40 protein-coding genes (1 of these 40 running past the window's edge) are annotated in these 57,671 nt (G+C 42.1%); 13 read left to right on the forward strand and 27 right to left on the reverse strand.

Annotated features, from left to right (window positions below):
• Positions 1 to 492: 492 nt before the first annotated feature.
• Both MHN32_RS08635 and MHN32_RS08640 read left to right on the forward strand, forming a co-directional pair.
• Positions 493 to 2,028, forward strand: a complete 1,536-nt coding sequence (locus MHN32_RS08635) for an ATP-binding cassette domain-containing protein (protein WP_239421515.1) — start codon at positions 493 to 495, stop codon at positions 2,026 to 2,028.
• A 117-nt stretch (positions 2,029 to 2,145) separates the two neighbouring features.
• The gene (locus MHN32_RS08640) at positions 2,146 to 3,198 is read left to right on the forward strand and encodes a DNA topoisomerase IB (RefSeq protein WP_158299144.1); all 1,053 of its coding nucleotides are present in this window, start codon (positions 2,146 to 2,148) and stop codon (positions 3,196 to 3,198) included.
• Between the two features lie 75 nt (positions 3,199 to 3,273).
• Here the strand turns inward: MHN32_RS08640 and MHN32_RS08645 are convergent, their stop codons facing one another.
• Genes MHN32_RS08645 through MHN32_RS08655 form a run of 3 tightly spaced genes read right to left on the reverse strand, consistent with a single transcriptional unit; the run spans position 3,274 to position 7,189 of the window.
• Positions 3,274 to 4,101, reverse strand: coding sequence for a DUF4198 domain-containing protein (locus MHN32_RS08645; RefSeq protein ID WP_010605557.1), 828 nt, complete (start codon positions 4,099 to 4,101; stop codon positions 3,274 to 3,276).
• A gap of 2 nt (positions 4,102 to 4,103) precedes the next feature.
• Positions 4,104 to 5,195 (reverse strand): PepSY-associated TM helix domain-containing protein, encoded by a 1,092-nt coding sequence (locus MHN32_RS08650; protein WP_010605556.1) that lies wholly within the window; start codon positions 5,193 to 5,195, stop codon positions 4,104 to 4,106.
• Entirely contained in the window at positions 5,195 to 7,189 is a 1,995-nt protein-coding gene (locus tag MHN32_RS08655) for a ligand-gated channel protein (protein WP_239421599.1), read from the reverse strand. Before MHN32_RS08655 ends, MHN32_RS08650 begins: the two co-directional genes overlap by 1 nt.
• A 122-nt stretch (positions 7,190 to 7,311) precedes the next feature.
• Here MHN32_RS08655 and MHN32_RS08660 point away from each other — a divergent pair, with 122 nt between their 5' ends.
• Positions 7,312 to 8,247 (forward strand): LysR family transcriptional regulator, encoded by a 936-nt coding sequence (locus MHN32_RS08660; RefSeq protein WP_102058157.1) that lies wholly within the window; start codon positions 7,312 to 7,314, stop codon positions 8,245 to 8,247.
• Positions 8,248 to 8,259: 12 nt separating this feature from the next.
• On the opposite strand, the gene MHN32_RS08665 is transcribed toward MHN32_RS08660, so the two are convergent.
• The 11 genes from MHN32_RS08665 to MHN32_RS08715 all read right to left on the reverse strand — a co-directional run bounded on the left by MHN32_RS08665 (position 8,260) and on the right by MHN32_RS08715 (position 18,541).
• Positions 8,260 to 8,568 (reverse strand): cupin domain-containing protein, encoded by a 309-nt coding sequence (locus MHN32_RS08665; protein WP_102058156.1) that lies wholly within the window; start codon positions 8,566 to 8,568, stop codon positions 8,260 to 8,262.
• Between the two features lie 461 nt (positions 8,569 to 9,029).
• Complete coding sequence (locus tag MHN32_RS08670; RefSeq protein WP_102058155.1) at positions 9,030 to 9,413, reverse strand: VOC family protein; 384 nt, start codon at positions 9,411 to 9,413, stop codon at positions 9,030 to 9,032.
• Positions 9,414 to 9,519: 106 nt separating this feature from the next.
• Complete coding sequence (locus MHN32_RS08675; protein WP_206473723.1) at positions 9,520 to 10,221, reverse strand: TorF family putative porin; 702 nt, start codon at positions 10,219 to 10,221, stop codon at positions 9,520 to 9,522.
• Positions 10,222 to 10,233: 12 nt separating this feature from the next.
• On the reverse strand, positions 10,234 to 11,451 hold the full coding sequence (locus MHN32_RS08680; RefSeq protein WP_239421516.1) for a BCCT family transporter: 1,218 nt from the start codon (positions 11,449 to 11,451) through the stop codon (positions 10,234 to 10,236).
• 151 nt (positions 11,452 to 11,602) lie between these two features.
• Positions 11,603 to 13,270, reverse strand: coding sequence for a choline dehydrogenase (gene betA / locus MHN32_RS08685; protein ID WP_239421517.1), 1,668 nt, complete (start codon positions 13,268 to 13,270; stop codon positions 11,603 to 11,605).
• A gap of 9 nt (positions 13,271 to 13,279) precedes the next feature.
• Positions 13,280 to 14,743, reverse strand: coding sequence for a betaine-aldehyde dehydrogenase (betB, locus tag MHN32_RS08690; RefSeq protein WP_239421518.1), 1,464 nt, complete (start codon positions 14,741 to 14,743; stop codon positions 13,280 to 13,282).
• 1 nt (position 14,744) lies between these two features.
• On the reverse strand, positions 14,745 to 15,335 hold the full coding sequence (betI, locus tag MHN32_RS08695; protein ID WP_102058151.1) for a transcriptional regulator BetI: 591 nt from the start codon (positions 15,333 to 15,335) through the stop codon (positions 14,745 to 14,747).
• Positions 15,336 to 15,634: 299 nt separating this feature from the next.
• Positions 15,635 to 16,486, reverse strand: a complete 852-nt coding sequence (locus MHN32_RS08700) for a transporter substrate-binding domain-containing protein (protein WP_239421519.1) — start codon at positions 16,484 to 16,486, stop codon at positions 15,635 to 15,637.
• Positions 16,487 to 16,700: 214 nt separating this feature from the next.
• A complete protein-coding gene (locus MHN32_RS08705) occupies positions 16,701 to 16,913 on the reverse strand; it encodes a helix-turn-helix transcriptional regulator (RefSeq protein ID WP_045988593.1) in 213 nt (70 codons plus the stop codon).
• Positions 16,906 to 17,406, reverse strand: coding sequence for a hypothetical protein (locus MHN32_RS08710; RefSeq protein ID WP_239421520.1), 501 nt, complete (start codon positions 17,404 to 17,406; stop codon positions 16,906 to 16,908). The genes MHN32_RS08705 and MHN32_RS08710 overlap by 8 nt, the downstream gene beginning before the upstream one ends.
• 241 nt (positions 17,407 to 17,647) lie before the next feature.
• The gene (locus tag MHN32_RS08715) at positions 17,648 to 18,541 is read right to left on the reverse strand and encodes a helix-turn-helix domain-containing protein (RefSeq protein ID WP_239421521.1); all 894 of its coding nucleotides are present in this window, start codon (positions 18,539 to 18,541) and stop codon (positions 17,648 to 17,650) included.
• A gap of 103 nt (positions 18,542 to 18,644) precedes the next feature.
• Between MHN32_RS08715 and MHN32_RS08720 the strand changes: the two genes are divergently transcribed.
• Positions 18,645 to 19,160 (forward strand): cysteine hydrolase family protein, encoded by a 516-nt coding sequence (locus tag MHN32_RS08720; protein WP_239421522.1) that lies wholly within the window; start codon positions 18,645 to 18,647, stop codon positions 19,158 to 19,160.
• 130 nt (positions 19,161 to 19,290) lie between these two features.
• Here MHN32_RS08720 and MHN32_RS08725 read toward each other — a convergent pair whose 3' ends face one another.
• Positions 19,291 to 21,468 (reverse strand): malate synthase G, encoded by a 2,178-nt coding sequence (locus tag MHN32_RS08725; protein ID WP_239421523.1) that lies wholly within the window; start codon positions 21,466 to 21,468, stop codon positions 19,291 to 19,293.
• Between the two features lie 247 nt (positions 21,469 to 21,715).
• Between MHN32_RS08725 and MHN32_RS08730 the strand changes: the two genes are divergently transcribed.
• Positions 21,716 to 23,320, forward strand: coding sequence for an isocitrate lyase (locus MHN32_RS08730; RefSeq protein WP_237116237.1), 1,605 nt, complete (start codon positions 21,716 to 21,718; stop codon positions 23,318 to 23,320).
• A gap of 488 nt (positions 23,321 to 23,808) precedes the next feature.
• Complete coding sequence (locus MHN32_RS08735) at positions 23,809 to 25,857, forward strand: ATP-binding protein (protein ID WP_239421524.1); 2,049 nt, start codon at positions 23,809 to 23,811, stop codon at positions 25,855 to 25,857.
• Between the two features lie 49 nt (positions 25,858 to 25,906).
• On the opposite strand, the gene MHN32_RS08740 is transcribed toward MHN32_RS08735, so the two are convergent.
• Positions 25,907 to 28,450 (reverse strand): TonB-dependent receptor, encoded by a 2,544-nt coding sequence (locus MHN32_RS08740; protein WP_010605538.1) that lies wholly within the window; start codon positions 28,448 to 28,450, stop codon positions 25,907 to 25,909.
• Between the two features lie 356 nt (positions 28,451 to 28,806).
• On the opposite strand from MHN32_RS08740, the gene MHN32_RS08745 reads away from it, so the two are divergent.
• Entirely contained in the window at positions 28,807 to 29,292 is a 486-nt protein-coding gene (locus MHN32_RS08745) for a hypothetical protein (RefSeq protein WP_174169150.1), read from the forward strand.
• Positions 29,293 to 29,367: 75 nt separating this feature from the next.
• Here MHN32_RS08745 and rmuC read toward each other — a convergent pair whose 3' ends face one another.
• The 7 genes from rmuC to MHN32_RS08775 all read right to left on the reverse strand — a co-directional run bounded on the left by rmuC (position 29,368) and on the right by MHN32_RS08775 (position 37,783).
• Positions 29,368 to 30,849 (reverse strand): DNA recombination protein RmuC, encoded by a 1,482-nt coding sequence (rmuC, locus tag MHN32_RS08750; RefSeq protein ID WP_211865474.1) that lies wholly within the window; start codon positions 30,847 to 30,849, stop codon positions 29,368 to 29,370.
• A gap of 62 nt (positions 30,850 to 30,911) precedes the next feature.
• Positions 30,912 to 31,598 (reverse strand): response regulator, encoded by a 687-nt coding sequence (locus MHN32_RS08755; protein WP_010605535.1) that lies wholly within the window; start codon positions 31,596 to 31,598, stop codon positions 30,912 to 30,914.
• A gap of 5 nt (positions 31,599 to 31,603) precedes the next feature.
• On the reverse strand, positions 31,604 to 31,807 hold the full coding sequence (locus MHN32_RS08760; protein WP_010376203.1) for a hypothetical protein: 204 nt from the start codon (positions 31,805 to 31,807) through the stop codon (positions 31,604 to 31,606).
• Positions 31,808 to 31,825: 18 nt separating this feature from the next.
• Positions 31,826 to 32,047, reverse strand: a complete 222-nt coding sequence (locus MHN32_RS23840) for a hypothetical protein (protein WP_343224384.1) — start codon at positions 32,045 to 32,047, stop codon at positions 31,826 to 31,828.
• Between the two features lie 264 nt (positions 32,048 to 32,311).
• Positions 32,312 to 35,404, reverse strand: coding sequence for a DEAD/DEAH box helicase (locus MHN32_RS08765; protein ID WP_239421525.1), 3,093 nt, complete (start codon positions 35,402 to 35,404; stop codon positions 32,312 to 32,314).
• Between the two features lie 170 nt (positions 35,405 to 35,574).
• Positions 35,575 to 36,537 (reverse strand): ParB N-terminal domain-containing protein, encoded by a 963-nt coding sequence (locus tag MHN32_RS08770; protein ID WP_102058138.1) that lies wholly within the window; start codon positions 36,535 to 36,537, stop codon positions 35,575 to 35,577.
• 13 nt (positions 36,538 to 36,550) lie between these two features.
• The gene (locus tag MHN32_RS08775; RefSeq protein WP_102058137.1) at positions 36,551 to 37,783 is read right to left on the reverse strand and encodes an AAA family ATPase; all 1,233 of its coding nucleotides are present in this window, start codon (positions 37,781 to 37,783) and stop codon (positions 36,551 to 36,553) included.
• Between the two features lie 702 nt (positions 37,784 to 38,485).
• Here MHN32_RS08775 and MHN32_RS08780 point away from each other — a divergent pair.
• Positions 38,486 to 39,700, forward strand: coding sequence for a replication protein A (locus MHN32_RS08780; RefSeq protein WP_239421526.1), 1,215 nt, complete (start codon positions 38,486 to 38,488; stop codon positions 39,698 to 39,700).
• 791 nt (positions 39,701 to 40,491) lie between these two features.
• Here the strand turns inward: MHN32_RS08780 and MHN32_RS08785 are convergent.
• Positions 40,492 to 41,358 carry a DNA replication terminus site-binding protein gene (locus MHN32_RS08785; protein ID WP_010605528.1) on the reverse strand — a complete coding sequence of 289 codons (867 nt, stop codon included), beginning with the start codon at positions 41,356 to 41,358 and terminating at the stop codon, positions 40,492 to 40,494.
• 2,446 nt (positions 41,359 to 43,804) lie between these two features.
• Here MHN32_RS08785 and MHN32_RS08790 point away from each other — a divergent pair.
• Entirely contained in the window at positions 43,805 to 45,160 is a 1,356-nt protein-coding gene (locus MHN32_RS08790) for a 3-deoxy-7-phosphoheptulonate synthase class II (protein ID WP_010605527.1), read from the forward strand.
• A 31-nt stretch (positions 45,161 to 45,191) separates the two neighbouring features.
• On the opposite strand, the gene MHN32_RS08795 is transcribed toward MHN32_RS08790, so the two are convergent.
• The gene (locus MHN32_RS08795; protein ID WP_010605526.1) at positions 45,192 to 46,001 is read right to left on the reverse strand and encodes a pyruvate, water dikinase regulatory protein; all 810 of its coding nucleotides are present in this window, start codon (positions 45,999 to 46,001) and stop codon (positions 45,192 to 45,194) included.
• A gap of 143 nt (positions 46,002 to 46,144) precedes the next feature.
• Here MHN32_RS08795 and ppsA point away from each other — a divergent pair, with 143 nt between their 5' ends.
• Positions 46,145 to 48,520 carry a phosphoenolpyruvate synthase gene (ppsA, locus tag MHN32_RS08800; protein ID WP_239421527.1) on the forward strand — a complete coding sequence of 792 codons (2,376 nt, stop codon included), beginning with the start codon at positions 46,145 to 46,147 and terminating at the stop codon, positions 48,518 to 48,520.
• Positions 48,521 to 48,554: 34 nt separating this feature from the next.
• Here ppsA and MHN32_RS08805 read toward each other — a convergent pair whose 3' ends face one another.
• Positions 48,555 to 48,761 carry a YbaN family protein gene (locus MHN32_RS08805; RefSeq protein ID WP_239421528.1) on the reverse strand — a complete coding sequence of 69 codons (207 nt, stop codon included), beginning with the start codon at positions 48,759 to 48,761 and terminating at the stop codon, positions 48,555 to 48,557.
• Between the two features lie 139 nt (positions 48,762 to 48,900).
• Here MHN32_RS08805 and MHN32_RS08810 point away from each other — a divergent pair, with 139 nt between their 5' ends.
• Positions 48,901 to 51,939, forward strand: coding sequence for an FAD-binding and (Fe-S)-binding domain-containing protein (locus tag MHN32_RS08810; RefSeq protein WP_239421529.1), 3,039 nt, complete (start codon positions 48,901 to 48,903; stop codon positions 51,937 to 51,939).
• A gap of 266 nt (positions 51,940 to 52,205) precedes the next feature.
• Here MHN32_RS08810 and MHN32_RS08815 read toward each other — a convergent pair whose 3' ends face one another.
• Positions 52,206 to 53,528: an HD domain-containing phosphohydrolase gene (locus MHN32_RS08815; RefSeq protein ID WP_239421530.1), complete on the reverse strand. Its 1,323-nt coding sequence runs from the start codon at positions 53,526 to 53,528 to the stop codon at positions 52,206 to 52,208.
• 405 nt (positions 53,529 to 53,933) lie between these two features.
• On the opposite strand from MHN32_RS08815, the gene MHN32_RS08820 reads away from it, so the two are divergent.
• Positions 53,934 to 57,047, forward strand: a complete 3,114-nt coding sequence (locus tag MHN32_RS08820) for a glycosyl hydrolase family 18 protein (RefSeq protein ID WP_239421531.1) — start codon at positions 53,934 to 53,936, stop codon at positions 57,045 to 57,047.
• Positions 57,048 to 57,093: 46 nt separating this feature from the next.
• A protein-coding gene (locus MHN32_RS08825; protein ID WP_095726509.1) for a lytic polysaccharide monooxygenase crosses the window boundary here: on the forward strand, positions 57,094 to 57,671 show its 5' portion. It continues 850 nt past the right edge of the window; only the first 578 of its 1,428 coding nucleotides appear in the window; the start codon lies at positions 57,094 to 57,096; the stop codon falls past the right edge of the window.

Below are 57,671 nucleotides of genomic sequence, written 5' to 3' on the forward strand. Positions count from 1 at the left end.
GAGTCAGGCGATAAAGACTTTGTGCTCCTGCAAAGTCACCTTACCCCACATCCTTGTGGGGCAACACAGTAGAAATGCTAATCAAGCGCTGCCCTTTGGATTCACCTGAGTGCGCTTTGTTCATTGTTGCTCAACTTTTGCCTAGATTACTAGGCGGCAAGTCGAGCGTCGCGACCAAAACACACTCAGGAGAACAAAAGTCAAACAGCAAAGATCAACAGGCCCTTGTGCCTGCAAAATAAACGTAGGCACGATTTATCGCTAATTATTTGCCTCTATTCGTTTTATTACCTCATTAGGAGTTGCCATCACAATGAATAACTAAGCCCTTTGTAACTGACGAACTTATTATTAATTTCCAGTGCAAGGCTTATGGTTATCTTTGAGGCTTCTCAGACCAATCTATAGACTCTCATTTTCTATTTTACTTTTTACCGCTTTTACGAGTCTTTGTGCCTTTAGCCTTTTGCACTGCTGCAACTAGGAGCAGTAATGATGCCTTGGATACAAGTAAAGCAAGCAAACTTGACGCTTGCAAATGGTCAATGTTTATTTAGCGATGTCGACTTAACAATAGAGCGGCAATTTATTGCGATAACGGGCCCAAATGGGGCGGGCAAATCACACTTACTCAAAGTCTTATCCGGTGAACAGCCTCTAACCTCGGGCGAGCGACAAAGCCATGGAAAATGCTTCTATCTCCCACAAGATGCGACTAACCGCTTTACAACCGTTTCTGAACTACTCGGGCTTAAAGAGAAGCTAGTAGCACTGCATCGAGCCCATCAGGGGTTAGCCTCTGAGCACGATTTTGACTTAATCTCAGATGATTGGCAGTTAGAATCAAGTTGGCAAGCAACACTTGCACCGCTAGAACTCACTTTGGAAACCCCCTTTACAAGGCTTAGTCCAGGAGAGCGAATGCGTGTTTATATTGAGATACTACAATCTCAGCCTGCAATCCTATTACTGGATGAGCCGAGTAACCACATGGACAGCGTCAATAAGCACTGGCTAGCTGAGCAGCTAAAGCACCACAAACATTGTGTGGTTGCCGTCACACACGATCCTATTTTATTGGATGCAGCCGACCATATACTGCACATAAAACAGGGGGAGCTAACTCATCACTCGCTTGGATTTGACGCCTTCAGAGAGACACTCCTTCAAACTCAAGCTCGACAAAAACAACAACATTTGGCAAATCGCGCAGCACAAAAAGCACTTAAACAAGCCATGATTGCAGCGGATCTGCAACATCAACGGCAGGCCAGTAAAGGAAAAGCACAAGTGCGCGCTGGTAGCCAAAGTAAACTGGTTACTGACTTTAAGTCAGACAGAGGAAGTAAGCGTCATGCCGGACAAACCCATAAAATTCAGCAAGCTCAAGATAGGGTTAAGAAAAATGCAGTTTACTATCGAGAAGACAAACAGCAGTTTCATTTTAATTCAGCTCTGCGAGCGAAAGAAAAGATCCGCTTATGCGAAGCCGAATTGTGCTTTGGACCAGAAAAGACAGTGAACCTTTTTGCGGATACAACACAAAAGCTCAGGATAATTGGAGAAAATGGCATCGGAAAATCGACCTTGCTTAAAACCCTTGCAGGTAAGCTAGAGTTAAAGCGCGGAGAAATCCAGCGCCCTACAACATCTGTTTACTTAGACCAGCACTGCGCTTGGCTTGAACAGGGCCCTTGCGTTTTAGACATTGCCGAGCGCTTACTTGACACGCCACATCAAAATATAATCACCAGTTTTGCAAGCGTTGGTCTGAGTCTAGATAAGATTTCAGGACCTATCACGAGTTTCAGTGGTGGCGAGAGAATGAAAGCGGCCATCGTGCTGGCCGTGCAAACGCAAGGCTTTTTACTGCTTGACGAACCAGATAACCATCTCGACCTTGAAGCACAAGAAGAGCTTGCTGCCATGCTCAATCAGCTTCCTTGTGGATTTATACTGGTCTCTCACAATGAGTATTTTTGCAGTCAGCTCAGTAAACTTGAAGCGATGAGGTTAATAACATTATGAAAAATTTACCAATTACTTTCTAGGCTAAGATAAAAAGGTTAAGAATTTCAGATAATTAATTTCTGGTTTGGGATTTGCATTTCTACCTCTATGCAACGTTTTGTCACTGGAGATAATGTGGACTGCAAGGATATTCGATCAGAGTTTCACGAATGTAATCGTTTAGAGGTTGCCAGAAAAAAGTGGGGCCGTGGTTTTTGCTATTTAGATACGGGCAACAACCCCATTCGCTCTAAGGTTATCAAAAAGCGAATAAAGCAGTTGGTGATCCCGCCGATGTGGAAGCAGGTTCAAATCAGCGCTTGCGCTTTTGATAAAGTGCAAGCCGTTGGTTTCGATAGCAAAGGCAAAAAGCAATATATCTATCATCCAAGTTATCAGCTCACCCAGCAACAAGCTAAATTTACCCGTATGGCTCAATTTGCAAAACAGCTACCACAAGCAAGAACGCGCTGTATAGAGCAATTAGAACACGATGATTGGAACCAAGAAAAAGTTGCTGCACTCGCTGTTATGGTGCTTGATTCCACAGGGATCCGTATTGGTAACCAACATTACTATCAACACAATGATACTTGTGGTCTAACCACGTTAAGGCGCAAGCACCTGAAACATAACGAAGTAGGGATAACTTTTGAGTTTCAGGGAAAACACGGTAAACAAAGAAAAGTTGACGTATTCGACGAACAACTTTGTCAGTTTATTAGTGAATCCGCCGTACAAACTGGCTACGGGTTATTTCGATATCATTACCAAGGGCGATGGCACGATTTAACCAGCGATGACGTCAACACGCAGATCCACGCGCTACACGGCCCACAATTTACTAGTAAGGATTACCGCACTTGGGTAGCTTCTCGGCTAGCGGTACAGTTCGCATTTGACGTTGCAACGGAAGTCGAAAGTAATCATAAAAAGCGTTTTGATACCCATTTAATCAAACGAGTAGCAAAGGCACTTGGCAACACTCCCAAGGTCTGTCGAGACTACTATATCCACCCTAAGCTCTTAAGCCATTTATGTGAACTCAGCCAAAATCAAACGGTTCCTGATTTTAGTAACGACTTTTGGCAGTTAGATGGCTCGCTCAGCGATTGTGAAGCTTTCATCGTGAAGGTATTAACAGAAGAAAAGGGGGAGGAAGGAACGCCTCCCCCTTTGGGCACTTAGTGGCGTCTCTGTTATGACCACTAAATTAAATGGGCTGAGACGACTGCACGTCTCAAACCACATGGGGACGATGGGTTAAAGCGGTAATACCTCAAGGGTAGTGACATAGCTGCCGGCACGCTTTGTGGCGGGTGCTTGTGCTTTGTCGTCTTCATATTCCACTTCAAACCAATACATGCCTGGCTCAGATAGTGTTAGCGTCACTTCACCTTTGGCATTCGTTGTATATTTGCTTGGTTGACTGTTATCACGGTACTTTTCATCCTGACGTACCACTATCACTTCTGCACCCTTGGCAGGTTCACCATCCATCGTATACTGCAAGGTAATTGGTTCACCGGTGTACAAATCATTAGGGTGAGTAACCGGGTTTAGTTCTAGCCCTTTGCCGGTTGGCTTAAGCGCGGTATTATTTGGTGCGCCCAAAGTTACAAATACTTCTAATCGTCTTGCAACGTCGGTCACACTTAAATCTTTTGCCGTTTTTGGTACTTCTTTGTTAAAGGCTTCTACTGAACCAACTTTGCCGCGTCCTGGCCAGTAATGCTTTTCACCGTTTTCATCAGTCCAGCGCGCCACCAGCGAGCGACTTTGATTAAACACTTTGTAAGTGCCTTGCTGATTGAGCTCAATGTCAAACACACTGCGATACTTAAGTTTTGCGGCGTTCTTAAGCTCAACCTTGCTACCAGAAGGAGACAGTGCAGATAGGCGCTCTAGTGGATAAGCATAATGATCTGGGTTAAAGATCCCGTTGGCGATGGCAGCATCAAACGTGATCCATTCGCTGTCACCAGATACCACGGTGGTACTTGGCTTTATCCATACTCGGTGTGCTTCACTTAACGGGCTATATGCGGCTAAGGCAACTAAGACACCAGAAACTAACGTTGAAATTTTCACGATTAAGGCTCCATTGTTAAAATTGTTGTAGCGAGTTCCGATTTACCTTCTGCAATCACAGTGACAGGTGCAGTGATAGGTAAGGTCACTGGCAGTTTCAATACTTCACGACCTCCAAGCTCACGAGCAGCCTCTACAAACAGCGTGTACTCACCCGCAGGTAAGGCTTTAAACTCATCGCGCCAAGGGGTTAAATCAATCTTTGCCGTACCAGGACGCCTTGTAGCACCAGTCACGCCATCCACAGGCATGGATAGGCTACGACCGCTTCTACGCCACCAAAGGCGTAAGTCTTTTAACCACTTTTCACCCTCTTTATCGGCCATGTTAACGTCATACCAAACGGCAATATCGGCAACTCGCTGTTGTTTGCTGTCTGCCAGCCATACTGCTACATAAGGTGGGTGATATTCCGCAACGTTTAAGCGCGGGATAGTGATTTCAACTTCATCAGCTTTAGCGTGCGCGGGTACCATCAGCACTAAAACAGGTAATACAAAGCCTGCTGCTACGAGCGGCCAAGTCGACTTTCTTCCTCGAGAATGCTTGTATAAAAGCCATAACCCTGTGAGTGAAAACACTACACAAGCTACTGAAAACACATCAATAAACATACGCCATGCAAATCCTGTATTACGTCCTTTGTGAAGATCGTTAAGGTATGATACCCAACCACGATCCGTGATCTCTTGATAAAACTCACCGCTATCAAGGGCGATGCTAAACCAGCCATCGCCACCAGCTCTTGGCAGCGCAACATACAATTCGTACTCACTCCACTGCACTTGCTGTAGTGCAGGTAACGCCGAGCCTGTGTGTGACTGATACCAAGATTGAAAGCTGTGTGGCAGCGCTGTTTGCTCTGCCGCCGCGTTAAGCTGGGTCAACAGAGCGCTTGGCAGCACCGCTTCTTTAGCATATGTAGTAGGTGCAGCTTCTATCTGGCTTGCGTGATTTAAGGTGATCCCAGTCACGGCAAACAGCAGCATTCCCACCAAACACACGGCAGAGCTCATCCAATGCCAAGTGCGCCAATCAAACAGCTTTTTAAGTCGCCGATTCGACGACTTAGCCGCTGAGCGAGCTCGTGTCATTAAAAGCTCCACGCCAATGAAGCCCAATAGCGACGACCATCTTCAAAGTAGCCGTATTCTGCTTCAGTAATTTCTTCATCGAAGAGGTTGTAAATCCCAAATCCAAGCTTAGTTGCTTCGTTCAGTTGATAATTTGCACCTAAATCAGTTAGGTTATACGAAGGTGCGACCAAGCTACTTTGCGAAGGCCCTGTTACAGGCTGGCTTTCTTCACCACGATAATGGAAGCGTAACCACGTGCTCAGCTCATCAGAATACTGATAATTAAGCGAAGTTTGGAACAGATGTTTAGGTAACTGGTTTAACGGGCTACCAGCATACACTCCGGTTTTTTGCTCCGAATCTGTGTAGGTATAGTTTGCGTTAAGCTTTAGTTTTTCCGTCAATTGACCCGAGAAGCTAATTTCACCACCTTGGGTTACGGCTTCATCAACGTTGACATAGGTTGTCGGTAACGAGCCAAACTCGTTAGGGCCGTCCGTGCATTGAGTTAGTGGGCACGAAACCCGTGAAATTTTATCGTCAAACTCGTTATAGAATACCGTTGCTGAGGTGCTGATCCCTTTAGCAAGCTCAACGTATACACCTACCTCGTAATTAATTGAGGTTTCAGGGCTTAACTCTGGATTACCATAAATATTGCCACCACGACTCACTTGGCCCCACGCCGCAGTACTTTGACGCAAGTTCGGCGCTCTAAAGCCGGTTGAGATCCCACCTTTAACCGTCACCGCCTCTGATGCAGTATAAACACCGTATAAGCGCGGGCTAACGTGGCCGCCAAAGTTACCGTCTTTGTCGTAGCGTAGGCCCATAGTCAGGGCAAATGGCTCAACGATGCGCCACTCATCCTCAGCAAATACCGACCACTGATCGTTGTCGACTTGCTGCAAATCACTAATACGGTTACTGGTTTTGTCGGTCAAATCTTCATTAAGATAGGCAACACCGATTGAGCTAGTATGAGACTCGCCAAGCGGTAACGTCCAAAGAGACTGGAAGTCTACGTTTTTGACCGTCATCTCGCGGGATTTATTATCAAACTCTTCATGTTTTAGGTAACTACGAGAGCTACCAAATGACCAATAACCGTTATGCGTCAAAGAGATTGACTCACTATCGTATTCGGTTGTAGTGGACTCAGGACAACCACGGCGGCCACACGGCTCACCTGGCGCAAGCGGTGCTACCGTTTTACCTAGCGTTGCATCAAGCGTTTGTGAAGCAATACCATAATCCAATAACCATTCGTGTTCATCTGATGGTGTATAGGCCAGTTTTACCTTCAGCGTATCTGCATCGCGATCTCTAAAGCCAGACACGATTTCGTCTTCATCTCTGTGCGTAGTTTGACCGTAAATTTGTACCCCTAAGGTATCTTTGATTAGCGAGCCTGCTGCAAAGAAATTAGCCTGATAAATATCACCTGAGCGACTGTTTTCTTGGCTGGTGGCGTCAACTCTGACTTCTCCATGCCACTCGTCAGGCGTTTTTTTAGTGATAATGTTAATTACGCCGCCAATTGCATCAGAGCCATACAGCGAAGACATAGGCCCGCGTACAACTTCGATACGTTCGATGGCAGCAACAGGAGGCGTCCATGCACCTTCAACACCTGGACCGTCACTATTTGGCCGAGTCTCACGCGAACTTTGTCTTTGCCCGTCGACTAAGATAAGCGTGTACTGACTGCCCATGCCGCGAAGGCTAATATCTTCCCTGTCTCCGCCTCCAGTTACTACAACTCCGGGAACATCTGTCATGGCATCGGTAAGGTCTCGATAAAAGCGCTGCTGTAGCTCCTCTTGGTTGATAACGCTAACAGACGCCGGCGCATTTTTTAGCAGTTGCTCAAATCCAGAAGCGGATACGACGATCACTTCCATCTCTTCTTTTATTTCTGATTTTGCATCACTTTGTGCAAGTGAGGAAAAAGGCAGGGCAGCTGCAACAGCTAAAGAGAGTGGCGCCAAACTACGACAGGCCATCAACATCGAGAAACCTCCATGATAGAATACAAGATAAATAACAATTATTTTCATTTGTAATGTTATGATGATTGCGTATTTTGGAGCAATGCGATTTTTCTTAAAGGTATTTTAAGCAAGGCTTAACAATGAATCAAAAATTGACTCGCGGACTTAAAGTGTTCGCCAAAACAGTAGAAGCGGGCAGTATGAGCAAAGCCGCTGACTTATTGCACATGACCACCTCAGCCGTTAGCCAGCAGATCAGTAAATTAGAGCAAGACATAGGCCTAAGTTTATTTAATCGTAATACTCGCAGCCTAACACTCACTGAAGCTGGTACTATCTATTACAAGTCCGCGATACAAATACTGCAAACCGCAGAACAGGCAGAGCATGAACTTGAGTTATTACAACATACGCCATCTGGCATATTGAAGATTTCTGCCCCCATCGGGTTTGGAGGAGGGCTACTCAGTATGCCACTGCGCTATTTGAGTGAACAGTTTCCACAAATAAAAGTCGATTTGATCCTGACTGACGAGCCCATTGACATCATTACTGAAGGTGTCGACTTGGCTATCTGTATAGGCCCTTTACAGGACTCAAACCTCATTGCTCGTCATCTTGCTGACTGGCAACTTATCCCCTGCGTTAGTTGCCACCATCCATTGGCACAACTCAATATATCGCACCCAGAAAGCTTAGCGCCTCACGCTTTGATTGGTCATTCGAGTAGCAAACAAAACCCCTATCATTTGAGCCATCAACAAACTCATCAGCAAGTGGCGCTGCCAACAGCACGTTTTATGGTGAATAATATGCAGGCTTGCATTCAGCTCACGCTAGATGGCATCGGCTATGGTGTTTTACCTGAACCAGAAATTAGGCACCACCTTTCATCAGGTAGACTAAAAAGATTGTGTACTGAGTGGTCATTAAGAGAATATAGTGTTTATGCCGTGACGCCACACCGCAATACTGTTGCAGCAAAAACAACCGCTGCAATTGAAAGCCTAAAAGAGTGGTTTACCCAAGTTTCCAACGACAGCCAAGTCTTTGTTGGCGACTTTAGTTTTATTTAACCTAAGTTTTGATTAGTAAAAAATAGCAAGCCAAATAGTTGGCTCTAAAGTGTCTGTGTAGCTTACTTTGTGCTTTTGGTGTGCGGGAATGTTAAGGCTATCACCCGCTTTTAAGGTTATCGTTTTACCGTCACCAAAGATTAGTTCAGCGCAGCCCTGCAACACCAGCACCCACTCGTTTTCATCTTGGTCATAATATCCAGAGCTAGGAGAGGTATGGCCGTTTGATACTATCCGTTCAATACGAATATTTGAATGAGAAAGTACCGTCTCAAAAACTTCTTCAGTTAAATCAGCAGGAATATCTTTTAGAAAGTTCATAAGCTTGAAACTAGGGCCTAGCAATTAGTCAAGGATAGAGAAATAATTTGCCGCAACAAGCACATCCATTTATCTAGTAGCGGCAAATTGGGAGAATGGTACAACTTGATCGATAGAAATGTTCAATACATCGCTCTCAATCTTTCAAAACAATCCATCAGGCGATTAGTGATACCAATTGAATTAATTCTCTAATCAATTTGAAGGGTGAAATAGCATATTAGCTTCGTTAAAAATTTCTCATTTAGAACAACTAAATAGAAAAATTTTTGCCTTGCTACTAAAGCTATTTCCCCGCTTCAAGATAGATCATTTACTTAATACAACTGGTATGAAAACCACCCAACTTTAGCGACTCCACTCGGACCTCTTGCCTAGCTGTACAGTCGCCATTAAAGTTACATAATTTAACAATATTTGTAAAATATAATTTAACATTAAATGAATGAGTTTGGAGTTTTCTAAAATCCCTTGAGTTCCACACGCCAAGGAGGGTCTAATCGATTTTCACCAGCCCAGTACAATTTTATCTTATTTCCTGCAGGATCAAACAGTATCGCTTCTCGCCACAGGTAGCGCTGTTCAGTCGGGAGCTGCTCAAATAAAATACCTCGAGTCTCTAGCTCTGAGACCCACTCATCTAACTGTTCATGTTCAAAGTAAATAACTGCACCATTGCTGATAGGGGGCACTTCTAGCGACAAGGAGAAGGTTGCATTACCTTCAGGACATTCAAATCGAGCATAATGCGGCGTATCAACAATTTGAGTAAAGCCGAGCGTTCGATAGAATTGACAAGCTGCAGTCATATCATCGACAGGCAGCGTAACTTGATTGAGGTTCATGATTGTTTTTCTTACTACAGTGCACTTTTTAAACATTTTGCCTTAAACGTAAAAAAATACCAGCCTAGATTAGGCTGGTATTACAATCATCACATCTTAATGCAAGTTACAAAGCAAATGTTCTCGACACAGAAAGTACAATACGTTCATCTGCCGTATCCCAATCTAAGCTCGTATTTTCAGCCGCCACTTCAATATCAAACCCTTTAAATGCAGTTTGATAAGCAAGGCGATAGTGATTGTAAGATTTATCGTTACCATCCCACGTATATTTATCGCCATCCAATGAATTGGAGATATCAAAGCTTGCTCTTAGTGCATGACCTTCTGCAATTTCAAAAGTATGTGCTACCATCGCAATAGTGTGACCCGCTTCGGTACCAAAATAATCCCAGCTGTACCAGAAATTAAATTCGGTTTGGCCAAATTCACTGGCGTAACCAAACTTAGTATAGATCTCTGGATAGTTACCGTCGCTTGAGTTGTCACCACCATGATAAGAATAGTAAGCAATACCATAGTCAACGCTCCAGCTTTGGTTCAGCTCGACGAAGCGACCAACGTAAAAGTCCCACTCTAGATCTGTGTCACCACCAAAATCGACGTTAGACGCCCAGCTTCCAACATATACACCGTTTGAAAAGGCTTTATCTATACTGCCTTGTAGGGCTGGGTCATTTTGCGTTTGACTCACACCGTTAAAGGTATAATCAGATACACCCGTTAGGGTTGCAGACCAGTCTGCCGCCGCATAGTTAGACGCGAGTAAAAGTGGTAGTGCACAAAGTGTTTTCTTTAAGGTTGTCATGTAGTTGTATCCCTAGTTTACTGATTCAATTTTTCTAAAGTCGATAAGGTTGTCTTTTGGCGAGCTATCAATCTTGCTCACAGTTTTGTATTTGCTATAAGCAATGTAACCAAAACATGAGAAGAACAAGCCTATAACTAACGCACCAACCCATTGGATCTGTAAAAAGTTTAGTTTAAATAACAGCGTAAGCAGTGATAACGCCACGATATTAAATAAAATATAGTTTCTTTTTCCTAAACGGCTAACTGTAAGGTTTAGGTTGTCTGTATATAGGCGGATCAAAGAGTCGAGTGAGTTAATTACAAACACCACGCCAACGAAGACCATTGCAAAGTTTTTAATACCCGCAGTAGGGATCCCAGCCTCATGGTAGTGATAAAGCACACTAAACCATGCAGCGATTGGAATAGACGGGAAAATCAACATCGCCGCTAGCACTTGATAGGTTTTCAAGCCCCCGACAAAACGCGATGTGAATTGCCCTATCATGATGCTCCACGCAAACCACCAAAACAGATAAAACTCGTGATAGTCATTCAGTGGCAACACAAACTGATCTAAATTGGTAAAGTAACCGCCGATCAGTGCCAAGTTGTTGGTATAGCTCGACATTGCACTGTCACCAAAGACAAACGCTGACGCCCACATAAAGGCGATTAAACCGATAAAGACCCATGTTGTCGTGATGCTTAAAAAACGCACGTACTTAAGGCTAGTGCTTGAGTAAACCGCAAAAGCAATCGCCGCAAACACAATCAGATAGAAACTAGGAATAATCGACTCACCGTCGCCTAAACTGGGTAAATACCAAGGTAGATTAGACAACAATAAGAATGCAGTAAACGCACAAGTACCGATAATAACTAGGTTATTAATGAATTTAACCCAAGGAATTTCAAAGAATTTTACCTTGGGCTCTATTACGCAGAAATAAAAGCACGTAAGAAAGTAGAACCCCCAGATTAAAAATCCCCAAAAACCAAACTCTATGGCCAGCGGATTAGTAAATGCATACTCTGGGCTTGCTTTTATGTCTGCGTAACCCGCAAACTCCGTAAGCGGAAACATGATGAGGCCAACATCTAGGCCAGAAGTAAATAAGATTGCAATAAAAGTGAACGTTCTAACCGGTGTAACACCAACGCACTGTAAATTCCCCCACTTCAATAAGATAAAGGCAATTGCCAATAGGGTGAAAATGATGCCTGCACTAAGCCATACTGTCATTGTCACCCTCCCAAAATTGATAGAAGTAACTCATTTTTTCTCCGTTGTTTTTATTTACATTATTCCCGCATTAACGCAGTGCAAACGATTTGCACTGCGTGCCACTGCAGGTCTCATATGGGGCACGAACTTTCCCATACGAGTGGCGAAACTAGATCTCCGAACTACGTTGAACCTGTTGCCAGTTTTGTGTCATAGCAACGTTTGCTCCCTCAGCGGCAAGTGGTGAATTGCCTAAAATCATATCCGCTGCTTTTTCCGCGACCATAATAGTCGGCGCGTTGAGGTTGCCATTTGGAATGGTTGGGAAGATAGATGAATCCACAACGCGTAGCCCCTTTACACCGTGCACACGGGTTTGTGAATCTACAACCGCCATTTCATCCTCACCCATTTTGCATGAACAAGAAGGGTGATAAGCACTTTCTACCGCTTGACGCACGAAAGCATCAATTTCTTCATCGGTTTGGATATGCTCACCAGGTTGGATCTCGCTCTGTCTAAAGTCATCAAACGCACTTTGCTCGATGATTTCACGAGTCAACCTGACACATGCTCTAAACCCTTCGATGTCTTCTTGTTCTGCCAGATAATTAAACTGTATTTTAGGCGCCACCGTTGGATCTGCTGATTTAATCGTTACTTCACCACGGCTCTTTGGTTTATTGTGGCCGACATGAACTTGGAACCCATGACCATCAAAGGCACTTTTACCATCATAGCGAATGGCTGCAGGTAAAAAGTGGTACTGAAGATCTGGCCACTCAACGCCCGCTTTCGAACGAATAAAAGCACAAGACTCAAAGTGGTTGGTCGCGCCAAGACCTGACTTATCAAGTAACCATCTTGCACCGATCAAGCCTTTAGAAATTAACCCCAACTTGCCATTCAAGGTGATGGGCTGCTTACACTTGTATTGGAAATAAAACTCCAAGTGATCTTGAAGGTTTTTGCCCACTCCGGGTAAATGGTGTTTTACTTCAACGCCTGCGGCAGTCAACGCTTCTTTATCGCCAATGCCAGATAATTGTAATAAGTGCGGTGAACCGATTGAACCTGCACTTAGGATCACTTCCTTCGCTGCATTCGCTTTTTTCAGGTTTCCTTTCACACTGTATTCAACGCCTGTAGCGGTTTTGCCATCTAACAGTATTTTTTGTACCAAGGCACCCGTGACTATGGTGAGGTTACTGCGATGTTTAATTGGATCTAAATAGGCGCGACTTGATGAACAACGCTTACCACCTTTTACGGTCATATGCATTGGCCCAAAGCCTTCTTGCTGCTCACCGTTATAGTCTTTAGTAAACGCATAACCCGCTTGCTCACCGGCGCTAATAAAGGCGCGATAGAGCGGGTTTGCCATTTCATTACCATTATTGGTGCCAAGCGGACCTTGCTCACCACGGTACTCGTCGCCACCTAAATACCAAGATTCAGCGCGCTTGAAGTAAGGTAAACAAGACTGATAATCCCAACCTTGTGCACCACTGTCTTGCCACTCGTCAAAGTCTTTAGCATGACCTCGAACGTACACCATGCCATTGATTGACGATGAACCACCAAGCACCTTGCCGCGAGGACAATGCATAACGCGATTGTCTAAGTGCGGCTCTGGCTCAGTATGGAACTGCCAAGCATATTTATCGGTATTCATTGGAATAGATAGCGCAGTTGGCATCTGAATAAAAATACTCTTATCACTACCGCCAGTTTCGAGTAGTAGCACTTTGTGCGCTGGATTTTCCGATAGGCGGTTTGCAAGCACACAGCCTGCAGAGCCTGCACCTACGATAATATAATCAAAATCAGTCATCATACTCCTCGATTAAAATGGACTTTCAATATCGCTCATACCAATATACACAGACTTAGTCTGGGTATATTGATCTAGCGTCTCGATGCCATTTTCGCGGCCAATGCCCGACTGCTTATAGCCTCCAACGGGCATTTCAGCGGGTGAGTTGCCATAACTATTGATCCAACAAATGCCAGCTTCTAGCTGGTGGATGACACGGTGTGCACGTTGAATATCTCTACTAAATACACCCGCGGCCAAACCTAAGTGGGTGTTGTTTGCACGTTGAATGACTTCTTCCTCGTCATCGAATACCAATACCGACATCACTGGGCCAAAGATCTCTTCTTTCACTATGGTCATGTCATCATGACAGTCGATAAATACGGTCGGTGCGACAAAGTAGCCGTTTGGCGCGGTTTCAGGACTAAGTGCCTCACCACCGGTCAGTACGGTTGCACCTTCAGCTTTGCCTTTTTCAATGTAATCCATCACCAGTGTGTGATGCTGCTTTGAGATTAGGGCACCAAGATTTACGTTTGGATCGAGCGGATCGCCCGCGATGATATTTTGTTCGGTACGCTGCTTTAACTCAGCTAAAAAGGCGTCGTAAACCTTACGCTGCACAAATACGCGTGTGCAGTTGGTACACACTTCACCTTGGGTGTAGAAGTTGCCCAACATCGCGGCACTTATCGCTTGAGAGATATCAGCATCTTCAAAAACGATAAGCGGTGATTTGCCGCCTAGCTCCATCGTCACTTCTTTTAAATTGCTTGCCGCACTTTGCATTACTTTTTTGCCAGTACCCACTTCACCGGTGAACGATACTTTTTCAATATCAGGGCTGGTAGTTAGCCATTGGCCCACCTCAGCGGCACCTTGTACCACATTGAATACGCCCGCAGGGATACCGGCTTCAATAAATATTTCGGCCAGCTTAATCGCGCCTAGTGGTGTTTCTTCCGATGGCTTGAAAATGAGTGCGTTACCAGCGGCAAGTGCAGGGCCTGATTTCCAACACGCAATTTGCAGTGGATAATTCCACGCGCCAATGCCTGCACAAATCCCTAGAGGCTCTTTGCGAGTATAGAAAAAGTCCCCTCCCACAGGCTGCTGAGTGCCAACTTGAGCGGGAGCCACCCCTGCAAAATATTCAATTACATCAGCGCCTGTTTGAATGTCTACACATTCCGCCTCTTGCCAAGGTTTACCTGTATCTAACACTTCAATCTTGGCAAGCTCATCATTGCGCTCGCGCAGCAGAGATACCGCTTTATGTAAAACACGACTACGCTCAATTGGCGCCATCGCTGACCATAATGCAAAGCCCGCTTTGGCACTTTCAATCGCAGCTTGCTGAACATGACTATCGGCAACCTCTACCTCGTAGATCACTTCATCCGTTGCTGGATTTTTTACTGCAAACTTTTCGCCTGAGTGGTTTGCCAAGAACTGGCCATGAATAAAATTTTGATATACAGGGACTGTCACATTATCCTCCAAACTGCTTAATAAGTGATTGAATGTAGCGTTTTGCGAGCGTTTCACTGTGATGAAACGCATGATGGTCAGCTTTGCTTAGCACCGCTCTTAACCAAAGTCCGTCAATCATACCGGCGGCAAGCTCAGCCGCTTCTTTTGCCTGTGCTCGCGGCATAAAAGCAGCAAACGAAGTCGCTAGGTTACTCTGCAGACGGCGACTGTTAACGCGCTGTAGTCGGTGAAGTTCATCATCGTGCATAGATTGCGCCCAAAAACTCAACCAGGTACGCGTCGTATTTGACTGCTGCTGTACCATGGCAAAGTTAGCTTCTACGATATACATGAGTCGCTGCTCGGCACTACAACCACCGCAGGTTTTGTCCAACAAACTGTATTTCAAGTTGTTTAATAGATAGCGCACGGTTGCTTCGATCAAGCCTTGTTTACCACCAAAATAGTGGCTGATGATCCCCGATGAGAGACCCGCTCTTTTACTGATACTATTAATAGTGGTTGCTTGCAATCCTAACTCGGCAACTGACTCTAAAGTGGCGTCAATTAGCTGCTGACGACGAACAGGTTCCATTCCGACTTTTGGCATAGCTTTTTATTAATTGACCGTTCAATTAAAATAAAGCTTAGGGTGATAAAGATGAGACTTCAAGGTTGACTTTTTGTAAAAAGCCAAATTTTTGACGTTTGTACCTAGGTTAATCCCATGATAGCTAAGGGGTTTTAAAGGATTACAAAAAATCTTAAAAAATTTTAAAAAATCTGAGATTTTGCAGGTATTTGCGATAATTTACCGTTTTGATGTGACAATTTGATTAAGTTTGGTTTGGCTATAAAACAACCAAAACCGAACCAAATGATGGAACTGAGTACGACTAAACATCCTTGCTAGTCAAGATTTGAAAGCAGTAACGGTTGGTAACTAGGAAACCTATTTGAGACAGTGGAAACCCCAAAAGACGCGTTTGACTGATAACTCGCTACTAACAATTCAATCTTAGGTTTAAGCGCTAAGATCGCCTCATCAATTTTACTTTTCAGCCTCGCACTAAAAACATTTTTACGCAGCAAAAAGTGTACTTGGTTATCATGTACCACGTAAGACCAAGCCTGCGCAGCGTCAAGCCCTCGCTCTTTGATAAAATAGTTCCCCGTGATCACATCATCCACAATAAAATCAACGCGCGCTTTCATTAGCATTTCAACCCGCCGTTGCGCACTGGCAATACTCACAAATTGATCTTTATAGCGGGGATCTTGTTTAAGCTTATCAAGTTCCTCTCCATAGTAAGATCCGATGCTCAACCCTATGGTTTTCGATTGCTTTAGTAATGAAGCTAAATCGGCAAGCGCTGTGGGAGGTGATAACGAAAATAATCGCATACGTTCAAAACGGTAGGGCAGAGAGAAATCTCCGTATGCTTCTCTATCTTTAGTGTAGCTAACCATTACTGCGACATCTATCACTCCTTTTGACATTTCTTCAAAAGTGCGAGCGCTGGAAGGGAGGCGAATATAGGTGGTACACACGGCAACATGCTGGAACACCATTTCGGCAATGTCTACGTCTAGGCCCCAAGGTCCAAGCTCATCAAATACAGTTAATGGCGGCCAATCGGCAACAACGCCGATATTCACCGTTTTACTGCATTCGCTTGCACTGGCAGGGGGAATTACCAAGCCCCACACCAATATAGCCATGCCAATCAAGTTATTCACTGATATGTACTGCTTAACCATGACACCTCGTGAGCAAGTCTATAACAATCGGCCTTATAACATGACGGCTCTGTTCATTGCATAGGCACTATCTTTAGTAGTAACAATATATTTACCTAAAGCCTAGATTACAATGCCTAATTATTAAACTATTTAAGTCAAAAAACGTATCGGTGCTCACAGAAACAAAAAAGCGTGACGTAAAGCCCCTTTACATCACGCTTGTTTTGGCATTTTATGGCTGATATTCGAATACTTCTTCAATAGAGACATTAAATACATGAGCGATTTTAAAGGCGACTTCGAGCGAAGGAGAGTATTTTGCAGCCTCGATCGCCATAATCGTTTGTCTCGTAACACCCACTCGCTCAGCAAGCTCTTTTTGCGTCATTTCACCGCTCATAAAGCGTAGCATTCTGATTTTGTTTTTTATTGGTAAATCAGCCATACACAGCTCCCAAACGAGCTTTGACAAGCTGGGTTCCATAACCGACCAATTCAGCCAGCAAAAATGCAATCACTAAAATATGAAGTGGTGCAAATGGTAGTTCAAAAGGAAGCGCTTGCGGCCAATTTTGCGCTTCGGCAGAATACTGGAAAATAGAGATACACACACCAACCTGAAGCACCCAGTAGGCAGGTTTGCACCCAGATAGCGCAATCAACTTTTCACGCTCATCTAACGGCTTATCCATATCTTTATCGCTAACAAAGCTCAGTAGCAACTGACCTGCAATAGATGTCACGATAGAAATAACAATCACCTTAAGCAACAATCCTGATACCCAACTCGGATCTTGACGTAACTGCTCTGTAGCCGCTGTTATTTCGCCTAAATAAAAATACAAGATATAACCTGTTACCAAAAACTCTATCGCAATCGTTAAGTCACGGAAACTCAACGAGTCTAAAAACGCTTTAATCTTATTGTTGCTTTCCATGTTATCCTCACTTTACTCAAGGTTAAGTATTTTTTACATTGAAAGCGTAAACTTTGCTCAACAACAAGTCAAATATTTTTTACTTTAAGTAAAGTTTAAATAACCAACCTGAACTCGGGATAAGAAGTTAGTTATTAAACTAAAATCCCTAAGCTCAAAAGTGTAATATCACTCTAGCCAGAAGTTATTTCTTAATACAAGGCAAATTTGTGCGTCAATAGCTGGCCTATTGCAAGCAAATTTAACGCAGTAGTAAGCCCATACATTTATTAAACACCTTACGGCAGGCTGTCGTATCCTCGTATCCTACCTGGTGCGCAATCCAATCAAATGGCTTGCTCGTGCTTTCTAATAAATCACACATTTTCTGCACCCGAAACCGTTGCAGATATTGATTTGGATTGAGTCCGAGCACCTTAGCAAAACGTCGCTGTAAGGTTCTTTGCGTAAGTAGAGCGATATCAGCTAGTTCTGTAATTGAAATATTGTGACCATAACGGGTGTTAATATATTGCTGAGCGCGCAGCACAGCATCGTCACCATGTTGAAAGTTTGGCTGAAATTGATGATAGTAGCTCTGCTCCCGCTGAGCCGTATCTACGACAAGCGTTTTGCCTAACTTGCGCATGACTAAGTGACTGCTATATTTTTTGACTAGCTCTAATCCAAGATCAAGCCATGACATCATGCCGCCAGCCGACATAATATCATTGTGATCGATTAAAATTTTTCGTGTATCAATAGGCTGGTTAGGAAAGTACCGTTTAAATGCCTCAGTTAACCCCCAATGCGTGGTAAGTAAGCGCTGATGACTTAGCCCCGAGGCCGCAAGTATAAAAGCCCCCGCACAGGCAGATGCGATAACTGCACCTTGTTGGTGCTGCTCGGTTAACCAAGCAAGTAATTGAGGTTCAGGTTTGAGGTAATAATCAGAACTAACACTCGGCGGCAATAACACAATATTGTAATCCCCCTTTACAGCACTACTAAAGGTGACAACATGTGTTGTAAAGCGGGTATCCTGTGACTCTTCGATACAAATTCTATCTGCTAGAAAAAACAGCTCTTCTAGACCATACACAGCCGACTTCGTCGCATGAGGATAGTGACAAATCGCCACTTTGATTGGTTTCATCTACATTGTCGAATTTGAACTCAAAAATGTCATTTTAGACACTCCAGTCAAAGTTACAACTCCAGCACAATACCTCTGCAAATTAACCAACGAGGTAAAAGAAATGAACAACAGCGCACTATTGGTGATCGACATTCAAAATGACTACTTTCTTGGAGGGCTTTTCCCGCTATGGAATACCGAAAATACACTAGCAAACATCAATACAGCTATCAAAAAAGCAGCAGAGCAAAACATGGAAGTCATTTATGTCCAGCACATAGCTAATCCAGAGCAAGGAAAAGCACCATTTTTCAATGCCGACACAAGCGGTGTCGAGCTTCATAATGGCCTACGCCAAGCGCAAGAAAACGGCCACCATATCGTAAAGTCCTATGCCGACAGCTTTGAGCAAACCTCCTTAAACGATTTGCTCCAATCTAAAGGTATCGACACTTTATATATCTGCGGCATGATGACACAAAACTGTGTAACCCATACCGCGCTATCGAAATCGGCGGAGCAGTACAATGTCTACATTCTCAGTGATTGCTGTACTACCATAGATGAAATGATCCACAAAATTGCGCTCAACGGTGTTTCAACACGAATTCCGTTAATCACCGCATCGCAAATGTAGCCTATGCTCGTCGTGATAAATCACGACCTACAAATCCAACGTAGGTCGAGGTTTACCTCGACACTAGCAGAAAAACCAAAAAGGCTGGATTGACCAGCCTTGATTTGAGTGACATCGAAATGAAAAGGTGCTAATTAGCCTGCGATTTATAGGCTTGTCGATAGGCGTGAAGTAGCGGCTCGGTGTAACCATTGGGTTGTACTCGGCCTTCAAATACCAAAGACAACGCCGCTTTATAGGCAAGGTTTTCAGTAAGCGGTTTATGGTCATTGAGCATTGGTTGGTAGAGGCTGTCACCTTCGTTTTGACCATCTACTACAGCCGCCATGCGTCTAAAAGTTTTTTCTACTTGTTCTTCGCTACAAATACCATGATATAACCAGTTAGCGATATGTTGGCTTGAAATCCTAAGGGTTGCTCTGTCTTCCATTAAACCAACGTGATTGATATCAGGCACTTTTGAGCAGCCTACGCCTTGGTCTATCCAACGCACCACGTAGCCCAAAATACCCTGCGCGTTATTGTCTAATTCGGCTTGAATATCCTCCGCAGACAAATCGTTTTCTAACATCAACGGGGGCGTAAGTAAGTTATCGAGCGATGCCTGCTGACGTGTTCTTATCTCAAGTTGGCGTGCAAACACATCCACATAGTGATAGTGCATCGCATGGAGCGTTGCTGCGGTAGGAGAGGGCACCCATGCAGTATTAGCACCAGACTCAGGATGACCTTGCTTTTGCTCCATCATCAGCGCCATTTTATCTGGCATTGGCCACATTCCTTTGCCTATTTGTGCCTTTTTCCTAAAACCGGTTTTAAGGCCAATATCCACATTTTGATCTTCATAGGCCGCTATCCAAGACTGTCCTTTAATTGCCACTTTGGGCAATACAGGGCCCGCCAGCATTGAGGTATGAATTTCATCGCCTGTTCTATCCAAAAAGCCAGTATTGATAAATACTACACGCTGCTTAGCGGCAGCAATACACGCTTTTAAGTTTACCGAAGTACGGCGCTCTTCATCCATAATCCCCATTTTAATGGTATTTTTGGGTAGCGAGAGCAGCGCTTCAACACGACTAAATAGGGTATCAGTGAAAGCGACTTCTTCAGGCCCGTGCATCTTCGGTTTCACGATATTGATACTTGCTGCCGTCGAGTTTTTGAACGGACTATTGCCTTGTAAATCATGCAGCGCAGCCGTGCTTGTCATGATGGCATCTAAGATCCCTTCAAACTGCTCGTTACCTTCTGCATCCAGTACCGCTGGCGTTGTCATTAGGTGGCCAACATTGCGCACAAACATCATAGAGCGACCTTTTAGTGTCATACGCTGGCCTTGCGTATCTACGTAACTTCGGTCGGCATTTAGCGTCCGAGTCAGCGATTGACCTGACTTTTCAAAGGTCTCACTCAAGCTCCCTTTCATCAAGCCTAACCAATTTTGGTATACCAATACTTTGTCTTGTGCATCCACCGCCGCAACTGAGTCTTCACAATCCATGATTGTCGTAAGTGCAGCCTCAAGGACGACATCTTTGATCCCGGCTTTGTCTGCCTGTCCGATCGGATGGTGTGGATCAATTTGGATCTCAATATGCAGATCATGATGACGCAGCAATACCGCGCTTGGATTTTGTGCCTCCCCCTGATAACCCACTAGCTGATCAGGCTTTTGCAGTGCAACTTGGGTGCTGTCGTTGAGTGTAATCACCAAATTGCCGTCTAGAATCGCGTAGTTCGTACTTTCTATGTGAGAACCTTCAGCCAACGGCAGTGCTTTATCGAGAAACTGCCTAGCATAAGCCATTACTTTAAACCCACGGTTCGGATTATAGGCTTGAGTACGCTCAGCACCATCCTCTTCGCCAAGAACATCCGTTCCATAGAGCGCATCATACAAAGAGCCCCAGCGCGCATTCGCCGCATTGAGCGCAAACCTTGCGTTACTGACAGGCACCACTAACTGAGGACCGGCTGCGCTCGCAATTTCAGGCTCCACATGCTCGGTTTCGATGGCAAAATCTTCAGGCTCAGGCTGCAAATAACCGATAGATTCAAGAAATGTCCGATATTCTGCCGACTGCCAATCAGGATGAGAGAGATGGTAATCGTCAATTTGCTGTTGCAGGGTATCGCGTTTGTTGAGTAACGCTTGGTTTTGCTTCCCAAGTTCCGAAAAAATATCCGCTACGCCTTGCCAAAATTGATTGACCGCGATCCCCGTACCGGGAAGTAGAGATTGCTCAACAAATTGCGACAGTGGAGTCGCAATTTGGAAGCCTGAATGAGTGACATACTTGCTCATGGAGAGTCCTTGATTAACATTTTTTGAACGGGATAGGTCAAACATAAAACAATTTTTGGAAAAACGAACCCCTTTTCCCATTCACAAAAAATATACTCGTAATAATAACTATAAATTTAAAAAATCTAATTTATCGGCCTAGTGTTTAATTAAGCCCGCAGCCAACCACTCTCACACCAGTTGGTTTCGTGTAACAAACAACCAGAATTTAATTTGATTTATAGTACCCGTTCAAAGGAAGCTAATTATGTCTCAGTATCAAACTCAGTTAGATCATTTCTCTAGTCTATGCCAAAGCCAAGGAAAAACTTGGCAGTCTATCAGTCCTGAGTATGCCAGCCGTATGCACCTACAAAACCGTTTTAAAACCGGTTTGGACATTGCAAAATACACGGCAAAAGTGATGCGTGAAGACATGGCAGCGTACGACGCAGATAGCAGCCAATACACGCAATCGCTTGGTTGTTGGCACGGTTTTACCGCGCAACAAATGATGATGGCAGTAAAGCGTCACAATAAAACCACAAAACGCTCTTACGTCTACCTAAGTGGCTGGATGGTTGCTGCGCTGCGCTCAGAGTTTGGCCCACTACCAGACCAAAGTATGCATGAAAAAACAGCGGTTCCAGCTTTGATTGAAGAGATCTACACTTTCCTCAAGCAAGCCGATGCGCGAGAGCTAGATCATCTCTACAAAGATCTTGATGCAGCGAGAGCAAAAGGCCAAGATACAACAGAGATCCTTAGCAAAATCGATAACTTCGAAACCCATGTCGTGCCTATCATTGCTGATATTGATGCCGGTTTTGGTAACGAAGAAGCAACCTACCTATTAGCTAAACAAATGATTGAAGCGGGTGCTTGTGCAATTCAAATCGAAAACCAAGTATCGGACGCAAAACAGTGTGGCCACCAAGCAGGTAAAGTAACGGTTCCTCATGAAGACTTTTTAGCCAAGATTAACGCTGTACGATATGCTTTCCTTGAGCTTGGTGTTGAAGATGGCGTTATCGTCGCCCGCACTGACTCATTGGGTGCAAGTTTGACGCAAAAAGTGCCAGTATCAAAAGCGCCAGGCGACCTTGCGAGCCAATACACTAGCTATTTAGACACCACGCCAGTTACCTCGGCCGCTGACTTACAAGAAGGTGAGATGGCAATTAAATTGAGTGGCGAACTGCAAAAGCCAGTTCGCTTAGACAACGGTTTATACCAGTTCAGAGCAGGCACAGAAAAAGATCGTGTGGTGCTAGACTGTGTAACCAGTCTTCAATCAGGCGCAGATCTATTGTGGATTGAAACCGAAAAGCCAAATATCGAGCAAATTGCCGAGCTAGTTAACCGAGTTCGCGAACAAGTGCCTAACGCTAAGCTTGTGTACAACAACTCGCCATCGTTCAACTGGACATTAAAATTCCGTGAACAGGTATACCAACAATGGCAAGAGCAAGGTAAAGACTTATCGGCATACCCAAATCCAAGCGCGGATGCAAAAGTATTGATGGCGCCAGAGTTAGACGCAACCGAGTTGGCAACCGAAGCCGATTTACTGGTGCAAAACTTCCAGCGTGACTCGGCAAGAGAAGCGGGAATTTTCCATCACCTTATTACACTGCCAACTTACCATACAGCAGCGCTCAGCACTGATATTCTGGCTGAAGGCTATTTTGGTGACGCGGGTATGCTTGCCTATGTGCGCGATGTGCAACGACAAGAAATCCGTCGCGAACAAGCATCAGTTAAACACCAAGACTTGGCGGGCTCTAATATCGGTGACACGCACAAAGAGTATTTCTCTGGTGAGAACGCACTCAAAGCAGGCGGTGAAGCCAACACCATGAACCAGTTCTAAACACTGGATTTAGATAACTACTTATATAGTTCCTTAATCAGCAAGGGCCGTCAGGCCCTTTTATCTATTGTGGATCAGATTTTTACTAGCTACTGGTAACTGAGATCACGTATTTACCAACGCCAGTTATTCAGATCATATTTTTACTAACCTAGACCTATTTGAGATCAGAGTTTTATTAACTCAACACCTAACGATCCCGATCTTTACAGTAAAGATCTAAGATCCAGACAAAAAAGAGCGCATTTGTGACTTTTTTCACTTTCACAAACCAAAATTTTACTAACTAAACCAGCGACAGGTCACATTTTTACTAACTTACTTAGTAAAATTTTGTTCTGAGTTTATTTTGACTAAAAATCAAAATATGACTAACCTCAGATTTATAAGCACTTCATTCTGCTGTAAACCCCCTTTACACTTTCCATATTTACCCCACTTTTCCATGTAAAACTATAAAACTGATTACAGTACATTGAAGTCGATACATGACCCCCATTAAGAACTTAATAAAAGCAGTAGCACTGCTTACAGCGATGCATTGCCAGGCCGGGAATACAGTTATCAAGGAAATAGAAGATTTAGAAAAGGCAGGAAAATACACCGAAGCCTTAGTTAAAATTGAAACGGCCAGCGTCAGTGAAGAAGAAGAAACGCGATATCAAGCGATTTATTTGCAGGCCATGATTTATCGAAAGCAAGACTTATATGAGAAATCAATATCTACTCTTAGCTATATCGAAAAGCAGTTTTTCCTTACCGAAGCGCGCAAGTATGATTTATACAGAGAGATAGGCATTAACTATCGTAACTTAAGCCAGCTTGAGCAGGCCGAGTCTTTTTACTTAAAAGCGCTCGCTTCAGCCGAGGCAATGGATAAATCAAATTTAGTGGCGCAAACCTATAATAATCTAGGTGTTGTTGCCGACCATAGAAATCTGCTTGCGCAATCTATGCAATATCACTTAAAAGCCTATGAATTACTAAAAGGAACTGATCAGTACGAAAAGCAAGGGGCTAACTTTTATAATCTCGGTGATATTTCTGTGCGTATGGGGGATGAGGAAAATGCAGAGTATTTCTTTCAACAAGCTCTCGTTGCAGATAAAGCTTCAAAAGAATTACGCAACGTCGCAGGCACGGCCCTTCGCTTGGGAGAGCTGAAGTTTAAGAACGGTAAAACGGACGAAGCATTAGCGCAAACAAAAGAGGCCATTGAATTTCTAAAAGAACTCAATGCTAGGGTTTCACTCGCTAGGGCATATCGAAACTCCGCATTGATCCATATAGCCAAGGCAGACTTAGACAATGCCCTGTTGGATGCACTTGCAGGCATTGAATATGCCACTCAAACCAGTTCAACACTGCAACAATTTTACGCCTACCTGACGGAGTTAGAAGTTAGGCTAAAACGTAAAGAATTAGCCAAAGCAAAAACACTACTCACCAAGCTGGACGCCCTAACCGAAATAGAAACGGCAGAGGTGCTGCTCGAAAAATATCATCGCCTTAAAGCGATAACGCTTGCTGCACATCATGAATACGCCCAAGCTTTTCAATTTATGAAGTCGACTTCAAAGTTACAGACTCAACTTCATGAAACATTACTAGAAAAACAAGTAAGTACCTATAAAGCCAGTATTGACGCGCTTATTCAATCTCAACAACTGGAGCAAGCACGCTCTGCACAAGCCATAACCGAGGTTAACTTACAAAACGCCAAGCTATCCACACAAATGTGGGTGATCACTGCAATCTCGACCTTTTTAGCTGGATTATTTCTAGTCGGATTTTTTGTCGTCAAGCATAGAAATGCGGCGCTAAAAGCAAAAATGTATCAATTGAATATTGAGCATAAAGATAAAATGCTGGCCGATATTTCCCACGAGTTACGCACGCCACTCAGTGTCTTAAAACTCCATATAGAAGCGATGGAACACAATCTTATTGATGACAGCACACTTGCGTATGCCAAGATCAACAACAAGATAAATCAGCTAAATGAATTGATCTCGAACGTATATCAATTGTCTCAAGCAGATCATGACGCGCTAGTGATCCATCCCCAGCAGCATGGCGCGAAAACGGTTATCCAAAGCTATGTGTACGATATTGAAAGATTAGTAACAAGTAATCAGCTGCAATTTATCGCCGACATTCACGTCGATGATATGAGTATTTACATTGATAAACCAAAGCTAGATAGGGTTATCGATAATCTTGCTAAGAATGCATGTTTATACACAGATAAACCCGGCAAGGTAAGGTTTAAAGCTGTGGTCAATAAACAAGAACTATTCCTACAAGTAGATGATAGCTCACCAGGCGTATCTGAGGCCGAGCAGAACAAACTGTTTGAACGCTTGTACCGTGTCGAGGCATCGAGAAGTCGTGCAACAGGAGGCTCAGGTCTTGGCTTATCTATTTGTAAGAGCTTAATTGAAGCGATGAATGGAAAAATCACAGTGAAGTCAGGGAAGTATGGCGGTTTGTGTATTCAGATAAACTTACCTCACGCGGTAGATGTACCAGCATAAAGTACAAAAGGCTAAGCAGATGCTTGGCCTTTTGTCTTTCTGAGCTTGCTTAGAAACGGTAGCTGATATTGCCATACACAAAACGACCATCGGTGTTATAGGCCGAGAACGCAGAGTAAGGGAAGATCTGGTTAAACGTTGTATAACCAATATTACTAACAGTATCTTGTGGATATTGATCAAATAAATTGTTAGCGCCTACAGCAAACTTCCAGTTGTCACCTAGATTATAAGCCACTTCTAAATCAGTGATCCATTTAGCGTCTAATACTTCATCGCCTTCTACTGCGCTAGAAGAGTCCACCGTTTCACCATAGCGTGTGGCACGTAATGTCGTCTGCCAATCGCCAAATTGCCAAATTGCAGCTAAGTTCCACTTATCTTTTGGTGTCCCATCTTCAAATCGTGCAATTTCACGACGAGCAAAGTACTCATAGCTGTCACCAAGGGCTTCAAGCTCAGCAGGGTTTGCTTTTACATGCGTCACTTCAGTGTCATTGATGTTTACCGCGGCACTTAAACGCAGATTACCGTAGTCGGCAAGATCAAAACTGTACGTTGCTACGATATCCACACCTTGAGTGCGCGAGTCGATAGCATTAGTGAAGTACCTTACACTTTGCGTATTAAGCTCACCCGCTTGCTGCAAAATATTAATGACCTCAGGACCGCCCAAGTTCTCAGAAAGGACGATGCGATCGTCGATGTCAATTCGATAGGCATCCACAGTAAATGAGAACGCGTCTAGTGTGTAGACAAAGCCCGCCGTCATGTTGACCGACTCTTCCGGTTCAAGCTCTCGAGCACCCAGCGCTTTTGCAGCTGGCGTATCAACAGGGAAGTGGCCAACTTCACTCGGTACGCCATTTTCAAATACCGTAGCAATTGATTTATAGGACGTTTGAGCCAATGAAGGCGCTCTAAAACCTGTGCTTACTGCACCACGTAGTGAAAAGTTATCCGACACCACATAGCGCGATGCCAGTTTACTAGTGAAAGTGCTGCCAAAATCACTGTAATCTTCAAAACGACCCGCCAAGACGACATTCCAGTCCTGCGTTAAGTAGGTATCAAACTCTGCGAATAAAGCGATGTTATGACGAGATTCATCGACAGCACTTGCTGGTGAGAAACCAGCGAGCACCTGCGCACCACCAGCTGCAACGGGATTGCCTTCTGCATCAAGCACGGTGAGGTAAGACGCTTCTTCACCGACTTCAATTTCATAGGTTTCGCGGCGATATTCTGCACCAATCGTGAAAAATACGTCATCCGGTAAGCCCAAATCCAATGCCGTTTTAGCATCAGCATTCACAAGCCACTGTGAATAAACTAAAGCGCCGTTATTAAACTCAGTCGGACTTGTTACCCCCATCGAAGTATTCAAACTATTTACAACACCCAAAGCGAAGTCATTCACACCATAGTTTGTACTGATATCGTAATCCCACTCACCTTGAGTGCCTTTTACACCAACCGCAAAAGAGTAATCATCTACATCGCTGACGATTTGAGGCAAGAAACCATCTGGGTATACCGCAGTTAAGTTGCGGCTGTCATTTGCGCGACGATAGAAACCACCGGAGTTACCTTCACGTGTTGAGTAGCTACCAAATGAATAAAGTTCGGTTTCCGCATCTAGGTTGTAACCCGCATTATAAAATAGTGCAAAGTCTTCCACTTCAGCTTTACCAAAACGGTGGTTGTAGCGATCAAATGAAAACTCTCTTGAGTCAAGTTGACCATTTTCATCACGAGCATACTGCTCTCTTGGATCAAAGCCTGAACGATTAGTCGGTTTTTTATCTCTATATTCGGCAGATAGATTAATAAAACCTTCATTACCTAAAGCAAAACCAACGTTGGCACCAATTGTTGTAGTACCGCCATCATTACGCTTGCGGTCATCTCCAAGCACAAAATCTAAATCGCCCGCAGCGTTTGCACGGGTTTGTAATAAGTCAGGGACACCTGCCATCTGTGTATCGTGCTCACCATAGGTCACACTAATACTGCCGCCTTCTTCGGCATCTTTAAGCACAATATTAATAACGCCAGCAATGGCATCTGAGCCGTATTGAGCAGCAGCGCCATCACGCAGTACTTCTATACGCTTAATCGCGGCAGCTGGGATAGTATTTAAATCAACCGCCGTTGAACCACGACCAACGGTACCATTTAAATTCAATAATGCGCCAGCATGACGACGCTTACCATTAACCAGCACTAAGGTGTGATCCGGTGCTAAACCTCTAAGCACTGCCGGACGGGCGTGATCCGTACCATCCGCCAGCGTTGAATTTGGGAAGTTAAAACTTGGCACGAGCGTAGTGAGTACTTGGCTCAGCTCCAGCTGACCGGTACTTTGCATATCTTCTAAAGAAATCACATCTACCGGCACCGTGCTCTCGGCAATACTACGAAGACTTCTTCGCGTACCAGTGATTTCGATGACTTCAACACTTTCTTTGGCTTCAGTGTTGTTACTTTCTGCTTGCGCATGAATTGAAATAGTTGAAAGAAGCGCAGCACCGACAGCCAACGAGATTGGCTTGCGAACAGCGTTTTCCAGCTTGTTATTAATAAATTGCATAGTTTGTCCCGTGAATATGTTGAACGCAGAGTCTGTAAAAGACCGATTATTACTTAATTTAGTCGATATGAAGATAAATCAAGACTGAATAGGTACCCAAGTAAATAACACAAATTCGGTACGACACCCATTAGACTTAAGACTAAAATGTTGGTACTTACTAATTCAATACCACCCTAAGATTAAGCAACTCTCATCAGAAAAGATGCGAATTTTAGAATTATTCTTTCATCGACAATAAAGAATTTTTAGATCTAACTTATACCTCATAAGGGCACTGGTCTGATGTTTACTCACTCCATCTTTACTCCACATTGAAGCGCTTAAATACCAATATGCAGAAACGGAGAGTACCAATGACACAACGGACGCTAAAACATGCTGAATGGTTGAAAATTGTTGAATCTAGAGCGAACCAGCAGCAACTTCAAATAAAGCCAAAAAATAAACTATCACCAGCTGTAATTTGGACTTTTGTACTAGCCACTATTATTTCACTGATAAGTGCATGGGCATTTGTTACCGAAACGCCTGAGGCACCCACTCAGCAGCTTAGTAAAGAATCCCAAATGCGTATCAACCGCTACTTTACCAAACAGTATATGGTTGGAAGCTGGCAGTTCTCACATTTAAAAACCAGTAAAGATGACATCAATGTGTTTATCCGTATCCCGACTAAATTAACATTAACGGGACAGGCACTGAAGGGTTATATCGAGCAGTCACTATGCCCACCGGCCAATAGCAATGTTTGGCGTGATGTCAGCCAGTTTGCGCTTTATATGCACTTGTATTCGGATACGCCACGCCACAGTGACTATGCCAAGTGCAAGACACCTTAATCATTTCAGGTTAAATTCTTTTATCTTTCGTTCAAAGGCCCAATGGGCCTTTTTTGTTTTTTTGGATTTCAAGCGTTATTTCGAGCTATCGTGGTTGCCAAGCTGACTTACCGGCTCGAGCTCAAGTTTAGCTTTTTCTTCGAGTTCTTCGGGTAGCTCCTTGACTACGGCAACGCCTAGTTCTTTAAATTCAGAAGCTTGCTTAATTAAGTTGCCTTTACCCATATATAACTGAGAAAACGCTCGCTCGTAGCTCTCTTTTGCTTTATCAAGCTGTTTACCCACCCCTTCCATACTATGTAGGAAGCTATTGAGCTTGTTATAAAACTTCTCAGCTCGAAGCGCCAGCTCTCTGGTATGCTTGCTTTGCTCTTCAAAACGCCATAACTGTTTAACGATATTAAGACTGGTTAAAAGCGTTGTTGGCGTTGCCACCAATACATTGTTTTGTAAAGCGTCCTGATAAAGCGTTGGCTTATGCTTAACCGCCTCAACAAATGCAGATTCCACAGGGATAAACATGATGACCACCTCTGGGGAGTTAAGACCTGGTAAGCGCTCATAAGATTTACTACCCAACTCTTTGATCCGTGCAGTGATGGCTTCGGTGTGTGCCACAATGGCTTGATTCGCTTCACTATCGGTTGTGGCATTAATATACCTTGTATAGGCATTCAATGAGGTTTTAGCGTCAATTACCAGGTGACGAGATTGCGGTAAGTAAACCACGACGTCAGGGCGAAACTTGCCTTCGTCGGTATTAAAGTTGACTTCTCGCTGATAGTCGTAACCCGGACGTAGCCCAGCGCTATCTAGCACATTTTCGAGCATGAGTTCGCCCCAGTTGCCTTGTGCTTTCTTTTGCCCTTGTAACGCCGTGGTCAAACGATCTGCTTGCTCGGTCATGGCTTTATTGTTGGCTTGTAAGTGCAGCAATTCGGTTTTTAATGACGCCCGTTGCTTCAGCTCTTCACTATGAATGGCTTCCATTTTATCTCTAAAGCCCTTTAATTCACCTTGTACTGGCTGCAGCAACTGCTGGATTTTTTCTTTGCTTTGATGACTAAAGCGCTCGCTTTTCTCATCAAATATTTGATTCGCGAGATTGTGAAACTCTTCTTTCAGCTGGACCTTCGCTTGTTCAAGCTGCGCGAGCTGCTGCTCAAAGCTCAGTTGCTTTTGCTCCAGCAAGGTTTGCAGATTGGCCATTTCAACTTCTAACTCATGAGCATGCACTTGAATTTCTTCCTTGGCATCGAGCTCTCGCTGCCACAGCTGCTGATATTCAGCGGCTTGCCGTTGCCGCTCAGCTAATCTCGCTTGCAATTGCTGCTGTTGGCCATGACTTTGTAGTTGCTGCGCTCTTAATTGCTCAGCGAGTTGCTCAGCTTGGCTTAGTTGCGACCTAAGTGCTTGCTCGGAGGCGAGTTGATTATTGAGTTGATTCTTGAAAGTGCTGCGCATAACCCAAACGACGGGGAGTAGGGTAGCCGCACCGCCTGCAAATAGCGCAAGACTATACCATGCAGGCGTATTGGAGAGCATTGACCAAAGCATATTGAGATCTCATCGGTTCTTCTGCTTTGATAATACCTTAGATATAAATTTCAATCACTTAGTCATTCAGTGATCTGTTGACCATTGTAGCGATATCCGGCGCCATATACCGACTCTACAATTTTCGGAGATAAATCTAATCCTTTGATTTTCTTTCTGATATTTTTAATGTGGCTGTCGATTACGCGATCCGAAATATCAAAGTTATCCGGCTGAATATAATCAAGAATTTGCTGTCTTGAAAAGACACGGTTTGGTGCGTCATATAAAAGCGCAAAGACGTCAAACTCAACTTTGGTTAAGCCTAATGTACTGCCATTCAGTTTAACCGTTAATTCTTCCCGATTTACTTCGATAGGCTTTTGATACGCATTGGTGTTCACACAACGACGTAAGATCGCTTTCATGCGCATCACTAACTCAGCGGCGCTAAAAGGTTTACATACATAATCATCTGCGCCGACTTCTAAGCCCTGTAAACGATCCGCTTCTGCCACTTTGGCAGTCAGCATCACAATTGGTACTTCAGAAAATGCTCGAATTTGACGCATACACTCTACGCCATCTTGGTTCGGCAACATTATATCCATCAAGATTGCATCTGGTTGATTTAACTTTACCCAAGGTACAACTTCGGCACCGTCTGCAATATGAAACATTTCAAAACCGGATGCTCTAAAAAACAACAGCACCTGCTCTGCAATATCTTGGTCGTCTTCGACAAGCAAAATTCTTGATGAGGTAGACATAGGATTTATTTACTCTTTGCTTTTAACTTCTTCAATTGTTGTCTAACTTGGCGCTTTAACTTATCTGAAAGCGTGTCATCGAACAGTAACATGGTAAGTATACTAGACAAGTCTTCTGAACTCGCAACTTCATTAAGTAGATCATAGTCAGATTCTGATTGCGTCTCAATAAAGTTTAAGTGTGAAATTGTCGCGTCGTAGCAAAGCATAACGTTATCCTAATTGGTCTATGGCGTTTCTCCGTTGTAGTTATTAAAGCGCGAGATTATGGAATAAAAATGGAGTGAAAGATGTTTTAGGGCCTGTTGACCTTTGCTGTTTGATTTTTGTTCTTCTGAGTGTGTTTTGGTAGCGACGCTCGACTTGCCGCCTAGCAATCTAGGCAAAAGTTGAGCAACAATGAACAAAGCGCACTCAGGTGAACCCAAAGGGCAGCGCTTGATTGGCATTTCTACTATGTTATCGCCAGACTTACATAGAATGACTATGCTACGCAGGCTCTGCCTTGTATAAATACCAGTCAAACTGCTGCAAAAACAAACTTGAAAGATAAACAGGCCCTAGAGCCAGAAAAAAGAAAAGCCAACTTAATTAAGTTGGCTTATTACAATCAGTAACAAAGGGGGAAAATCAACATATGCCTACTGTTTCAACAATGTCACAACAAGCACTATCATAGACCTACACCTTTGTTGATTAGTTCCAAATTATTTTTAATTTTTTATCAGCGCTAGCATTTGCGACTCATCAAACTGACCAAGATTGACTCCAGAGTCTGCAAATAGGGCGTCAACAAGGGCTTGCTTATCGCGCTGCATCTTAAACACTTTCTCTTCGATAGAATTCGCCATAATCAACTTGTACACGAACACCGGCTTATCTTGTCCGATACGATAGGCGCGATCTGTTGCTTGATTTTCTACCGCAGGATTCCACCAAGGGTCGAAATGGATAACCGTATCTGCTTGAGTCAAATTCAAACCAGTTCCCCCTGCTTTTAGGCTTATCAAAAAGACATTGCACTTGCCTTGAGTAAACGCCTCAATGGCTTTATCCCGTTGTCTGGTCTGCCCTGTCAGCATAGTGTATTTCAACTGTTGCTGTTGACACTGCTCAGCAATGAGATCTAACACGCTGGTAAACTGGCTGAAGATAATTATCTTACGGCCCTCACTGAGTAGCACAGGCAGGTGTTGTGCAAGCCACTCAAATTTAGCGCCATGTTGGTCGGTCAGTGATTTATCAACCAATTGTGGGTGACAGCAGATCTGACGTAACTTTAACAAGGCATCGAGAAATGCCAGCTTGCTTCTTTCAACGCCTTGCTCCTGAAATAGATTGAGCAATTTGCTTTCTACTTGGTGCTGAACACCTTGATATAGCTTATGTTGTTCATCAGAGAACTCTAATTCTTTGATGAGTTCTGTCTTATTGGGTAGCTCTTTCACTACCTCAGCTTTGGTACGACGAAGAATAAAAGGTGCGATCAGCGATCTGAGTTCTCGAGCTCTAGGGCGATCTTGTTCTTTTTCAATTGGGATCTGGAAGTGTTGCTTAAACTGCTGCTTAGTGCCCAACACATCAGGCATGACAAAATCGAGCAGCGATTTAAGTTCGAGTAAATTATTCTCTACTGGTGTGCCACTTAAACAAAGTTTGAAACGCGCGGATAGACTCTTTACGCATTTAGAGATTTGTGCGCTTTCGTTTTTAATATATTGCGCCTCATCCAACACGATGGAATCAAAATCTAGTCCTTTATAATACGCCACATCGCGCTTAAGTAGCGGATACGTCGTTAGAATAAATCGTGCACCTGACAAGTTAGTGAGTGCTTCATCTCTATTGGAACCATGAATAATAGTGAGAGGTAGATGCGGTGCGAAACGTTTAAATTCGTCACGCCAGTTCCCCACTAAACTCGTCGGACAGACAATTAAACTTGGTTGTGTCACTAGCGTATTATGCTGAGAAATAAAGTAAGCAATAACCTGAAGCGTTTTTCCAAGGCCCATATCATCGGCCAGAATGCCACCTAACTGGTGACGATTAAGGAACTTAAGCCAGTTAACACCTTGCACTTGATAATCTCGTAGGGTGAAGCTCTGTCCTTCGCTGGCAGGGATCACGTCAAGATTTTCTATCGGTTTATCTAGCTCAGCGAGATACTCAAGTAGCTTTTGATCGTCTGAGTCAGCATGAATATGCGTCAGTTCAAACAGCTTTTTGGCATACGACAACGGAAATTTAAATTGTGAGCTCGAAAGGTAATAACTAAAACGAGATTTCAGCTCCAGCAATTCATCAAATATGGATTTGCTAATGGCATAGAACTGCTCGCCAATTTCGACGTAGCGATATTCATGGGCGAGGTTGTTAAGCTCATGAACCGGATGCTTATCCCAGTTGAGCGTAACGGGCTTGTCATCTAACATCACCTTTCCAAGCACATGATGTTGCTTATCTCTCTTAAGGCTTAACAGCACTTTTGGTGTAACAACGAGGCCATTGCTTGGCAGCTCGTCAACAATCCAACGTTTACCCTGCAAAAGCGGCCTGACCTCCCTGTTAAACCAATGGACTTCAACGCCATCCTCAGTTGGTAATAAAAATTCGTCGCCCTCATGGATAAAGCCGAGACCAGTGAGTACCTGCTCCAGCCTTGCTAATTGCTTTTTCGTCGCGCCTTTTCCAAGCGGCTCAATTGCAAAGCGAATTTTATTTGGCCTATCTAGTTTTATAAGCTTAGCAACATTAGATTGCTTACTCGCTAACTGCGAAAACCCAGCAGGAGGCGCAATGACATCATCCGTAAAGATATCTTGGAAACGCGCCATCACCTGCTCTAGCTTTTCAGCCGTGATGGTAGGCATAGTATGAAGATGGGCGATTTCCTGCGCGGTAAGCTCTGACTCAATTCTGCCAACGACCAAGTTTTCAGTATCTAGATACACCGGAGGTTCGGTTTTAATCAAGCGCCAGTGTTCAACATTCGCTAAACGGCTTTTAAGTTGGTATTCATTGCCTTCTTGATGCCAGTAAAAATCAAGCGTTTGCTTATGCCCTAGCTCCAAAGGTTGGCGCTGGTTACGATAAAAACAGCGATGGGTATGCACAAGTTGTGTGAGTGCATTAAAGCCCCAGACGCCAAATAACTCAAAATGACCCGGTGTGTTTTGCGAGCGGATCCAGCTAAATAAGCGAAAATCGTTTTCTAATAGACCAGCTGGAGCGACCTGACTATTGAGCTGTTGCTCAGTTAACACTCGGCCTAAGGGGTAAACACCGTCGGGCCGATTTGGCGAGACCTTTGGACTTACAAGGATTTCGTTTGCTCGAGGCTCTAACACGAAGAGTAAGACGTTTTCTGCGTCTGCTTTATCAATTTGCTGCAACTGCCCTAGTTCGTTAAACCAGTCATTAACTAAATAAGCCTCACCAAAGCCGCCAGAATGTTCAATTTTAAGTTTGAGTAATACCGCAGCAATGTGCCGACATTTAGGATTATTTGAACACGAGCAGTTTGCTTCGACCGAAACGCTACTTTGCGTTTGGTTTATTTTGATGTGCTGGGTGAAGGTATTGCCGTAATTTCCCAATACCTGTGCATCAATTTGCGCGAAGTTTTCGCTGTGTTGAAGGTAACAGACTTGCTCGTCTTTCAAATACTCCTTAGCTTTCGCAAGTAAAGCTGAATTGAAGTATTGACGAAGAAAACGTTCAGACAAAGGAAATTGATTAGCCTGCTCCTGTTTGATCTCTTCAAATAAGGCGAAAAGTTGCTCTTTAGATAACTGCGAAGACATTAAGTGCACGTCAAAATTAAAATAAAAAGCCAGTATATGAAATTAGTGATTTGAGCTAAAGAGAGAAATGTAAGAAATTCGCTAAAAAAGGACTGGTTGGAGGTCAACTGACTAGAAAAAGCGCCGAGTTGCTTGATAATTCAACCAACGCGGCAATTTTTGAACGAACCTTAATTATAACTGCTTAGCAGCTTTTGCAATTGTTCCAGACGCTTATCAGTCAATACTCGATTATCTATTTTCACGGTAACATCACCACTCTTTAGATTTCTCTGTACTCGAATGTAGTCGTTCTCTAGCATGGATTCGACACGTGAATCGCTACTTCCGAATGTGGTCAAGAATTTAGTGATCTGAACAGCACGTTTCTCGTCCGACATCTCTTCTGTCATAAAGTCTTGCGCTTTTAGTGCGGCAATTTGCTCTGAAAACTGCTCAGGCTGTTCTTGTTTTGCTGTGATGAGCTTTTTAGCTGCTTCACGGCCTAAATGATTTGCCGTTGGATACAACTGCAATACTTCGACCGGAATACTTTCATAAGCTTTCAACGCGTCTGCGATAGCTGTGTGAGAAACACCTTCCACGGCAGCGATTTCTCGATACGATCCTTTTTGGCCTTGTTTGATCAAGTTATGCTTAGTATCAAAATAGGCTTTACCCAATTCCCAAAGGCTCGGGGCGATATATTGATCGGAAGATACCGCTAATGTTTTTGCATCTTCATCACTAAAGTCTTTCGAGCTCAACACCACATAATCCGCTTCGGCCAGCATACAGGCTTTACGGCGTCTAGAACCCGATAAAACGTGAAGTTTGCCATTGTGCTGCCAACATAGGGCAGGGTGGAGATTACGTTTATCTTTTTTAATGGCAGGTAATATATCTGCGACCGCTTTTTCGCTTAATAGGGATTGCTCACGACGATTCTGCCCATAAACTGTGGTTTTACTCTCAATTTCGCTAAACGGTACCACTTCACAGGTCAGTACTATGGTTTTTGTCGGATCGCTTGGCGCAGGCATAGTAACCACATCACCTACTTTCGCCTGATCTAAAAGATCGTCGAGGCTACTGCCTTCAACCGCAGTAGCAAAAGGATCTATTCGAGTGTCATTTTTACGTTTTCTAGCCATTATTAATACCCTTTTATTCTGCTAGCGAAGACTGTGTTGAAGGCCAATTTGAACGGATCAGCATTTCTAACTCATCAACTACGTCTTTGATATTTTCTTGCGCTTTTAGCAATGCTTCGCGACTTGCTAAACTATCAGAAGTCTTTTGATCAAAAATAGTGTTAAACGATGAAGAGCTCGCCGTAATTGCAGAGCTGTGATTGATTGGATAACTCATTACTTGACGGCCAAAAGCACTACGTACATCTTTAACGATATCGCGCTGAGAATGATTGCCTTTAACATAGTTAGTGACTAAAAATTGCATAAAGTCCCAGCCTTCGTGACCAAGAGCAGCAACGGTATGGTATATCTCACCAAGACGTTTCAGATATTTATTATTAGCGTCGAAGTCTACGGCCTCTGGATGTACAGGTATTAACATAGCCGTAGACGCCATCAATGCGTTATAGAACATAAAATTAAGTGAAGGCGCGGTATCTACTAGGATAATATCAAACTCGTCTTGTACGGGCTCTATAACCTTCTCTTTAAGCTTATGGTAATGACGTGTCTTTTCGTAGCTTGAACTTTCTTTTAACTCTGTTGCTGTTTCGTGTTCAAAGTAAAAGTCATCCATACCAGAAGGTAATACGCGAATATTTGGAATGTGGGTTTCTTGGAATGAATTAGAGACAAGATCTTTCCATGTTTCACCTTCATCTAATTCGATGCAATCTCTCATCAGATCACCAACTGTGATCGGTTCATGATCATTAGATGGAAAAAAGCTTGATGATGATCCTTGCGGATCAAGATCAATGATCCCGATGCGATAGCGCTTAATATTAGTTGTAGCTAGAGCTGCTGCGATATTCACCAAACTTGTTGTTTTACCACAACCGCCTTTCAAACTATTAATCACAATGACTTGTAATTTATCGCTAGGCTTTCGTTGATCAGCATTTACACCCAGAACATCTGCCATCGCAAAGATATTTGCTAATGTGTATGCATAATGACCGTTTGCGCCTTTCTTTATATTGATGGTATCAAAGTCACCTTGGTCATGACGTCTTTTGAGTGTTCTATTATTCACACCAAGTAGATCTGCAGCAGCTTTTTGAGTGTAAGTTCTAAGCTCTTTTTCTTCAGTTTTAAGATGAGCTCTATAATGTTGAATACGACCAGCAAGTGATTGTTCAGCTACTTCTGCTGTAGCTTTCAACAGCCGGTACGTTGATAGCGCATTGTTATTTATAGACATACACATTATCCTTTATTTGATAACGATTATTATAATGTCCATATATTTTGCTGTAAACACAAAAAAACAAAGACATTTGTAATTTTGATTTACATCTAAGTATAAATAAGAAAGTTTAGATATGGTTAGATATATAGGTATTAAAGGCTAAGGCAAAGAAATTATATTCTATCCAACTGTTTTACATGGCTTTTTTTAATTTTCATAGATCTACTTTTTACTAGGTTAAGATCTGATCTCTTATAACTCCCAGATCGAAATTTTACTAACTACTATTTCAAAAAGTTATATATAAACAGCTTATACACAGAATTACTCACAGGTGTGGTGGTTGGGATCGATTTTTTACCAAGTAAGATCAAACAGTTATGCACAGGTGATATAAGATCAAGTGCTTTAAGGTATGTATAGATCTGATCTCTACCTAGCATAGATCAGATCTTTACTAATTAAGGACCTAGTTTTCCACAAGGGCGTCGGATTTGCCGTTGTAAATCCGCTAAATATGCCTTAAACAAAGGTTTTTCAGCGTTCATTTTACCTTTGTTAGTAAAAACTTGATCTGAAAATGAGCCATACTTAGTAAAAAAATGATCCCAACAAAAAAAGTTACTTCGGATCACTTTTTTACTAACTTTAATCATTAACTTTTTCTGTCGAATATGTTGTTATTAGACGTCATGAAAATTTGGAAGTAAAACAATGAGCCGGAAGGTGAACATCTCTGTTGACAATTTGCCCGATTCACTTCGTGGACAGATCCATGGTGTAGAAAGTGCAATCGATAACGAAAGTTTGGCGTTGTTTACGGACAATAAAGATGTTCGAGTATCTTTAGAAAATGCAGCCCATGGGTTAAGAGCTTATTCTAACACCTTTAATCATTACGATTTATGGGGACGCTTTGTTCGTTCTGGACATAAAAAATTACCATTAGAAGAAGCGCCCAAAAAAACAATCGTAACGAGAAAAATATCAGAAAAAGTAGATGGTATTCTATACGAAGGTGAGATAAAAATTACCCCTGCTGTTGTTAGTACTAAAAGAGATGGTGATGACGAAGAGTTTTTAGTTTGGCCATCTGACCGAGAAGAAAAAGTTGAGCGCGCACTGATCCGCCTAGCTTCTAAAGGTAAGATTGTTAAAATAAATTTTAAGTCCGGTATTCAATACGCGGTTATTTTTTCGATGAACGAGCTTGCTCAAGAATTAAAAGCTGTTGGTCAATCAATGCCTTATCCGCAAATTAAGGAATCTTTGGAAGCTCTTCAAGGTTCTAAACTTTCGTTCAAATATACGGCTACAGATACTAAAAACCCAAGTATTGATGATTCATTTTACGAATCAAACATGAACTTTCTGTCGTCGCTACACTTTAGTGGTAAAAAAGGGCAGGGTGGGAACATCAAATGTGTTGCATGTTTAAATGCATTTGTTCATAACATGATCGATAACTTGGAATATAAAGGCTATTATTTCAACAGTGCTCAAGAGTTAAAACGCGGTTTGTCTCGTTGGATGATGCTACGTTTGTATCATCTATGGCGTTACGCAGCTCCAGGTAAAACTTATCATTTTCGCCTAATTTCAATTATGGAAAAGTATGGTTCAATTTATTCTGATGATGAAATAACAGAGAATAAATTGAAGGCACTTCGTCGTGATATGACCACAACAATGAAAGATTTGATCGAGAAAGGGGCGATATCCGAATACAATATTTCAAATGTTAAGGATGAAAGGTCCGGGAAAATCGTTGATTATGTGTACGAAATGCACCCATCAGCTCAGTTCTGTGATGAAATATTGGCTCTCAATAAACACCATAAACGTATCGAAATTCAAGGCGGAAAACGGATCGTTGAAAATGTTGAAGTAATTGATGAAGATACATTAGAAGAAATCGTCAAAAAATAAAATTTCTTTGTCTTGGCTAGAATAGTATTTCTAGCCAAGACAAAGAACTTGAGCATCAAAGCTGATTTCTATTGCTACTGAAGATACTTCTGACCGAAATATATTACTACCTAGTTCTTAAAAACGATGCAGTCTATAAAGCTAAAAATTTTCTGTGGTGGAAAATACTGACATCAATAAATCTTGAAACTACATCAGCGGATCAAATTAATTCTCTAATCCTTGGGAGAGAGAACAAGCATATCAATAATTCAAATCTTCCTATTTAGAACAATCAAATAGAAAAAATTTGTTATCCAACAGTAGTTGATTTATTAGTGATTTCTAGATAAGAGTCCGTGGTCGATAAGCTATTTCAGAGCTTAAAATTTAATGATAAATCAAAATTTAACCTGAAGAAATTTAGTACTTAATCTGTGAAGATAACGATTTCATCATAGTCTTATAATACCAATTAGCCTTGATACTTGTTCAATTTGAAGGAGCAAATCTGATGCTAACTGCGTTAAAAATTTCTCATTTAGAACAACTAAATAGCAAAAATTTTCGCCTTGCCTATATGGATGTAACTTGGCGATAGCTGGATGCGGTAATGGTGTTATCGACAAGATTTTCTTCGCCTCAGAAGAGATCACTTAATTAAGCTAATTGGTATAAGTTTCAAAATGGATGGAACACATCATACTATAATGAGGACAAGTCAGTTAGCACTTGCATGGACTATACTAACTCAACAAGGTTATGTTAAATTGCGTGCTATCGTTAGATTCCGTATGAATTATACCTTACTATTACTCAAATCTTTCTAAATAAATTCTATCGACTAGAAAGTTGTACTCTCGCTTTCTTGGATGATCATCTTTTTGTGTAAAATGACTTAACTCTCCAAGTTTAGTGTCTGGATGCGGGTTAAAGAGTATAAATGGAAGTGCGGCACTTACATGATAGCGATTTTGAGCTGTATATCTCACATTCACCTCAGGTGTTACTCTGGTTGGCCTTCTAATTCTGAGCTTTGCATTTTCTGATAGACTAGAAACTCTATATTTTTCTTGTTCTACTAGCTGTTGCCACTTTTCCTGATCTATCATCCTCGGATTTGAATATAGTGAAGAGCGATTCAACATCTCCATAGCAAGTTCTTTACTCAAAACTCTGGTTGCATGTTTTTTCATCCAGGTAAATCGAACGGAATAGGGAGCTTCGGATTCGCTATGTATTTTTCGATAGGCAGCCAAAGTCATTAAGTTAGGAACTGCACTATGAACAGCTTCGAATCTGGCATCATTGTTAGAAATTTCCAGAATAGCATTTTTAAAATTTTCTTTGGCAAGATTCACTGCATTCACCCTAGAGTTGATAACTTCTTTAGGGTCATTAACTAACAAAAGACCAGGAAACCTTTGCAACAACTTTCCGCTTTCTCGGTCGTTTAAGTAGAGGTCGCGATAAGCATCTAAACATTTAGAGAGTGCTTTTTCACCTTCTATTTTTTTAACAGTTATATTTGTTGGAGCGGTTTCTTCATCTTGTTTTTTGATATCAGGCAGTTCATAAAATGTTGCCTTTTTTATATCGGCTTCTGTCAGTTCATGGCATAGCTGGTTAATGTGTTCATTAAGAATATCGAAAGTTGAACGTATATTAAATTTATTCATTGTATGATGTGTTCTTGGTTATCTCTCTCGCATTATATCAAAAATAATGAAATCTCGCTAAGCGATTTTATTATGAGTATCTAATGGAACAAACTAACCATATCACTTGCCGTTTGCTAAATTAAGCTAAGTATCGTTCTAGTCGATCGTTGTTGAGAACTTAGTTATTTGATCAATTAGCTGTGGGTATTTTGTGATGATGTATACTTTTATTGATCTTGTAAGTATGATGTGTTCCCTGAGATATATGTAAATTATATCAGAAATATTCTGTTAGCTCATATTTATCTTCACTTATTAAGCTTTTATTTGGAGCGTCTAGGTTTTAGAGAAATAAAATATCTGCTAGTGAATTTTAAAATAGGAAAGTGATTCTATGTCGTCTTGATGAAATTGCTAATTAGTTTTGTAGAGTTGAAATTGTTTTATCTCACTTTGTATGATGTGTTCCTTTCCGATAGACTAAATTATATCAAATTTTTTTGGATTTCTCCTATAAAATTAGATTTTTGTCACTTTTGAAGGGAGTTTCTAATGGGCAATACTATCAGGCTAAAAAGCAGTGGCTAGTAACCACTCAGAACAACAACGCTACTTGTCAGCTTTTTGATTAATTTTTAAATTCAACACTGATTTTATATTCATGAAAAAACAGTATGATGTGTTCCTTTATCCTCGCGATAATACTCTTTTTTATAAATTAAAGTCAACTTTTGATACTGACAGAGTCTTCTTCTGGTTCAAGATTTTAGTGTTGAAAAACAATAGTAAGTGTTCACTTATTTTGTTTCGACCGAGCACTTTTCCGTAGGCATGAAGGTTTAATAAATTCTAGTTAGGCCGAAAAGGGAAGGTGATAGATGGTTAGTAAGTGTGTACTCACTTTGCAATAAGCATCATTTGGGATCCTTTAAAGGGATTGGCTAAATTGTAGAGTAGAACACTGAGTTTAATTTTGCACTTTCAAAGAGAACAATAGTACCACTTCTTTTTCTTGGCTATGAATCTTCGAGTAACATCCGCACTTTTGTAGTCGTACCTGACTAAAACACGAAGACGGTTATAGCACAAGTTTCTTTTGCTACATGCACATGTACAGTTCGAAGTTGCAATGCTAGTACTTCTTTATAATAACTACACCAGCTACTTCAGTGATTGCTTACTGTTATTCACGCTTCGCCGGAATAAATACTAATGTCAGTGTCTTACTCGATTTGTAGCGAAGTTAAAATAACGGAAAAAACGAGTAGATAGAAGACACGTCTCCTGTGCTTTTATTATTTAAATATCATATAGTTTTTACACCTGAATTCATGGTCTGATCGTCAAAGAGCAAAGCAGACAGAGATCTTTTCAAGCGTCTGAACAGCTTGTTTGCGAACGAGTCAAGCTAGATTAGCTAACTGTTCATGGAAAAATATCTCTGAAACTAACTGGCCAGAAACTAGCGAGAGTTTTGGAAATGAAAATAGCTATTAAGCGAGTAACCTTATGCCCAATTATATTAGGCAAAGTGACTACCCCTTGATACTGTAAGAATAAAAGTCGTTGTGTTAGATATCAAGAAAAGAATGAGGGGCAAGAGTAAACTCAGTAGTACTACGTAATCAATATCACCTTTTTGACAGTAGAGTTTTATTTTTATCTAGTGATAGATTGTTCGGCGTTCTCGCCGTTTCAATAAGATAGCTTAATCAGGAAAATTTATTTTAATAACCCAGATCACTGACGAGAAATCTCCCCAATTTTTCAGCATTGAGTTCTCATTGGAGGAGTTAGCTGTTGGAAGTACCTATACTTGTTAATACTTCCAAATACTATATAGCACATGTGATTAGTACTCATAGCAATCACTATAGACTCATTTTTTCTTGCTTCCTTCCTACTCATAAAATACGACGAGTCACTACAGCAATTACTAGTCTGAACTTAAATAAACATCAATTTAACATAATAATAAGCTAAAGTCAGTGTGTCATCTTTGTATATAAATGCTCTGTAAGATGATTTTCTGAAGAGGTAGGTGAGGTCCCGCTTGATCACAAATTCTTGAATTGACTTCTAATCAAGGCACTCAAAGTGAAAAACAAGACTTCGACAAGATTATGTTTGATACTGGTATAGGTTCCAGGGTCTTCAATTCACTCAAAATGCGTGATGATACTCATTATAGCGATTTAAAGATCAGATCTTCCAAGTCTGATAGTCGCCAACTTTAGGTCTGCTTTTTTGCTAGCTGGAAAGATGTATTAAAAACCACCATATCTTAAGAAGTCTAATACCTTGATTAAGTCATAGAACATTTTAGCTAAAGTTTCACGTTACTAAAAACTAAAATAGTATGATGTGTTCTAGTTAAAAACAAACTAAAGTTTTTCCTTGATGAATAAGGGGGCTTGGGGTACTGTTCAATGGTGGTAACACATATTGGAATGAGGAAAATACAATGGCTAATTGGAGCCCAAATAGCTGGAGAGATAAACCTATCTTGCAGCAACCTGAATACCCAAATTCAGAGAAGTTAAAATCAGTTGAAAAAGAACTAAATTCAGCACCGCCGCTCGTTTTTGCAGAAGAGACGCGAAGCTTGTATAAAAGCCTTGCAGATGTTTGCGAAGGTAAAGCTTTTATATTGCAAGGTGGTGATTGCGCAGAATCGTTTTCAGATTTTAGTGCCGCTAATATTCGTGATACGTTCAAGACGCTTTTGCAAATGGCTGTCGTATTAACATATGGTGGTAAATGCCCGGTAGTCAAAATCGCTCGAATGGCAGGGCAGTATGCTAAGCCCCGTTCTTCAGATTTTGAGACCATTGATGGTGTTTCTTTACCTTCATATCGTGGTGATATCGTTAATAGTTTTGAGTTTACGGAAGAAGCGCGTATCCCAGATCCTGATAGATTGATGAAAGCGTATCATCAGTCTGCAGCAACACTTAACCTACTTCGCGCGTTTGCGCAGGGTGGTCTTGCAGATCTGCATCAGGTAAATCGCTGGAATATGAGTTTCGTAGCTGCAAATCCGTTAAAAGACAAATTTCAACAACTCGCAGAGCGTATTCAAGAAGCACTTGAGTTTATGGAAGTTTGTGGCATTGATTCAACAGTAGCACCAAGCCTGAAGGAAACTCCGCTTTATACCTCACACGAAGCGCTATTGTTAGGTTATGAAGAAGCGTTAACTAGACGAGACCACTTATCTGGGGATTGGTACGATTGTTCTGCTCACTTTGTTTGGATTGGTGAACGTACGCGTCAATTAGATCACGCTCATATCGAATTTTTCCGTGGTATTAAAAATCCTATTGGCGTAAAGGTTGGCCCAGGGATGCAAGAAGATGAGTTAATTAAACTTGTCGATGCGCTTAACCCTGATAATATTCCTGGTCGTCTAACACTTATCACACGCATGGGTGCAGATGTGCTGCCGGAAAAACTGCCTAAATTAGTTCGTAGAATTCAAGAAGAAGGCCGCAAAGTTATTTGGACCTCGGATCCGATGCACGGAAACACTGAAAAAGCGACGACTGGATATAAGACACGTAGTTTTAACAATATCCTGAGAGAAATCAGTCAGTTCTTCGCAGTGCATAAAGCTGAGGGGAGCTATCCTGGTGGTGTGCATTTAGAAATGACAGGGCAGCACGTCACTGAGTGTGTTGGTGGTGCCTACGGTCTATCAGACGAAGACTTATCTCAGCGTTACCGCACCCAGTGTGATCCGCGTCTAAACGCAGACCAAGTTTTAGAGCTAGGCTTTTTAGTTGCTGATCTACTAAAAGACGCTCGCAAAACAGTATAAATAACAAACAAAAGGCCGCATCGCGGCCTTTTTAGTATTTATGGCGCTTTAACCCAGTTTCAGAAATAATCTTTGCTGATATTTCCTCAACGGAATAACGTGTACTGTTTAAGTAAGGCGTTTTATTCTTTTTAAATAGCATCTCAACTTCTTTGACTTCAATACGGCATTGTCTGATTGATGCGTACTTTGAGTTTGCCATTCTCTCTTGTCTTATTGCGGCTAGTCTTTCGGGGTCTATGGTTAAGCCAAAGAGCTTACCTTTGTATTTATCTAGACATTTAGGCAGTCTTCCACTTTCTAAATCATCCTCTGTCATCGGATAATTCGCGGCTTTTATCCCATATTGTAATGCTAAATATAAGCTTGTCGGCGTTTTACCGCTGCGGCTGACACCTACCAATATGATGTCTGCCTCGTCATAATCTTTAATATTTGCGCCGTCATCATTTGCAAGTGCGTAGTTAACTGCATCTATTCTAAAATCATAAGAAGATTCGTGAATGCTATGCGTGCGGTGCATTTTTGGCACCGGCTGAACTTTTAGCTCTCTTTTTACTATTTCGCTCGCATAAGATAAAAAGTCGTAACAAACCCCTTGCGACGATAAAATAATATCGGACAATTCTGGATTAACGAATGTAAAAAACACCAATGGTTTTTCACCTGAAGTCTCAGCAACCGAGTCTATTAATTTTTTGATTTCATTTGCTTTTTTTACTGTTTCTACAAATGGTATCGTTTGGTGATTAAATTCTACAGGGAACATTGAAAGCGTTGCGTGACCAAACACTTCAGAGGTGATAGCGGTACCATCGGAAATATAGAATGCTGTTCTCATTTTGCTATTATTCATTCAGAAATTGTTGAAAATAAGCCATCGCGGTTTACGAAGACTGCCTTACCGTTGTAGAATGCCCTTGACCAAGTGGAAAGGTCAATTAATCTCTCACATTTAATACAATTTGTTTTGGAGACAGTTCCGTGCAAGACTACGTTCTCTGGTATCAAGAGTTGGGTATGCAAGATGTACCTCGAGTTGGTGGTAAAAACGCTTCTCTAGGTGAAATGATATCTAACCTTGCTAACGCTGGTGTACAAGTACCTGGTGGATTCGCAACAACTGCTGATGCGTTTAATGAATTTCTTGAGCAATCAGGCCTCAATGAAAAAATCCACTCAATCCTAGATACTCTCGATGTTGACGATGTCAACGAATTAGCCAAAGTCGGCGCCCAGATTAGACAATGGGTTATCGATACACCATTCCAACCAGAATTAGATAAAGCAATCCGTGACGCATATAGCCAGTTACACGGTGACGCAAGCCAAGATGTCTCCTTTGCTGTTCGTTCATCAGCAACAGCAGAAGATATGCCAGACGCCTCCTTTGCTGGCCAACAAGAAACTTTCCTAAATGTTCGTGGCATTGATGCCGTAATGGTCGCTATCAAGCATGTTTTTGCTTCGCTATTCAATGACCGTGCAATTTCTTACCGTGTTCACCAAGGCTATGATCACAGAGGCGTGGCGCTTTCTGCTGGTATTCAGCGTATGGTGCGTTCAGACAAAGCCTCGTCTGGTGTTATGTTCTCAATCGATACCGAATCAGGCTTTGAAGACGTTGTCTTCGTTACTTCTAGCTATGGTTTAGGCGAGATGGTAGTTCAGGGCGCAGTAAACCCAGATGAATTTTATGTTCATAAGCAAACGCTTGCAAAAGCAAAACCTGCTGTTCTTAAGAGAAATATTGGCTCAAAAGCAATCCAAATGATCTACTCAAGTGATGAGTCTCACGGCAAGCAAGTTGAGATTGTTGATGTAGACTCAGCACTATCTAACCAATTCTCGATTACAGACGCAGAAGTAGAAGACTTAGCAAAACAGGCTGTTATTATCGAAAAGCACTACGGTCGTCCAATGGATATCGAATGGGCAAAAGATGGTAACGACGGCAAGCTTTATATCGTTCAAGCTCGTCCAGAAACCGTCCGTTCAAATGAAGATGCGAACGTAATGGAACGCTTCCAGCTAAAATCAAAGTCTGAAGTTATTGTTGAAGGTCGTGCAATCGGTCATAAGATTGGCTCAGGCGTAGTTAAAGTCTTGTCTTCAATTGATCAAATGGACTCGGTAAAGCAAGGCGATGTACTTGTTACTGATATGACGGATCCTGATTGGGAACCTATCATGAAGCGTGCCTCTGCTATCGTAACGAATCGTGGTGGACGTACTTGTCACGCTGCAATCATTGCACGTGAGCTGGGGATCCCAGCTGTGGTTGGATGTGGTAATGCAACCGATTTGATCACCAATGGCGACACGGTAACAGTTTCATGTGCTGAAGGCGACACAGGTTATATCTACAAAGGTGAACTTGAATTCGATGTTATTTCTTCTCGCATCGATGCAATGCCAGCTATTCCGATGAAGATAATGATGAACGTAGGTAACCCAGATCGCGCGTTTGATTTTGCGAAGTTACCACATGCAGGTATCGGCCTTGCGCGTCTTGAATTTATCATCAACCGTATGATTGGTATTCACCCTAAAGCACTACTTCATTTTGATAAGCAAGATGCAGAGCGACAAGCTGAAATTAAAGAGCTAATCGCAGGATATGAATCACCAGTAGAGTTCTATATCAGCAAGTTAGTTGAAGGTATTTCTACGCTAGGTGCAGCATTTGCTCCAGAGCGTGTAATCGTTCGTATGTCTGACTTTAAGTCAAATGAGTATGCAAACTTGGTTGGCGGCCAGCAGTATGAGCCGGAAGAAGAAAACCCAATGATAGGTTTCCGCGGCGCATCCCGTTACATTTCTGAAGACTTTAGAGAGTGTTTTGCATTAGAGTGTGAAGCCATTAAACGTGTTCGAAATGAGATGGATCTAACCAACGTTGAAATCATGATCCCATTCGTTCGTACCCTAGAAGAAGCGGCTCAAGTTATTGAAATCCTTGAAGCTCATGGTCTAAAACGTGGCGAGAATGGTCTAAAAGTCATTATGATGTGTGAACTTCCATCAAACTGCCTACTTGCTGATGAGTTCTTAGAATATTTCGATGGCTTCTCGATAGGCTCAAATGACCTTACCCAGTTAACACTTGGTCTGGACCGCGATTCTGGTCTGATTGCGCATCTGTTTGATGAGCGAAACCCAGCTATCAAGAAACTACTTTCAATGGCAATTCAAACTGCTAAAGCGAAAGGCAAATATGTAGGTATTTGTGGTCAAGGTCCATCGGATCATGAAGATTTTGCTGCTTGGTTAGTTGAAGAGGGGATTGACTCGGTTTCACTTAACCCAGATACAGTACTTGAAACTTGGCTTTATCTAGCTGAAAAGTTTACTAAATAATTTAATGGCCCCAATGCAACACATTGGGGCTATTTCATTTCTGAAATGTCCTATCTAACTTTTCGCAGCCAAGCTTAAACAGACGCTGCATATTTTTTAGGTGCTTCTTTGCGCCTTCATGATTCATCGAGAAACACACCAGAGCCGCCAGTAAAAAGATAACCGATGGACCGGGCACAACAAAGAAGATCAATGCTAGAATACAAAATACAATACCAACAAGGTCGTAAATAATTTTCATGTTATTTCCTCCTATACAATATGAGTATAAGGTATGTGGTGAAATAAACTATTTCCAATTGTAACAAACCATAAAATTCTCAAGTTGATCATTAATCCTTCGTGATACAATTAATTCAAAGCAAGTAAAATATACCGTCATGATCGCAAATATTAGTCAGCAGGATTCTGCAAACGAACTTATCAACCTCTATCAAAGTAAACTAACTGATGCAGGTTTTAGTGGGGACATTGATACGAGTTATGCAACTCGTCTTGTTACGTCAACCGACAATAGTATCTATCAGGAAATCCCTCAAGCAGTATTATTTCCTAGAACAAATCGAGACGTACAACTTGCACTTGAAATCGCTCAACAAGACCCATTTTTGTCTCTCACTTTTGGTCCTAGAGGCGGAGGAACTGGTACGAATGGTCAATCACTTACACCCGGTATTGTGATTGACCTCTCGAGACACATGAGAGAAATTCTTGAGATCAATGAACAAGAAGGCTGGGTTCGAGTTCAGGCGGGTGTGATCAAAGATCAGCTTAATGACTTTCTAAGACCTTACGGCTATTTCTTTTCGCCAGATCTCTCCACCAGTAACCGAGCAACAATAGGTGGTATGGTAAATACTGATGCGTCGGGCCAAGGTTCACTCGTTTATGGCAAAACAAGCGATCATGTTCTTGGGCTTAAAACCTTTTTAGTGGATGGAACAGAGTTAAATACCTCGAAGTTAGCGATCGATAAAGCGGAGCTACTAGCTGAGCAAAACTCAAAGACTTCTCACATTTATGCGAATGTCATCGAGATCTGTCGAAACAATCGAGCACTTATACTTGAAAAATTTCCGAGACTAAATCGCTTTTTAACCGGTTATGACCTCGAAAATGTATTCGACGATTCACTAACTACTTTTGATTTGTCTCGAATTATTACAGGCTCTGAAGGTTCGCTTGGTGTTGTAACCGAAGCAAAGCTTAATTTAACGCCAATTCAGCCATATAAAACCCTAATCAATATCAAATATGACTCATTTGAATCAGCGCTTAGAAACAGCCCTTTCTTAGTGTCCGCTAATGCTACATCAGTCGAAACCGTAGATAGTAAAGTTCTAGGTCTTGCCAAAGAGGACATCATTTGGCATTCAGTATCGGACTTAATCCAAGATGTACTAGGTGTTGAGATGCAAGGTCTTAACATGGTTGAATTTAATGGTGAATCCGAAGATGAAATTTCGTCTAAAGTCGATAGTTTATGTCAACGATTAGATCAGCTTATTGCGAATAAAGAAGCAGGTGTAATTGGTTATCAACTTACCAATAATAAAGCAGATATCCTTAAGATCTATGCGATGCGTAAAAAGTCAGTTGGCTTATTGGGTAACGCAAAAGGTAGTAAAAAGCCACTAGCTTTTGCTGAAGATACAGCCGTTCCACCTGAAAACCTTGCTGATTTTATCATTGAGTTTAGAGAGTTGCTTGATAGCTACCAATTAGATTATGGCATGTTTGGTCATGTTGACGCCGGTGTTTTACACGTGCGCCCTGCGCTTGATATGTGCGACCCCGAACAGGAAAGACTACTACGTGTGATCTCCGATAAAGTCGTAGCGTTAACTGCAAAATACCGAGGACTAATGTGGGGTGAGCATGGAAAAGGTTACCGAAGTGAATATGGACCCGAGTTTTTCGGTGAGCAACTATTTAATGAACTTCGTAAAATTAAAAGTTTGTTTGATAAAAACAACCGCTTAAACCCTGGAAAAATTTGTACACCACTGGATTCAAGTGATCAATTAGTGTCAGTCGATGCACAGAAAAGAGCTTGGTTTGATCGTACAATCCCAACTGAAGTAAAAGTAAACTACGAAGCACCAATCAATTGTAATGGTAACGGACTTTGCTTTAACTATGATGACAACTCACCAATGTGCCCATCGTACAAGGTAACCAAAGATCGTAGAAACTCTCCAAAAGGACGCGCTGGGCTATTTAAAGAGTGGTTACGACTACAAAGCAATAAAGGGGTCGATTTGATTGCTGCAGAAAAGCAATTAATCAATCATGAAAATGATACCACTTGGTGGGAGCGCTTTCTCAATACCCGAAAGAAAAACGAATATGACTTTTCCCATGAAGTTAAAGCATCAATGGATGAATGTTTAGCCTGTAAAGCATGCACAACGGCTTGCCCAATAAAAGTGGATGTTCCTACGTTTCGAGCTAAGTTTTTAAACTTTTACTACAGCCGTTACAATCGTCCATTTAAAGACTACTTAGTTGCGAATATTGAGCGAGCACTGCCTACCATGGCTAAGTTTCCAAATTTAGTTAACGCTCTACAAAGTAATCGCATATCCAACTTTTTTGTTGAACGGCTGATTGGGTATATTGACTCCCCATCGCTAAGTAAGGTGCAGCTTAGCAAGTTAGTGCCGAACAAATATTTCTATTCAGAGCGCAGTTTTGAAAAGTTAAGCGATGAAGAACAAAAAAGCGTGGTATTTGTTGTTCAAGATCCGTTTACTAGTTTCTATGAAGCAGAATTAGTATCGGACTTTGTGCAAGTTATATCAAAACTAGGGTTTTATCCACTCGTATTACCATTCAAGCCAAACGGTAAGCCACAACACGTTAAAGGCTTTTTAAAGGAATTTAAATCGACCGCGAAGACTGCCGCACAGTTTTTAAATACTGTCAGTGAATATAACAGGCCTTTAGTTGGGCTCGATGCCTCTTTGGTGATGTGCTATCGCGATGAATATAATGATATTCTTAAAGAGAGCAGGGGAGACTTTAAGGTACAATTAGCGCATGAATGGCTTGCAACAGTCGATATCCCAACGGCTGCGACAATCAGTCCATCAAAATTTACGTTGATAAGTCACTGTACAGAAACAACAGCGATGCCTGAATCTAAAAATGTTTGGCAAGGTATTTTTAATAAGTTGAACTCTAATTTAGAAGCGGTTAATACGGGGTGTTGTGGCATGGCGGGAACTTATGGCCACGAAGCGCAAAATCAAGAAAACTCAAAAGCGCTCTATGAATCCTCATGGCAGCATCATATTGATAACGCAGCTCAAGATGAAATATTAGTGACTGGCTTCTCTTGTCGGTGTCAGGTTAAACGCTTTAGTGGAGAAAAACCAAAACACCCGCTTCAAGCACTTAATAAACTACTAGATTAGTTTAGTAATTGAACGAGCTCAGTTTACTGGGCTTTTTTATTAATAGTTTTAGCTGAAGATAAACTAAGCTAATTGACTTTATAGTATGATGTGTTCCTTATAACGTGTTGCGCGAATACAAGTTAGTTATTCTCGAGCCAGTATAATTTGACCGCTCAATAACATTGATCCAATTAAAGGCTTAAAAGCTATATTTACTATCATCTACACAACACCAGCAAACGAGTATTCGATAGTGCCGTCGCCGATAAGTCGGTAAGCTATTATTATCGCTTGACCATAATTCGAAAGGGGATTGGCCGTTGTGTTTCCAGCTGTTTAAGTTTATCTATCGACTTATCAGAAAAGGTATGACCTTTTGGTAGCAATAAAATACCTTGATTACTGTGAAGCGCTAAACCTAATGTCATGCCTGGCTTGAGTTTTTCAGTTGTCAATATATCAACCGAACCGACTTGCTCTTGGCCTAGCTCGTTGTTACTCACTGCTGTCTCTAAAATATCAACGACTTCTGGGGAGTAGAAATTCCCTCTATAGGTTCGGATAAGATCTAACGCTAAATCGGCTTTCTCTTTATCAGAACCGTTAGCGCAGTATAAATTGTCATAATAATCTCGGGCGACTGCAAGTATCTGTGAGCCTAAAGGAATTTCTTTACCTTTAAGACCTTTTGGGATCCCTTGGCCATTAAATTTTTCAAACTGATGATAAATCGCCTCGGATACGTCAGATAAGTGCTGCGCTGGCATCAACATAAGCTGTGCAATGGAAGGATGCGTATAATAAATTTTCTTTTGGGCTTCGCTTAGTTTTCTGGGTGGCGATTTATAAATTTCTGGGTCCATAGCAAGTAAACCTACTTCCGCTAAATACCCTGACATCATAGCCGTTTCAGCTACTTCACTAGAAAGTTCTAGCTTCTTAGCTATAATTTTACATAATTTGGCTATGCTCTTCGCTTTTTTACCATCGATAAATGGATTTGCATTCATAAAATTATAAAGTAACTCGACGGTAGCCCGATGTTCTTTACGTTCTTTTTGATTAGCTTGTTCTAATTGACTTAACACTTTACGGATCTGCGCAGTGCGTTTTTGTACAAGTCCTTCAAGGTTTTCATTTAACTCAGTGAGTTGCGCATTTTTTTGTACTATCTCTTCATTTAGTCTCTTATTGACGCTTTTTAACCTGTATTTCTCTGAACATTCTCTCACAGTATGTACGAGTATATCGTTATCCCAAGGCTTTTGAATATATGCATGGATCCCACTTTCATTAATGGCTTTAATTGTTGATGAAAGGTCAGAGTATCCTGTCAGTAATATCCGTTGTGTATCTGGGCAAATACGCTTTACTTCATGCAAAAATGTAGCGCCATCCATTTCAGGCATCCGCATATCACTAATAACAACTTCAAAGGAGGAGTCTCGGATCAGCGCCAAGGCTTGCTGTGGATCACTACAGAGCTCTGCGTGTATTCCATTTTGACGGAATAAGCGATTTAATGACCGTATCACATTCGTCTCATCATCGAGACAAAGCACTCGTATCGCTTCATTTGAAGTCGTCGATAGCTCAGCAAATTCCAAAGTTCAATCTCCTAAATGAATTAATTTAAACTTAGTTCAAAAAGGAAGCCACGACAAGAAACCGTTAAAATACGCCTTAAGTCTAATATTACCCTTCAACCTTATTAATAACTTTTTAATATATGCTTAAGAAACAAACCGGTAACTGTATAAACTTTAAAGAAGTAGGCTAGTAACTATCGCTTAATATTAAATAATTACAGTTTTATTTATATGTATCCACAAACTAAAACTAAGCATATTAATCAATTGTTTAGTGTTACATTTTGATGAAAAGCAAGCTCAAATTTACGCTTACGTTAACGTCATCAGCTAGAGAAAAATGTTGTTGCCATATTGAATTTATGTGTTAGGTTTATGTTGTTATTGTTAACCAAATACAATAAATGGTTGGAGAACCAAACTATGAAACAACATGTAAAGACCCTTAAATTATCGCAAATGGCTTCGATCCTCGGAGCCATTTTATGCGCTAACTCATATGCTTATAATTGTGATGGCTTACCTGAATGGTCACAAAATTCGGCATATAATGGCGGCGCTCAAGTACAAAAATCGCAACAAGCTTTTGAAGCGAAATGGTGGACTCAGGCTGATCCAGTAACCCACTCTGGACAGTGGGATGATTGGAAAAAATTGGGTGATTGTGACAGCGTTGTCACCAACACACCACCGACAGTACAGAGCTTACTTCCAGCTGATGGCAGCGCTTTTAACGAAAATGACAGCGTTGCCATCTCTGTAAATGCAACAGATAGTGATGGCCAAGTAGCGCAGGTAGAGTTTTTTGTAGATGGCACGTCAGTTGGTATTGATACCACAGCGACAGGTGATAATTTTTCATTTAACTGGTCAGCAACCGCTGGAACACACGCAATTTCAGTAGTTGCGACAGATGACAAGCAAGCAGAGTCCAACACGTTAACAACAAATATCATCGTTAATACGGCTGGAAATCAGTTACCTACAGCAAACCTTTCGTTAGGCGGAGGTAATAATCTGGTTATTAATCAGCCTGTAGACATCGTTCTTGAAGGTTCAGATCCCGACGGCTCAATAGCAAAACTAACACTGCTTATTAACGACCAAGTCGCATTTGAAAGTGCAACAGCACCAGCTCAGCATACTTGGACACCAACGCAACTGGGCGCCGTAACTTTAAAACTTATTGTTGAAGACAATACCGGTGCCACAGCAGAGAGCGTACTCAGTGCGAATGTCGTTGAAACGCCACCAGTTGTAAACAACTGTGTTCCACATGGCCTATATCAGACCCCTAACACATCGCCTAACTACTGTGATATTTACGACGAGAATGGCCGCGAGAAAATGGGCACTGATCACCCTAGACGTGTCATCGGTTACTTTACTAGTTGGAGAACGGGTAAGAATGGTCAACCGAGCTATCTAGTTGATGATATTCCTTGGGATAAGATCACCCACATCAATTACGCTTTCGCGCACGTTGATGCCAATAACAAGGTGTCAATAGGCAATCCAACAGCTCCTAACAATGCAGCGACGAACATGACTTGGCCGGGGGTTGCTGGTGCAGAGATGGATCCGTCTCTTCCTTATACCGGTCACTTTAACTTGCTGAACAAATTTAAGAAACAGCATCCTGATGTTAAAACCTTGATCTCAGTCGGCGGTTGGGCAGAAACTGGTGGCTACTTTGACGAAACAGGTAAGCGAGTTGCCAGCGGTGGCTTCTATACGATGACGACCAATGCAGATGGCAGCGTGAATCACGCTGGTATTGACGCGTTTGTAGCAAGTTCAGTTGAATTTATCCGTAAATACAACTTTGATGGTGTCGATATCGACTATGAATATCCATCTTCTATGAACGACTCCGGTCACCCGGATGATTTTGCGATATCAAACCCGCGTCGAGCAGCATTGAATGCTTCTTATCAAGTGTTAATGAAAAAGCTAAGAGAAGCATTAGATCAAGCAGGTCAGCAAGACAATACACACTATCTATTGACGATCGCATCACCGTCTTCAGGTTACCTTCTACGTGGTATGGAGACATTCCAGGTCACCAAGTATCTAGATTACGTCAATATCATGTCTTATGACTTACACGGAGCGTGGAACCAGCACGTTGGTCATAACGCATCGCTATTCGACACTGGCGAAGATTCAGAGCTTAAACAATGGAATGTATATGGCACCAAAGAGTTTGAAGGAATTGGTTACCTCAATACCGATTGGGCGGTCAAATATTTCAGAGGCTCGGTCTCCGCAGGACGCATCAACATTGGTATTCCTTATTATACTCGCGGTTTTAGAGATGTAACAGGCGGTACAAATGGCCTTTGGGGGCAGGCTGCATTACCTAACCAAGCAGATTGTCCTCCGGGAACTGGTAGCGGTGAAAAGAATAAATGTGGTAATGGTGCTGTAGGTATTGATAACTTGTGGCACGACAAGAACGACGTTGGCTTAGAAGTACCGGCAGGTTCGAACCCACTTTGGCATGTTAAAAACCTTCAAAATGGCGTGTTAGGTAGTTACCTAAGTGATTATGGACTAGATCCAGTTAATAACCCTGAGCATCAAATTAATGGCAGCTACACGCGCCATTATGATTCGGTAGCGGTTGCTCCTTGGCTTTGGAATGCCACTAAGAATGTGTTCCTATCCATAGAAGATGAAGAGTCAATGGCCGCCAAAGTCGACTATGTCATCAACCAAGAACTAGGCGGTATCATGTTCTGGGAGCTTGCAGGCGATTTCGATTATGATGTGAGCAAGAATGAATATTTCATGGGTTCATCGCTAACAAGCTTAGCCTACAACAAGTTTAATCAAAGTGGCACGCCATACTCTGTTAAACAAGGAAATAAGACTTTTGTAAAACCAGCTTCGGCGGTTGATGTCACATTCGTTGCTAAAGATTTCCCAGCCGGAGATGCTAACTATCCAATTGCACCAACTTTTGCCTTTACCAACAACTCAGCGATAGATTTGAGTGGCGCAAAAATTTCGTTTGATGTTCCTGTTGCAACATCGGCAATTTTCAAATCTAACTGGAATGCACAAGAAAAGCTTGGTATGGCAGTGGACGTAAATGGCTCAAATGCTGCGGGAAATAATATTGGCGGCTTCGAAAACGAATTCCATCGATTCTCGATCACGCTTGTGAACGAATGGGGTGGTACGCCTAAGTCTTTTGCTCCTGGCGAAACCATCAATGCCCAAGTCATGTACTACATGCCGATTTCTGGTCCTGTTAACTTTGTGGTTGAGAAAGACGGTAATCGCTATGCATTTACCAGTGAATGTAACGACCTACCAATCGCAACACCTGGCACAGGGCCTACAGATCCGGTAACTAGCTGTAAAGGTACACCTATCAGTCAAATTGTGGTTTACCCGAACTTGCCACAGGGCACACATGCAGCTCAAGGTGATTTAATTGTTGAAGGAAACGCGGTATATGAAGCGAAATGGTGGAGCAATAAGCAACCATCAGTCAGTAGCGACTATACCAAGGTTTGCAACTTGTAAATAATAAATGGGGAGCTTTGCTCCCCTTTATAAAAGGCGAATAAGCATGAATAGTTTACACCGTAAATATGCGCTTGGTCTTTTGGGCGCAACCTCAGTTTTGCTTTCAAGCGCAGTTTCAGCTCATGGTTTTATGGACTTTCCCAAAGCAAGACAAGCGATCTGCCAAGCGCAAGGAGGTTATTGGTGGCCGGATGATGGCTCAAATATCCCAAATTTAGCGTGTCGAGCAGCTTTTCTAGACTCAGGCCATTTTCAGTTTGTGCAAGAGCATGAATTTTCGACCAATACCGCTGACTACAATAACTTAGAGGCAGTAAAAGCGAATATCCCCAATGGTACGCTTTGCTCAGCTGGTGACCCAAACAAAAGTGGCATGAGTGTTGTCTCACCACACTGGCAGCGTACAGTTGTAGAGCCAAACGCTCAAAATAAACTTGCCATTAGCTTTAGGGCGACAACACCTCATAATCCCAGTTTTTGGCAGTTTTTCCTGTCAAAGCCAAACTACGATGGCGATACATCTCCTCTGACTTGGAATGATTTAGAGCTTATTAATGAATTTGGCAATATTGATTTCGTTGTGGATCCAGAAGGTAAACGCTTCTATAAAATGGAAATAGA

Origin of the sequence: Pseudoalteromonas sp. Of11M-6, from assembly GCF_022347905.1 — a bacterium.
Taxonomy (GTDB): domain Bacteria; phylum Pseudomonadota; class Gammaproteobacteria; order Enterobacterales; family Alteromonadaceae; genus Pseudoalteromonas.

Bases quoted from the DNA above. Each gene is read 5' to 3' on its own strand.
- MHN32_RS08635 (WP_239421515.1), top strand. From the start codon at position 493: ATGATGCCTTGGATACAAGTAAAGCAAGCAAACTTGACGCTTGCAAAT.
- MHN32_RS08650 (WP_010605556.1), bottom strand. From the start codon at position 5,195: ATGACACGAGCTCGCTCAGCGGCTAAGTCGTCGAATCGGCGACTTAAA.
- MHN32_RS08655 (WP_239421599.1), bottom strand. From the start codon at position 7,189: ATGTTGATGGCCTGTCGTAGTTTGGCGCCACTCTCTTTAGCTGTTGCA.
- MHN32_RS08660 (WP_102058157.1), top strand. From the start codon at position 7,312: ATGAATCAAAAATTGACTCGCGGACTTAAAGTGTTCGCCAAAACAGTA.
- MHN32_RS08665 (WP_102058156.1), bottom strand. From the start codon at position 8,568: ATGAACTTTCTAAAAGATATTCCTGCTGATTTAACTGAAGAAGTTTTT.
- MHN32_RS08670 (WP_102058155.1), bottom strand. From the start codon at position 9,413: ATGAACCTCAATCAAGTTACGCTGCCTGTCGATGATATGACTGCAGCT.
- MHN32_RS08675 (WP_206473723.1), bottom strand. From the start codon at position 10,221: ATGACAACCTTAAAGAAAACACTTTGTGCACTACCACTTTTACTCGCG.
- MHN32_RS08680 (WP_239421516.1), bottom strand. From the start codon at position 11,451: ATGACAGTATGGCTTAGTGCAGGCATCATTTTCACCCTATTGGCAATT.
- betA (WP_239421517.1), bottom strand. From the start codon at position 13,270: ATGATGACTGATTTTGATTATATTATCGTAGGTGCAGGCTCTGCAGGC.
- betI (WP_102058151.1), bottom strand. From the start codon at position 15,335: ATGCCAAAAGTCGGAATGGAACCTGTTCGTCGTCAGCAGCTAATTGAC.
- MHN32_RS08700 (WP_239421519.1), bottom strand. From the start codon at position 16,486: ATGGTTAAGCAGTACATATCAGTGAATAACTTGATTGGCATGGCTATA.
- MHN32_RS08705 (WP_045988593.1), bottom strand. From the start codon at position 16,913: ATGGCTGATTTACCAATAAAAAACAAAATCAGAATGCTACGCTTTATG.
- MHN32_RS08710 (WP_239421520.1), bottom strand. From the start codon at position 17,406: ATGGAAAGCAACAATAAGATTAAAGCGTTTTTAGACTCGTTGAGTTTC.
- MHN32_RS08715 (WP_239421521.1), bottom strand. From the start codon at position 18,541: ATGAAACCAATCAAAGTGGCGATTTGTCACTATCCTCATGCGACGAAG.
- MHN32_RS08720 (WP_239421522.1), top strand. From the start codon at position 18,645: ATGAACAACAGCGCACTATTGGTGATCGACATTCAAAATGACTACTTT.
- MHN32_RS08725 (WP_239421523.1), bottom strand. From the start codon at position 21,468: ATGAGCAAGTATGTCACTCATTCAGGCTTCCAAATTGCGACTCCACTG.
- MHN32_RS08730 (WP_237116237.1), top strand. From the start codon at position 21,716: ATGTCTCAGTATCAAACTCAGTTAGATCATTTCTCTAGTCTATGCCAA.
- MHN32_RS08735 (WP_239421524.1), top strand. From the start codon at position 23,809: ATGACCCCCATTAAGAACTTAATAAAAGCAGTAGCACTGCTTACAGCG.
- MHN32_RS08740 (WP_010605538.1), bottom strand. From the start codon at position 28,450: ATGCAATTTATTAATAACAAGCTGGAAAACGCTGTTCGCAAGCCAATC.
- MHN32_RS08745 (WP_174169150.1), top strand. From the start codon at position 28,807: ATGACACAACGGACGCTAAAACATGCTGAATGGTTGAAAATTGTTGAA.
- rmuC (WP_211865474.1), bottom strand. From the start codon at position 30,849: ATGCTTTGGTCAATGCTCTCCAATACGCCTGCATGGTATAGTCTTGCG.
- MHN32_RS08755 (WP_010605535.1), bottom strand. From the start codon at position 31,598: ATGTCTACCTCATCAAGAATTTTGCTTGTCGAAGACGACCAAGATATT.
- MHN32_RS08760 (WP_010376203.1), bottom strand. From the start codon at position 31,807: ATGCTTTGCTACGACGCGACAATTTCACACTTAAACTTTATTGAGACG.
- MHN32_RS23840 (WP_343224384.1), bottom strand. From the start codon at position 32,047: ATGCCAATCAAGCGCTGCCCTTTGGGTTCACCTGAGTGCGCTTTGTTC.
- MHN32_RS08765 (WP_239421525.1), bottom strand. From the start codon at position 35,404: ATGTCTTCGCAGTTATCTAAAGAGCAACTTTTCGCCTTATTTGAAGAG.
- MHN32_RS08770 (WP_102058138.1), bottom strand. From the start codon at position 36,537: ATGGCTAGAAAACGTAAAAATGACACTCGAATAGATCCTTTTGCTACT.
- MHN32_RS08775 (WP_102058137.1), bottom strand. From the start codon at position 37,783: ATGTCTATAAATAACAATGCGCTATCAACGTACCGGCTGTTGAAAGCT.
- MHN32_RS08780 (WP_239421526.1), top strand. From the start codon at position 38,486: ATGAGCCGGAAGGTGAACATCTCTGTTGACAATTTGCCCGATTCACTT.
- MHN32_RS08785 (WP_010605528.1), bottom strand. From the start codon at position 41,358: ATGAATAAATTTAATATACGTTCAACTTTCGATATTCTTAATGAACAC.
- MHN32_RS08790 (WP_010605527.1), top strand. From the start codon at position 43,805: ATGGCTAATTGGAGCCCAAATAGCTGGAGAGATAAACCTATCTTGCAG.
- MHN32_RS08795 (WP_010605526.1), bottom strand. From the start codon at position 46,001: ATGAGAACAGCATTCTATATTTCCGATGGTACCGCTATCACCTCTGAA.
- MHN32_RS08805 (WP_239421528.1), bottom strand. From the start codon at position 48,761: ATGAAAATTATTTACGACCTTGTTGGTATTGTATTTTGTATTCTAGCA.
- MHN32_RS08810 (WP_239421529.1), top strand. From the start codon at position 48,901: ATGATCGCAAATATTAGTCAGCAGGATTCTGCAAACGAACTTATCAAC.
- MHN32_RS08820 (WP_239421531.1), top strand. From the start codon at position 53,934: ATGAAACAACATGTAAAGACCCTTAAATTATCGCAAATGGCTTCGATC.